The sequence below is a fragment of the Paraburkholderia atlantica genome, from assembly GCF_009362785.1.
GTDB classification, from domain to species: Bacteria; Pseudomonadota; Gammaproteobacteria; order Burkholderiales; family Burkholderiaceae; genus Paraburkholderia; species Paraburkholderia atlantica.
Window position 1 is genome coordinate 1 of the sequence record NZ_WHNQ01000027.1, and the last position, 56,177, is coordinate 56,177.

General features: G+C 65.7%; 55 protein-coding genes. 30 read left to right on the forward strand and 25 right to left on the reverse strand.

Going from position 1 to position 56,177, the window contains the following annotated elements:
- The first annotated feature begins 418 nt into the window (after positions 1 to 418).
- The 5 genes from GCT19_RS29620 (at position 419) to GCT19_RS29640 (ending at position 4,228) form a co-directional block, all read left to right on the forward strand.
- Positions 419 to 895, forward strand: a complete 477-nt coding sequence (locus tag GCT19_RS29620) for a CreA family protein (RefSeq protein ID WP_018433398.1) — start codon at positions 419 to 421, stop codon at positions 893 to 895.
- Between the two features lie 126 nt (positions 896 to 1,021).
- On the forward strand, positions 1,022 to 1,906 hold the full coding sequence (locus GCT19_RS29625; protein ID WP_152853911.1) for a helix-turn-helix transcriptional regulator: 885 nt from the start codon (positions 1,022 to 1,024) through the stop codon (positions 1,904 to 1,906).
- 147 nt (positions 1,907 to 2,053) lie between these two features.
- Entirely contained in the window at positions 2,054 to 2,815 is a 762-nt protein-coding gene (locus GCT19_RS29630; RefSeq protein ID WP_018433396.1) for an AzlC family ABC transporter permease, read from the forward strand.
- Entirely contained in the window at positions 2,812 to 3,135 is a 324-nt protein-coding gene (locus GCT19_RS29635; protein ID WP_013090079.1) for an AzlD domain-containing protein, read from the forward strand. The genes GCT19_RS29630 and GCT19_RS29635 overlap by 4 nt, the downstream gene beginning before the upstream one ends.
- Before the next feature lie 325 nt (positions 3,136 to 3,460).
- On the forward strand, positions 3,461 to 4,228 hold the full coding sequence (locus GCT19_RS29640; RefSeq protein ID WP_018433395.1) for a DUF4088 family protein: 768 nt from the start codon (positions 3,461 to 3,463) through the stop codon (positions 4,226 to 4,228).
- A 30-nt stretch (positions 4,229 to 4,258) separates the two neighbouring features.
- Here GCT19_RS29640 and GCT19_RS29645 read toward each other — a convergent pair whose 3' ends face one another.
- The 3 genes from GCT19_RS29645 to GCT19_RS29655 all read right to left on the reverse strand — a co-directional run bounded on the left by GCT19_RS29645 (position 4,259) and on the right by GCT19_RS29655 (position 7,389).
- Positions 4,259 to 6,454 carry an ATP-dependent helicase gene (locus tag GCT19_RS29645; protein ID WP_152853912.1) on the reverse strand — a complete coding sequence of 732 codons (2,196 nt, stop codon included), beginning with the start codon at positions 6,452 to 6,454 and terminating at the stop codon, positions 4,259 to 4,261.
- Positions 6,455 to 6,515: 61 nt separating this feature from the next.
- Positions 6,516 to 6,779 (reverse strand): hypothetical protein, encoded by a 264-nt coding sequence (locus GCT19_RS29650; protein WP_018433393.1) that lies wholly within the window; start codon positions 6,777 to 6,779, stop codon positions 6,516 to 6,518.
- A 91-nt stretch (positions 6,780 to 6,870) separates the two neighbouring features.
- Entirely contained in the window at positions 6,871 to 7,389 is a 519-nt protein-coding gene (locus GCT19_RS29655; RefSeq protein WP_018433392.1) for a hypothetical protein, read from the reverse strand.
- Between the two features lie 344 nt (positions 7,390 to 7,733).
- Between GCT19_RS29655 and GCT19_RS29660 the strand changes: the two genes are divergently transcribed.
- The 5 genes from GCT19_RS29660 (at position 7,734) to fumC (ending at position 14,222) form a co-directional block, all read left to right on the forward strand.
- The gene (locus tag GCT19_RS29660; RefSeq protein WP_013090085.1) at positions 7,734 to 7,952 is read left to right on the forward strand and encodes an RNA-binding S4 domain-containing protein; all 219 of its coding nucleotides are present in this window, start codon (positions 7,734 to 7,736) and stop codon (positions 7,950 to 7,952) included.
- Between the two features lie 295 nt (positions 7,953 to 8,247).
- On the forward strand, positions 8,248 to 9,663 hold the full coding sequence (locus GCT19_RS29665; protein WP_152853913.1) for an MATE family efflux transporter: 1,416 nt from the start codon (positions 8,248 to 8,250) through the stop codon (positions 9,661 to 9,663).
- 337 nt (positions 9,664 to 10,000) lie between these two features.
- On the forward strand, positions 10,001 to 10,960 hold the full coding sequence (panS, locus tag GCT19_RS29670) for a ketopantoate/pantoate/pantothenate transporter PanS (protein WP_018433390.1): 960 nt from the start codon (positions 10,001 to 10,003) through the stop codon (positions 10,958 to 10,960).
- 247 nt (positions 10,961 to 11,207) lie between these two features.
- Positions 11,208 to 12,809 (forward strand): phospholipase D family protein, encoded by a 1,602-nt coding sequence (locus GCT19_RS29675; RefSeq protein ID WP_176135545.1) that lies wholly within the window; start codon positions 11,208 to 11,210, stop codon positions 12,807 to 12,809.
- A 15-nt stretch (positions 12,810 to 12,824) separates the two neighbouring features.
- Complete coding sequence (gene fumC, locus GCT19_RS29680; RefSeq protein ID WP_152853914.1) at positions 12,825 to 14,222, forward strand: class II fumarate hydratase; 1,398 nt, start codon at positions 12,825 to 12,827, stop codon at positions 14,220 to 14,222.
- A gap of 64 nt (positions 14,223 to 14,286) precedes the next feature.
- Here the strand turns inward: fumC and GCT19_RS29685 are convergent, their stop codons facing one another.
- A complete protein-coding gene (locus GCT19_RS29685; RefSeq protein ID WP_018433387.1) occupies positions 14,287 to 14,793 on the reverse strand; it encodes an acyl-CoA thioesterase in 507 nt (168 codons plus the stop codon).
- Positions 14,794 to 14,912: 119 nt separating this feature from the next.
- A complete protein-coding gene (locus GCT19_RS42940; protein WP_176135475.1) occupies positions 14,913 to 15,053 on the reverse strand; it encodes a hypothetical protein in 141 nt (46 codons plus the stop codon).
- Positions 15,054 to 15,239: 186 nt separating this feature from the next.
- Here GCT19_RS42940 and GCT19_RS29690 point away from each other — a divergent pair, with 186 nt between their 5' ends.
- Together GCT19_RS29690 and GCT19_RS29695 are read left to right on the forward strand one after the other, a co-directional pair.
- Entirely contained in the window at positions 15,240 to 15,953 is a 714-nt protein-coding gene (locus GCT19_RS29690) for an ArsR/SmtB family transcription factor (RefSeq protein ID WP_018433385.1), read from the forward strand.
- A gap of 160 nt (positions 15,954 to 16,113) precedes the next feature.
- Positions 16,114 to 18,711: a DUF6600 domain-containing protein gene (locus GCT19_RS29695; RefSeq protein WP_152853915.1), complete on the forward strand. Its 2,598-nt coding sequence runs from the start codon at positions 16,114 to 16,116 to the stop codon at positions 18,709 to 18,711.
- Between the two features lie 111 nt (positions 18,712 to 18,822).
- Here the strand turns inward: GCT19_RS29695 and GCT19_RS29700 are convergent, their stop codons facing one another.
- Positions 18,823 to 19,794 carry a thymidylate synthase gene (locus GCT19_RS29700; RefSeq protein WP_152853916.1) on the reverse strand — a complete coding sequence of 324 codons (972 nt, stop codon included), beginning with the start codon at positions 19,792 to 19,794 and terminating at the stop codon, positions 18,823 to 18,825.
- Positions 19,795 to 20,039: 245 nt separating this feature from the next.
- Complete coding sequence (locus GCT19_RS29705; RefSeq protein ID WP_013090095.1) at positions 20,040 to 21,434, reverse strand: sigma-54 dependent transcriptional regulator; 1,395 nt, start codon at positions 21,432 to 21,434, stop codon at positions 20,040 to 20,042.
- Between the two features lie 538 nt (positions 21,435 to 21,972).
- On the opposite strand from GCT19_RS29705, the gene GCT19_RS29710 reads away from it, so the two are divergent.
- From GCT19_RS29710 to GCT19_RS29750, 9 genes are all read left to right on the forward strand, one after another.
- Entirely contained in the window at positions 21,973 to 22,449 is a 477-nt protein-coding gene (locus tag GCT19_RS29710; RefSeq protein WP_152853917.1) for a hypothetical protein, read from the forward strand.
- 119 nt (positions 22,450 to 22,568) lie between these two features.
- On the forward strand, positions 22,569 to 23,120 hold the full coding sequence (locus tag GCT19_RS29715) for a hypothetical protein (RefSeq protein WP_152853918.1): 552 nt from the start codon (positions 22,569 to 22,571) through the stop codon (positions 23,118 to 23,120).
- Positions 23,117 to 23,794 carry a hypothetical protein gene (locus GCT19_RS29720; protein WP_193727465.1) on the forward strand — a complete coding sequence of 226 codons (678 nt, stop codon included), beginning with the start codon at positions 23,117 to 23,119 and terminating at the stop codon, positions 23,792 to 23,794. The genes GCT19_RS29715 and GCT19_RS29720 overlap by 4 nt, the downstream gene beginning before the upstream one ends.
- 25 nt (positions 23,795 to 23,819) lie before the next feature.
- Positions 23,820 to 25,211 (forward strand): serine-rich family protein, encoded by a 1,392-nt coding sequence (locus GCT19_RS29725; RefSeq protein WP_152853919.1) that lies wholly within the window; start codon positions 23,820 to 23,822, stop codon positions 25,209 to 25,211.
- 106 nt (positions 25,212 to 25,317) lie between these two features.
- On the forward strand, positions 25,318 to 26,031 hold the full coding sequence (locus GCT19_RS29730; protein ID WP_018433378.1) for a C39 family peptidase: 714 nt from the start codon (positions 25,318 to 25,320) through the stop codon (positions 26,029 to 26,031).
- Between the two features lie 7 nt (positions 26,032 to 26,038).
- Entirely contained in the window at positions 26,039 to 26,848 is an 810-nt protein-coding gene (locus tag GCT19_RS29735) for a peptidase C39 (RefSeq protein WP_152853920.1), read from the forward strand.
- Positions 26,849 to 26,942: 94 nt separating this feature from the next.
- Positions 26,943 to 28,394 (forward strand): hypothetical protein, encoded by a 1,452-nt coding sequence (locus GCT19_RS29740; RefSeq protein ID WP_152853921.1) that lies wholly within the window; start codon positions 26,943 to 26,945, stop codon positions 28,392 to 28,394.
- A gap of 24 nt (positions 28,395 to 28,418) precedes the next feature.
- The gene (locus GCT19_RS29745; protein ID WP_176135465.1) at positions 28,419 to 29,978 is read left to right on the forward strand and encodes a sigma 54-interacting transcriptional regulator; all 1,560 of its coding nucleotides are present in this window, start codon (positions 28,419 to 28,421) and stop codon (positions 29,976 to 29,978) included.
- A gap of 71 nt (positions 29,979 to 30,049) precedes the next feature.
- Entirely contained in the window at positions 30,050 to 30,550 is a 501-nt protein-coding gene (locus GCT19_RS29750) for a dihydrofolate reductase (protein ID WP_018433374.1), read from the forward strand.
- Between the two features lie 97 nt (positions 30,551 to 30,647).
- Here GCT19_RS29750 and pmbA read toward each other — a convergent pair whose 3' ends face one another.
- The gene (gene pmbA / locus GCT19_RS29755) at positions 30,648 to 32,018 is read right to left on the reverse strand and encodes a metalloprotease PmbA (protein ID WP_152853922.1); all 1,371 of its coding nucleotides are present in this window, start codon (positions 32,016 to 32,018) and stop codon (positions 30,648 to 30,650) included.
- A gap of 151 nt (positions 32,019 to 32,169) precedes the next feature.
- Between pmbA and yjgA the strand changes: the two genes are divergently transcribed.
- Positions 32,170 to 32,778, forward strand: coding sequence for a ribosome biogenesis factor YjgA (yjgA, locus tag GCT19_RS29760; protein WP_152853923.1), 609 nt, complete (start codon positions 32,170 to 32,172; stop codon positions 32,776 to 32,778).
- A complete protein-coding gene (gene mog, locus GCT19_RS29765) occupies positions 32,759 to 33,400 on the forward strand; it encodes a molybdopterin adenylyltransferase (protein ID WP_152853924.1) in 642 nt (213 codons plus the stop codon). Before yjgA ends, mog begins: the two co-directional genes overlap by 20 nt.
- Before the next feature lie 38 nt (positions 33,401 to 33,438).
- Here mog and orn read toward each other — a convergent pair whose 3' ends face one another.
- Positions 33,439 to 34,050, reverse strand: a complete 612-nt coding sequence (gene orn / locus GCT19_RS29770; RefSeq protein WP_152853925.1) for an oligoribonuclease — start codon at positions 34,048 to 34,050, stop codon at positions 33,439 to 33,441.
- Positions 34,051 to 34,277: 227 nt separating this feature from the next.
- Here orn and GCT19_RS29775 point away from each other — a divergent pair, with 227 nt between their 5' ends.
- Genes GCT19_RS29775 through GCT19_RS29785 form a run of 3 tightly spaced genes read left to right on the forward strand, consistent with a single transcriptional unit; the run spans position 34,278 to position 36,845 of the window.
- A complete protein-coding gene (locus GCT19_RS29775; RefSeq protein WP_018433370.1) occupies positions 34,278 to 35,537 on the forward strand; it encodes a M48 family metallopeptidase in 1,260 nt (419 codons plus the stop codon).
- On the forward strand, positions 35,534 to 36,523 hold the full coding sequence (gene rsgA / locus GCT19_RS29780; protein WP_018433369.1) for a ribosome small subunit-dependent GTPase A: 990 nt from the start codon (positions 35,534 to 35,536) through the stop codon (positions 36,521 to 36,523). Before GCT19_RS29775 ends, rsgA begins: the two co-directional genes overlap by 4 nt.
- Before the next feature lies 1 nt (position 36,524).
- Positions 36,525 to 36,845, forward strand: a complete 321-nt coding sequence (locus tag GCT19_RS29785) for a putative signal transducing protein (RefSeq protein ID WP_018433368.1) — start codon at positions 36,525 to 36,527, stop codon at positions 36,843 to 36,845.
- A 72-nt stretch (positions 36,846 to 36,917) separates the two neighbouring features.
- Here the strand turns inward: GCT19_RS29785 and GCT19_RS29790 are convergent, their stop codons facing one another.
- From GCT19_RS29790 to rpsP, 6 genes are all read right to left on the reverse strand, one after another.
- A complete protein-coding gene (locus tag GCT19_RS29790; protein ID WP_018433367.1) occupies positions 36,918 to 37,856 on the reverse strand; it encodes a CobD/CbiB family protein in 939 nt (312 codons plus the stop codon).
- A 149-nt stretch (positions 37,857 to 38,005) separates the two neighbouring features.
- Positions 38,006 to 38,764, reverse strand: coding sequence for an NUDIX hydrolase (locus tag GCT19_RS29795; protein WP_152853926.1), 759 nt, complete (start codon positions 38,762 to 38,764; stop codon positions 38,006 to 38,008).
- Between the two features lie 87 nt (positions 38,765 to 38,851).
- A complete protein-coding gene (gene rplS / locus GCT19_RS29800) occupies positions 38,852 to 39,238 on the reverse strand; it encodes a 50S ribosomal protein L19 (RefSeq protein ID WP_013090115.1) in 387 nt (128 codons plus the stop codon).
- 148 nt (positions 39,239 to 39,386) lie between these two features.
- Entirely contained in the window at positions 39,387 to 40,154 is a 768-nt protein-coding gene (trmD, locus tag GCT19_RS29805; protein WP_018433365.1) for a tRNA (guanosine(37)-N1)-methyltransferase TrmD, read from the reverse strand.
- Between the two features lie 25 nt (positions 40,155 to 40,179).
- A complete protein-coding gene (gene rimM, locus GCT19_RS29810; protein WP_152853927.1) occupies positions 40,180 to 40,914 on the reverse strand; it encodes a ribosome maturation factor RimM in 735 nt (244 codons plus the stop codon).
- A 134-nt stretch (positions 40,915 to 41,048) separates the two neighbouring features.
- Positions 41,049 to 41,303, reverse strand: a complete 255-nt coding sequence (rpsP, locus tag GCT19_RS29815) for a 30S ribosomal protein S16 (protein WP_013090118.1) — start codon at positions 41,301 to 41,303, stop codon at positions 41,049 to 41,051.
- A 171-nt stretch (positions 41,304 to 41,474) separates the two neighbouring features.
- Here rpsP and GCT19_RS29820 point away from each other — a divergent pair, with 171 nt between their 5' ends.
- Together GCT19_RS29820 and GCT19_RS29825 are read left to right on the forward strand one after the other, a co-directional pair.
- Entirely contained in the window at positions 41,475 to 42,659 is a 1,185-nt protein-coding gene (locus tag GCT19_RS29820; RefSeq protein ID WP_408582401.1) for a PQQ-dependent sugar dehydrogenase, read from the forward strand.
- A gap of 196 nt (positions 42,660 to 42,855) precedes the next feature.
- Positions 42,856 to 43,323 (forward strand): NINE protein, encoded by a 468-nt coding sequence (locus GCT19_RS29825; protein ID WP_152853928.1) that lies wholly within the window; start codon positions 42,856 to 42,858, stop codon positions 43,321 to 43,323.
- 35 nt (positions 43,324 to 43,358) lie between these two features.
- Here the strand turns inward: GCT19_RS29825 and GCT19_RS29830 are convergent, their stop codons facing one another.
- Complete coding sequence (locus GCT19_RS29830; RefSeq protein ID WP_321576890.1) at positions 43,359 to 44,510, reverse strand: PA0069 family radical SAM protein; 1,152 nt, start codon at positions 44,508 to 44,510, stop codon at positions 43,359 to 43,361.
- Positions 44,511 to 44,657: 147 nt separating this feature from the next.
- A complete protein-coding gene (locus GCT19_RS29835) occupies positions 44,658 to 45,146 on the reverse strand; it encodes an Lrp/AsnC ligand binding domain-containing protein (RefSeq protein ID WP_013090122.1) in 489 nt (162 codons plus the stop codon).
- 180 nt (positions 45,147 to 45,326) lie between these two features.
- On the opposite strand from GCT19_RS29835, the gene GCT19_RS29840 reads away from it, so the two are divergent.
- Positions 45,327 to 46,613 carry a D-amino acid dehydrogenase gene (locus tag GCT19_RS29840; RefSeq protein WP_152853930.1) on the forward strand — a complete coding sequence of 429 codons (1,287 nt, stop codon included), beginning with the start codon at positions 45,327 to 45,329 and terminating at the stop codon, positions 46,611 to 46,613.
- Between the two features lie 141 nt (positions 46,614 to 46,754).
- Here the strand turns inward: GCT19_RS29840 and GCT19_RS29845 are convergent, their stop codons facing one another.
- The 6 genes from GCT19_RS29845 to GCT19_RS29870 form a co-directional block, all read right to left on the reverse strand.
- On the reverse strand, positions 46,755 to 48,545 hold the full coding sequence (locus tag GCT19_RS29845) for an acyl-CoA dehydrogenase (RefSeq protein WP_152853931.1): 1,791 nt from the start codon (positions 48,543 to 48,545) through the stop codon (positions 46,755 to 46,757).
- Between the two features lie 97 nt (positions 48,546 to 48,642).
- Positions 48,643 to 49,590: an electron transfer flavoprotein subunit alpha/FixB family protein gene (locus GCT19_RS29850; RefSeq protein ID WP_152853932.1), complete on the reverse strand. Its 948-nt coding sequence runs from the start codon at positions 49,588 to 49,590 to the stop codon at positions 48,643 to 48,645.
- A 13-nt stretch (positions 49,591 to 49,603) separates the two neighbouring features.
- The gene (locus GCT19_RS29855; RefSeq protein ID WP_152853933.1) at positions 49,604 to 50,353 is read right to left on the reverse strand and encodes an electron transfer flavoprotein subunit beta/FixA family protein; all 750 of its coding nucleotides are present in this window, start codon (positions 50,351 to 50,353) and stop codon (positions 49,604 to 49,606) included.
- 236 nt (positions 50,354 to 50,589) lie between these two features.
- Complete coding sequence (locus GCT19_RS29860; protein WP_018435659.1) at positions 50,590 to 51,387, reverse strand: MetQ/NlpA family ABC transporter substrate-binding protein; 798 nt, start codon at positions 51,385 to 51,387, stop codon at positions 50,590 to 50,592.
- Between the two features lie 48 nt (positions 51,388 to 51,435).
- On the reverse strand, positions 51,436 to 52,089 hold the full coding sequence (locus GCT19_RS29865) for a methionine ABC transporter permease (RefSeq protein WP_008924321.1): 654 nt from the start codon (positions 52,087 to 52,089) through the stop codon (positions 51,436 to 51,438).
- Positions 52,079 to 53,113 carry a methionine ABC transporter ATP-binding protein gene (locus tag GCT19_RS29870; protein WP_026228730.1) on the reverse strand — a complete coding sequence of 345 codons (1,035 nt, stop codon included), beginning with the start codon at positions 53,111 to 53,113 and terminating at the stop codon, positions 52,079 to 52,081. Before GCT19_RS29870 ends, GCT19_RS29865 begins: the two co-directional genes overlap by 11 nt.
- Before the next feature lie 237 nt (positions 53,114 to 53,350).
- On the opposite strand from GCT19_RS29870, the gene GCT19_RS29875 reads away from it, so the two are divergent.
- Positions 53,351 to 54,256 (forward strand): alpha/beta hydrolase, encoded by a 906-nt coding sequence (locus tag GCT19_RS29875; protein ID WP_018435657.1) that lies wholly within the window; start codon positions 53,351 to 53,353, stop codon positions 54,254 to 54,256.
- A 27-nt stretch (positions 54,257 to 54,283) separates the two neighbouring features.
- Here the strand turns inward: GCT19_RS29875 and GCT19_RS29880 are convergent, their stop codons facing one another.
- Positions 54,284 to 55,093, reverse strand: coding sequence for an enoyl-CoA hydratase (locus tag GCT19_RS29880; protein ID WP_152853934.1), 810 nt, complete (start codon positions 55,091 to 55,093; stop codon positions 54,284 to 54,286).
- 3 nt (positions 55,094 to 55,096) lie between these two features.
- Positions 55,097 to 56,020, reverse strand: coding sequence for a histone deacetylase family protein (locus GCT19_RS29885; protein WP_026228729.1), 924 nt, complete (start codon positions 56,018 to 56,020; stop codon positions 55,097 to 55,099).
- Positions 56,021 to 56,177 lie beyond the last annotated feature (157 nt).

Sequence of the window (56,177 nt, forward strand, 5' to 3'; positions counted from 1 at the left end):
CACTACCAGGGCGAACAGGCTGTGACAGCAGCCTGACGCGGCGTCGCTTATCACGTTGTACTCAACCCCTTCCTGGTTTTGCGACGCGAGATACGTGAAGGCACAAACGACTCAACGGCCGGGCAAGCAACCTGGTAAAAACAACAGCGCCAGACGCTGAGGCCTTTTGTAGGTTTGCCCGGCGCGGCTCTCATCATGGGGCGGGAACCTGTTCCCATCATGACCCCGGATAGATTTGCGCACGTCCAATTTATGCCAACACCGCCTCGCTTGCAAAAATCAGGCTGACCATAGATTTTGTTTTTACGCCCCGATCGGCAGCCTCACGCGTGCGGCACGCCGTTATACGATGGCGGCTTCACGGCGCACGTTTCACCCCTCTGGCGCCGGCTCACTCCAGACACCAACCGGCACACTCATGAAATCCACCTCGCTACACATCGCGCTCGCGGCGATCGGCGCCCTGCTGCTCTCTTCGGCGCGCGGCGAAGAAATCGCCAGCGTCAATACGAATTTTCACGTCACTGGTTCCGACCGCGTGGTCGTCGAAGCCTATGACGATCCTGTCGTGCAAGGCGTCACCTGCTACGTGTCGCGGGCTCGGACCGGTGGCGTCAAAGGCACGCTCGGCATCGCCGAAGATCCGACCGAAGCATCGATCGCGTGTCGGCAGGTCGGGGAACTGCATTTCACCGGACCCATCAAGCAGAAGGACGACGTGTTCTCGGTCAGCATGTCGCTGATCTTCAAGTCGCTGCACGTGGTGCGCGTGGTCGACACAAAGCGCAACGCGCTGGTCTATCTGACCTACAGCGACCGCGTCGTCAGCGGCAGCGCGAAAAACAGCGTGAGCGCCGTTCCGATGCCGACCGGCACGACCATTCCGCTCAAGTAACGCAAGCTCTGGCAATTGACGGCGCCGGCGGCACGCGGCGCGACGCAACGCGCCAGCGCGCCCGACGCCGTCCATGCCCACGACGCCACGACGCGTTAAACTGACCCGTCCAGCTGGACTTTCGTCATGACCGCCACCCCTCGTTTCCGCGATTCCGCCCGCTACTGGCGCACGCCACTACTGCCCGGCGCGGATCTGCTCACCGCCGAATACCACGACCACGAGTTCGCGCCGCATTGGCACGACGCCTACACGATCCCGGTGATCGTCGCGGGTGCGGAATGCTATCGGTATCGCGGCGAGAACCATGTCGCCGAAGCGGGCAGCGTGCCGATCATCAATCCGGGCGAGTTGCATACGGGGTCGAGGGCGGTCGAGGCGGGCTGGCGGTATCGCGTGATGTATGCGCCAGTCGAGTTCCTCCGCGCCCTTGCCGACGAAGTCGCCGGCAAGCCGCAGGCCTTGCCGTGGTTTGCGCCCGGCGTGATCCGCGATCCCGATCTCGCGATGCGGCTCGCGCACGCGCACCGTCTGCTCGAAGCCGGCAACGACGCGCTCGCCGCCGAAGCCGCGATGCTCGACGCACTGTCCACGCTGCTGGTCCGCTATGCGCGGACGCGCCCCGCCACAGCGCGCGTCGCCACCGACGACACCCGCGTCGCACTGATGCAGGAGCGGCTGACCGGCGACCTCGTCGAACCGGTGACGCTTGCCGAGGTCGCGAAGGCAGCGGGTCTGTCGCCGTTCCACGCAGCGCGGCTATTTACACAATCGACCGGCCTGCCGCCGCACGCGTGGCGCAATCAGATGCGCCTGCAGCGCGCGCTCGCGCCGTTGCGCGCCGGCGTCCCGGTGACCGACGTCGCCGCCGCGAGTGGCTTCACCGATCAGAGTCATTTCACCCGGCATTTCCGGCGCATGTTCGGCGTGCCGCCGGGCCAATGGCAAGGAACGCAGCGCGGCTCGTCACGCGATGCGGCAGCGCCGGCACCTGCGCCGCGCGCGCAGTGAGCCTCCCGCCGCAATTCGCCAGCCTTCGCCAGCCCTTCATCAGTCATCCCCCCGCTACGCCGTAGCACCCACCAACAACCCGCCGCAAGAACGTACAAGTCCGTATGCCCGTCAGTCGCTATGCTTCCCAAATCAAGGAGGCTCAGATTGACCGATTCCACCCAAGGCCAGCCCACCCAGGGCAGCCATCTGAAAGAATTCGCCGCCGGCGCGCGCAACATCATCCCGATGATGGTCGGTGCCGCGCCGTTCGGCGTCATTTTCGGCACGCTCGTGACGTCCGGCCCGCTGCATCCGTGGCACGGGCAGCTGATGTCGCTCGTCGTCTTCGCGGGCTCCGCGCAGTTCATCGCGCTCGGGCTGATCGCCGGACATGCGAGCTTCGCGGTGATCTGGGCGACCACGCTGGTCGTCAATTTGCGTCACGTGCTGTATAGCGCGACGCTCGCGCCGCACGTCGCGCATCTGCCGAAGCGCTGGCGTTGGGCGCTCGGCGCGCTGCTCACCGACGAAGTCTTCGCGGTCGCGTGGGAGCACTACCGGCATCGCGAACCGGGCACCGTCGGCCCGTACTATTTCTTCGGCGCCGGCGTCGCGATGTATCTAAACTGGCAGCTGTGGACCGTCGCCGGCCTGCTGTTCGGCGCGGCCTTCCCGGGCCTGCAGTCGCTCGGCCTCGACTTCGCGATGGTCGCGACGTTCATCGCGATCGTCGTGCCGCAACTGGTCGCGCTGCGCTATATCGCGGCCGCCGTCACCGCCGGCACGCTGGCGTTTTTCTGGCAGGCGTGGCCGTACAAGCTCGGCCTGCTCGGCGCCGTGTTCGCGGGAGTCGCGGTCGGCGTGCTGCTGTCGATGTCGCGTCTGAACCTGCGTGGCGCGCGCCGTCCGGTGGAGGCCACACGATGAACTACGTCGTTCTGATCGTCGGCATGGCCGCGATTACGTGGTTGATCCGCGCGGCCGTGTTCGTGCTCGGCGACCGCCTCGTGTTTCCGCCGCTGATGCGCACTGCGCTCAGCTTCGTGCCGGTCACCGTGCTGACCGCGATCATCGTCCCGATGGCCGTGTCGCCGCACGGCAACAACGCCGAGTTGACCTGGCGCAATCCGCAGCTGATCGGCGCGCTCGCCGCGATCGTCGTCAGTGCCGTGACGCGCAGGCCGCTGCTGACGATCGCAGTCGGTCTCGTCGTGTTCTTCGTGTGGCAGTGCGTGGTGCTGAAGTAAGCGCGCCCTTTCTCAACGCTCATCGACTCATCAGCGGTCCGTCGGCACATCGCGGACCGCGCTCCCTGTCCCAGCGGCAGCGAGGCGCGCAAGCGCCCGAAGCATCCCTCCAAAGCCCGCACCCGTCGCCGGGCGCCCCTCAAGTTTCCCGCCACCCCGCCGATATGCAGTCGAGGTCCGCTCATCGGGAGTCGTCCCGTTGGTTACGCGGCAACAGCTTGAAATCAAACGCGTCGGCAACCGGCGTCGCGTCGCCTCGGTCCGCGAGTGACCGGACGACCGTGCGACGGTGCGCCACACGCGGCCGCATTAAACGGGATAACACATGGGTCAAATCACCCTGAAACTGAAGGACGAGACCGTCGCGTCGCTGCGCAAAGACTTCGAGGCCTTTTTGCGGGTCTCGCTGAAGCTCGATCCGCAGTTTGCGACGCCGTCGTTCGAAGATTTCTTGCGCGCGAAGCTGCTCGACAACATGGTGCCGCTCACCGAGCACGCGGTGCAGCGGATGCTGCAAGGCGGCCAGTACGCGTGGGCCAAACGCACGCTCGACAAGGAGTTTCCCGACGTCGTGTCGATCCTGATGCGCCAGGCGAGCGAGTTCGGCTTCGGTTTCGCGGCGCGCTCGGAATGGACGCCCGAGGAGCTCAGCAAGCAATGCCGCGACTGGGCCGCCGCGATCGTCAAGGAAGCGGAAGGCGATGCAACGCTGGTCGATCCGCTCGCCGCGCAGATCAAGAGCACGGTGCAGGACATCCAGGCGCTCGAGGAAGTGATGCAGACGCCGGCATGGCGGCTCGTCGAATCGCTGCGCCAGCGCGTCTACGAGGCGAAGGTCGCGTGCGAGACGAGCGTGGGCAGCACCGCGCGCGAGAAGCTCGGCGAACTGCGTGGGCTGTTGCGGCTCGGCATTTCGCACGGCACGTTCCAGAAGCAGGAAGCGCAGCAGATCATGGAGTATCTGCGGCTTTTGAAGCCGGAGATTTTCGTCGAGGAGCCATACGACGTGTTCTCGCGGCTCGCGGCATGGCTGCGGAATTTCTTCGTGCCACCGCCTCCGGTCGCGCAGCAACAGCAGCGGCAGCCGCGTTGAGCTTCCACTGACACGAGCGGCGCTAGCCGCTCAATCCCACATCTTCCTGAGCTTCGCCGCGATCTCGATCTTCGCCTGCGCGGCGGCGGCGAGCCCCGCCGCGCTCGGCGCGCTCGCCACCGGCACGCGCGGCCATGCGTAGGCGTCGAACAGCGGCAGCATCGGCGTGGCGATGAAGCGCGTGCGCGACGCCCACACATGGCGGTCGCCCAGATGCGTCTGGTTGTGCACGTAAAAGCGCTGCGGCACGACGATATGCAGGTCTTCCTTCGCGCGCGTCATCGCCACGTAGAGCAGGCGCCGCTCCTCGTCGATTTCCTCGTCGCTGCCGGTGCCGAGATCGGACGGAATGCAGCCGTCGACGCCGTTCAGCACGAACACGCTGCGCCACTCCTGGCCCTTCGCCGAGTGAATCGTCGACAGGATCAGGTAGTCCTCGTCGATCAGCGGCACGCCGGATTCGTCGCTGGTGGCGTCGGGCGGGTCGAGCGTCAGCTCGGTGAGGAAGCGCTCACGCGACGGATACGTCCCAGCGATGCTTTCCATCTGCAGCAGGTCCGCGTGACGGATCGCGGCGTCCTCGTGATTGCGCTCCAGATGCGGCTCGTACCAGCGCCGCACCATCTCGAACTCGGCGGGCCACGGCGTTTGCCGGCCATACACGCTCGACATCAGCTTGACGAACGGATGCCAGTCTTCCTGCGCGCGCGCAGGCGCGGCAAACGCGGCCAGCACACCGCCCGCGGTCGCGACCGGATCGCCGCCGTCGGCGCGCGCGACGATGTCGTCGAGCACCTTCGCCGCGGTGGCCGGACCGACGCCCGGCAGCAACTGCACGACGCGAAAGCCGGCGACACGGTCGCGCGGATTCTCGGCCCAGCGCAGCACCGCGAGCACGTCCTTCACATGCACCGAGTCGAGAAATTTGAGCCCGCCGAATTTTACGAACGGGATGTTGCGGCGCGTGAGTTCGATCTCGAGCGCGGCGCTGTGATGCGCCGCACGAAACAGCACCGCCTGCGACTTCAGCTTCACGCCCTGCTCGCGCGCTTCGAGCACCTGCTCGACGACGTAGCGAGCTTGCGCGGCATCGTCGGCGACCGTGACGAGTCTCGGGCGCTGCGCCGACGCCTTGTCGGTCCACAAATTCTTCGTGTATCGCTCGCTCGCGAGTTCGATCACCGCGTTCGACGCGGCGAGAATCGGCTCGGTCGAGCGATAGTTGCGCTCGAGCGTGACCTGCTTCGCTGGCGGCTGGAACTGCGTGGGGAAATCGAGGATATTGCGCACCGTTGCGCCGCGAAACGAATAGATCGACTGCGCGTCGTCGCCGACCACGGTCAGGCCGCGGCCGTCCGGCTTCAGCGCGAGCAGGATCGACGCCTGCAGGCGGTTGGTGTCCTGGTATTCGTCGACCAGCACATGATCGAAACGCGCCGACAGATCAGCCGCGATGCTGGGCTCGGCGGCCATGTGCGACCAGTAGAGCAGCAGATCGTCGTAGTCGAGCACGCTCTGCTTCTGCTTGGCGTCGACGTACGCGGCGAACAGCCGGCGCAGGTCGTCCTCCCACTCGCGACACCACGGAAACGCGCTGTCCAGTACCTGACCGAGCGATGCGCCGGTGTTGACGACGCGCGAGTAGATCGCGAAGCAGGTGCCCTTCGCCGGGAAGCGCCGCTCCTTTGCGGACAGTCCGAGCTCGTGGCGCACGAGGTTCATCAGGTCGGCGGAGTCTTCGCGGTCGTTGATCGTGAACGCGGGCGCGAGGCCGATCAGATCCGCGTATTCGCGCAACAGCCGTGCGCCGACGCTGTGAAACGTGCCCGCCCACGTCAGCCCTTGCGCGAGCGCGGCGCGTGCGCCGACGCTGGTGGCCGCGGCGCCTGTGATACGTGTCACGCGGCGGGTCATTTCGAGCGCCGCGCGGCGCGAGAAGGTCAACAACAGGATGCGCTGAGGATCGGCGCCCTTCACCACCAGATTGGCGACGCGGTGCGCGAGCGTGTTGGTCTTGCCGGAGCCGGCGCCCGCGATCACGAGCAGCGCGCCGGGCAGCGCGTCTGGCGTGTCGGTCCCGTATTCGACGGCTTCGCGTTGGGCGTCGTTGAGCTTGGCGAGCCAGGCGGCGGTATCGAACGACGGAGCGGATTCGGCGACGGTGGACACTGAGCGGTTTTGCGGGTTGGATGGATTTTCAGGATGCGACGCATACTGTATATCCATACAACCCCATGCGACAAGCGCCCCTTTTTTGGGGCGCCTGTCCGCCGGTCTAAACCGCGCGCTACTGCTTCTTAGCGTCCTTCACGTTGGCATCAGCGGCGGCCTTGTCGGCGTCGGCCTGCGCGTCGGTTTTGGTCTTGTCCGCCTTCGCCTGGGCGACCGCGGCTTTCTTGTCGGCCTTCGCCTGTTCCTTCGCGGCCTTCCTGTCCGCGTGCGTGGCGGGCGCCGAAGCCGGGTCCGCGGTCTGCGCGAACACGGCCGACGACAGGCAAGCCGCGATCAGCGCGGCGTAAATACGGTTTCGGCTGCAACGATTGATGTTCATTTGATATCTCCCTGAGGCACAGCTTGGAAAGCGACAGACGCCCGCGGCGCGCGAGCCTCGCAGACCCACGCGCCGCGGCATCCAGCAGGGCTTAGTGTTTGACGTCCGCGCCGTCGGTCTGCGCGGCAGCCTGCCCTTCCATGTTCATCTTCATTTCGTTATTGGCGCTCTGTTTGTCCGCCTTCTGGTTCAGCTTCGCGCCGCGCACCTGCTCCTTGTACTGGTCCTTCGCGGCCTTTTGCTCAGCCTTCAATTCCGCCTTCGAGGACTTCTTCGCCGCGCGATACTCGGCGTTGGCCTTCGCGTCGGCGTCGCGCTTCTGCACGAGCGGGTCGGTCGAACCCGAAGCCGTCAGACGGCCGGGCGGCGGCGCCGCGACGCCTTGCGCGGCGGGCGCGCCGGGGACTTGCTGCATGCCTTGCGCCGACGGCGGCACCTGCATGCCTTGGGCGCCGGCCGCGGACGGCGGCGCCACCTCGGCGGCCCCTTGGCTCTGGATCTGCGCCTGACCGCCGATGCCTGCTGCCGGCTGCGCGGTCTGCGCGACGGCGGCCGTCGCGGCAAAAGCAGTGAGGGCGGTACCGATCAGGAGCGTACGAATCTGGGTCATGGCTATCCTCTCTAGACTAGTTGTGACACAGGCGGACTCTCTGGCGTCGTGACGACGACCCCGCCCGGTCTATGCGTCGCTGGACGGGTGGCCGGGGAGTGATCCCGGACTGCCAGCGGGCTTTGCTGCTGAGGTGCACTTTAGGAGTGAAATCCGTCCGGTGCGACCAGCGTTACGGAACGTTTCACTTTCCGACAACTGAATAACATCTACTTTCATTTGCTTGCGCGATGGCTCGCGGGTTGCATCCGACACAGCGGAGACGGCCCCGCACCGCCGCGCCGCCGTGTACTTGCTTTATGATGCGAACCCCCAACGCGACCCGTGCCCAAGGTGCAAACGCCATGCCCAATCTCAATTTCACGCTGACCGGCGAGTACGTCGAACTCCACAATCTGCTGAAGATCACGGGCCTCGCGGACAGCGGCGGTTCCGCGAAGATGATGGTCGCGGACGGCGCCGTGATGGTCGATGGCCGCGTCGAGACCCGCAAGACCTGCAAAATCCGCGCGGGCCAGGTCGTGCTGCTCGGCGATACGCGGATCGCGGTCCACGAAGGCTGACGCCACTCCGGAAATTCGCAGGACGCCGCGCACCGGAACTGTGCGTTGTCCATCGACATCGCCCGGGCGAGGCAATAAGCTGTCGGTTTCGACAGGTAAACGACGGATCGCGCCACGGGCGTGGAGTCGGCTGACCGGCTCGCCGCCGCGCCGCGGATTTTCCCCGCCCGCTGCCCCGCCGCTCCGACGCTCGTCGGAGCGCGGCGCGATGCAATGCGGCGCCGCTTGCGTCCGCCTCTTGCTGTCGCCACTGCAGTTGCCACCGCAGTGGCCAACTTTCGCCGCCAGGCATTCGATGACTCAACCCAGCTTCGCCCACGCGGCCAGCCGGCCGCCGACTCTATCCCGTCACGCGGCCGACACAGCGCGGCTCGCCGCGCCGCTCGCGATCGCGCAACTGTCGCAGATGGCGATGAGCGTCACCGACACGATCCTGCTCGGCTCGCTCGGCCCCGACGCGCTCGCCGCCGGCGGCCTCGGTGCAAACCTCTTTTTCGTCGTCGTCACGCTGCTGCAAGGCGTGCTGACCTCGGTCAGCGTCAGCGTCGCGCACGCGCGCGGCGCGCAGGACGACGGCCGCGTGCCGCATATCTACTGGACCGGTTTCCTGCTGTCGGTGCTGCTGGCGGTGCCGGCGTTCATCCTGTTGTCGTTCGCGTCGCACATCCTGGTCGCGTTCGGCGAGCCGGGCCTGCTCGCGCACAACGTCGGCCGGTACGCGGCGGTGCTGCGCTGGGGCGCGCCAGCGAGCCTGATCGGCGTCGGCCTGATGCGCTCGTTCCTGCCGGCGATCGGCGCGGCGCGGCGGTTGTTGTGGGTGTCGATCGTGAGCGTCGTTGTGAACGGCTTCCTGAACTACGGGCTGATTCACGGCGCGTATGGGCTGCCGCGACTCGGCTTTCTCGGCTCGGCGGCCGCGACCACGATCACCGTGTGGCTGACCGCGCTCGTGCTGATGGCGCTGCTGCATCTGCGGCCGCGCTTCCGGCATTTCGTCGTCGCGACGCGGCCGAAGCTGCCGCTGATGGGCGAGCTGTTCGGCATCGGCTGGCCGGTCGCGATCACCTACGGCGTCGAGTCGACGCTGTTCCTTGCCACCGGCCTGATGGTCGGCCTGCTCGGCGAATCGCAACTGGCCGCGCATCAGATCGCGCTGAATGTCGCGTCGGTCGCGTTCATGGTGCCGCTGTCGATCGGTCAGGCGGCCAATGTGCGGGTCGGCTACTGGGCCGGCGCCGGCCAGCCGCTCGCCGCGCGCCACGCGGGCTTCGTCGCGCTCGCGCTCGGCGTCGGCTTCATGTCGATGTCGGGTCTCGTGCTGATCACCGCGCCGCATTGGATCGTCGGCCTGTATCTGCATCTCGACGATCCGGCCAACGCGCCGACCATCGCGCTCGCGAGTTCGCTGCTCGGCGTGGCTGCGATCTTCCAGATCGTCGACGGGATGCAGGCGGTGGGCTCCGGCTGTCTGCGCGGCCTGAAAGACACCCGCATCCCGATGATCGCCGCTGCGTTCGGCTATTGGGTGATCGGTTTTCCGACCGGCTATCTGCTCGCGTTTCACGCCGGCCTCGGCGCGCGCGGCTTGTGGTGGGGGCTCGCCGCGGGCCTCGCGAGCGTCGCGCTGCTGATGACGCTGCGTTTTCACAAGCTGAGCGGGCGGCAGCCGCCGACGGTGGCATCGGCCACACCGCCCGCACACTCGGTTTGAGCGACGTCGCGGCAAGCTCCACTCCTGAAGCATTCCCTGTAAAAGGTAAAATGCCCGCCGCTGCACGCGAGCGCTAACCCACGCTCACGCGCCACGAACCGCACGACGGCGCGCCTCACGAAGGCAGGCGCCGGACTGGCGCCGCCGGAGCACCCATCATTGCCCGCGACGCGTGCGGCTTCAATTGGCCGCCCGTGTTTGCCGTGCTTTCGCCACGGCGCTTGCCGTAGCCGCTTCAGCCACTTCGGCGCGGCAAACGCCGCAACGCCGGCCGACACGCGGCCGCGCCGCGGCCCCCCGCTCTCTCGCGATACAACATAACCAAGGACCACCCCTCATGCTTGCCCGCGTCACCCGACTGTTCCCGCTCTGGGCCGTGCTCGTCTCGGTCGCCGCGTACTTCTCGCCGGCCTCGTTTTCCGGCGTCGCGCCGCACGTCACCACGCTTCTCACGATCATCATGCTGGCGATGGGCGTCACGCTGTCGGCCGGCGATTTCCTGCGCGTGTTCACGCGCCCCGCGCCCGTGATCGCAGGCATCGTGCTGCACTACCTCGTGATGCCGCTCGCCGCATGGGTCATCGCGAAGGCGCTGCGCATGCCGCCCGACCTGACCGCCGGCATGGTGCTGGTCGGCAGCGTCGCGAGCGGCACCGCGTCGAACGTGATGATCTATCTCGCGCGCGGCGACGTCGCGTTGTCGGTGACGATCAGCGCGCTGTCGACGCTCGTCGGCGTGTTCGCCACCCCGCTGCTCACGCGTCTTTACGTCGACGCGTCGATCGCCGTCGATGTGCACGGCATGCTGATGAGCATCCTGCAGATCGTCGCGCTGCCGATCGTCGTCGGTCTCGTCGTCAATCATCTGTTCGGCAAACTCGTGCGCAAGATCGAGCCGATCCTGCCGCTCGTGTCGATGGTCGCGATCGTGCTGATCATCGGCGCGGTGGTGGGCGGCACGCAGAAGAGCATCGCGTCGGTGGGCTTCCTCGTGATGGTCGGCGTCGTCCTGCACAACGGCATCGGCCTGCTCGGCGGCTACTGGGGCGGCCGTCTGCTCGGTTTCGACGAAGCCGTGTGCCGTACGCTCGCGATCGAAGTGGGTATGCAGAACTCCGGCCTCGCCGCGACGCTCGGCAAGCTCTACTTCACGCCGATCGCCGCGCTGCCGGGCGCGCTGTTCTCGGTCTGGCACAACCTGTCGGGCTCGCTGCTCGCGGGCGTGTGGGCGGGTCGGCCGGCGAAAGGCTCGACCCATCCCGAAGGCGAGCGCGCGCTTCACGCCGAGCGCGTCTGAGCTGGCGTCAGCGCCGCGGTTCGCCGCAGGTGATGGATCACCGAACCGAACCGCGGCGCCTTCCACCAACGCGCGGCAGGCGCGCTTGCCCACGAGCGCCGAACCCGCGCCCCAATTCCCTTAGAATGGTTTTCTCGACAGCGTGCGCAGGCCTTCGCTGCCGCCACGCGAAAAGCTTGCAAAACAAGGGGAAAACAGCGTGCAGGGCCAATTCGAACAACATCGGCGGGCCGCGCGCCGCCGCTCGATAGTCAGCACGACGAGGCAAGTTTTGCTGCTGTGTTGCGCGACGGCTTTTTTGACCGCCTGCGCGACGAAGCCGCCCGCCACCGCGTTCGACCGCCAGGTCACGCACGCGCTGCCCGCCACCGCCGATACGCCGCTGCGCGAAGCGCTCGCGCCGCTCGCGGCGAAACATCCGGAGCAGTCGGGCTTTCGCGTGCTGGCGAACGGCACCGACGCGCTGCAGATGCGCATCGCGCTCGCGCGCGCGGCGACCAAAACCCTCGACATGCAGTACTACATCGCCAACGAGGACACCACCGGCAAGCTGCTGCTCGGCGCCGCGTTATATGCGGCCGATCACGGCGTGCGGGTGCGCATGCTGGTCGACGATCTGAACTTCAAGGACATCGACCGCCTCATGGCGGGGCTGAATACGCACGACAACATCGAGATCCGCGTATTCAACCCGTTCGGCAGCGCGCAGGAAGGCATGTTCGAGCGCACCGCGAACGTGTTCACGCAGATCGGTCACTTCACGCGCCGCATGCACAACAAGGCGATGATCGCGGACAACCAGCTCGCGATCGTCGGCGGGCGCAATCTGGGCGACGAGTATTTCAGCGCGAGCGAAACGCTGCAGTTCCGCGACCTCGACGTGCTCGCGGCGGGCCCGATCGTCGCCGACGTCTCCGCGAGTTTCGACGACTACTGGAACAGCGAGCTCGCCTATCCGCTGCGCGCGCTGAACAAGCAGAAATTCGACCAGAAGGAACTCGACCAGACGCGCGACGACCTGCGCCACCACTGGCGCACCAACGCCGATCCGTACAACGCGAAACCGCTGAACGCGACGCCGCTTGCCGCGCAGATCACGAGCGAGCAGCTCGGCCTCACGTGGGCGGACGCGGAATTCAGGGTGGACCTGCCGGAGAAGATCGAGCATCCGTCGCCGGACTACGTGAGCCCGCCGCTCGCGCGGCTGCGCGAACTGATGCGCGACGCGCAGCACGACTTCCTGATCGTGTCGCCCTACTTCGTGCCGCACGCCGCGGGGGTGCAGGCAGCCAGCGAGCTCACGCATCGCGGCATCCGTATCGCGGTGCTGACCAACTCGCTCGCCGCCACCGACGCGGTCGCCGTGCAGGCCGGCTACAGTCCGTTTCGCGTGCCGCTGCTGAAGGCCGGTGTCGAGCTGTACGAATTCAGGCCGCGCCAGGAAACGCCGAACGTCGGGCTGGTCGGCTCGCGTTCGCGCGCGAGCCTGCATGCGAAAGCCTACGTGATCGACCACCAGATTCTCGTGATCGGCTCGATGAACCTCGATCCGCGCTCGGCCAATCTGAACACCGAACTGGCGCTCGTGATCCACAGCCCCGAACTGGCGAATCAGGTCGCGAGAATCTTCGAGCGCGGGACCCAGCCGGAGCAGAGCTACCACGTAACGCTCGCCGACTCGGCCCAGCTCGCCTATCTGCGCTCGATCGGCGCGCCGCTGTCGCCGCTCGTCTGGACCGACGTCGAGAACGGCGAGACACGCACCTACATTTTCGATCCACAGGCCGGTTTTTACCGGAATGTGCTAACCGGTCTATTCTCCTTATTGCCTGTCAACTCGGAACTTTGAGAAGCGGAGTCAACCATGACTGAAGACGTACGGATGGAGCGCGACACCTTCGGCGAAATCGCAGTGCCGAACGCCCGCCTGTGGGGCGCGCAGACGCAGCGCTCGCTGCAGAACTTCAAGATCTCGACGGAAAAGCAGTCGCCCGAACTGATCACCGCGCTCGCGGTGATCAAGCGCGCGGCCGCCGAAGTCAATCTCGGCCTCGGGGTGCTCGACGAGCAGAAGGCCCGCGCGATCATGCAGGCAGCCGACGAGATCATCGACGGCAAGCATCCGGGCGAATTTCCGCTCGCGGTCTGGCAGACCGGCTCGGGCACGCAAACCAACATGAACCTGAACGAGGTGATCGCGAACCGCGCGAGCGAACTGCTCGGCGGCGAGCGCGGTGAAGCGCGCAAAGTGCATCCGAACGATGACGTGAATCGCGGACAGTCGTCGAACGACGTGTTCCCGACCGCGATGCACGTGGCCGCCGCGGACGCGATCGTCAAGCATCTGCTGCCCGCGCTGAAAACGTTGCGCGATACGCTCGACGGCAAGGCCAAAGCGTTCACCGATATCGTCAAGATCGGCCGCACGCACCTGCAGGACGCGACGCCGCTCACGCTCGGCCAGGAATTCTCCGGCTATGTCGCGCAGCTCGAGCACGGCATCCGGCACGTCGAGTCGGCGTTGCCGCATCTGTACGAGCTTGCGCAGGGCGGCACCGCGGTCGGCACCGGACTGAACGCGCATCCGAAGTTCGCCGACAGCGTCGCCGCCGCGATCGGCAAGCTGACCGGTCTGCCGTTCGTATCGGCGCCTAACAAGTTCGAGGTAATGGCAGCCGCCGACGCGCTGGTGTTCGCGCACGGCGCGCTCAAAACGGTGGCTGCGAGCCTGAACAAGATCGCCAACGACATCCGCTGGCTCGCGAGCGGCCCGCGCTGCGGTCTCGGCGAGCTGTCGATTCCCGAAAACGAGCCGGGCAGCTCGATCATGCCGGGCAAGGTCAATCCGACCCAATCCGAAGCGCTGACGATGCTGTGCGCGCAGGTGTTCGGCAACGACGTCGCGGTGAACATCGGCGGCGCGAGCGGCAACTTCGAGCTGAACGTGTTCCGTCCGATGATCGCGCACAACGTGCTGCAGTCGGTGCGCCTGCTCGCCGACGGCGCACAGAGCTTCAACGACAACTGCGCGGTCGGCATCGAGCCGAATCACGAGCGCATCGATACCTTGCTGAACGAATCGCTGATGCTGGTGACGGCGCTCAATCCGCACATCGGCTACGACAAGGCCGCGCAGATCGCGAAAAAAGCGCACAAGGAAGGCACGACGCTGAAGGCGTCGGCGCTGGCGCTCGGCTACGTCACCGAGCAGCAGTTCGACGAGTGGGTGCGCCCGAAGGATATGGTCGGACGCACGGCATAACGATGCGCGAGGCGGCGTGACGGAAGGCGCGCAAACGGGCGCGCCGCCCGCCGCCCCGCTGCGCTCAGATCTTTCCCTGCGCGACTTCTTCCGGCTTCAGCTCGACGATCGCGTCGAGCGCTTCCTTCACGTCCATCGCGTACTTGGCGAGGCGCTTCTGCTCCTCGGTCTCGGGCAAGAAGGCGGGCACGGGCACCGGATGGCCGTTCTCGTTGACGGCTACCATCACGACGAGACAGTCGGTGGTCTGCAGCAGCTCGCCGCCCTTCGGGTCGCCCGCGTGCACCGACACGTGGATGTGCATGCTGGTGCGGCCCGTCGCGACCACGCGCGCGCGCAGCTCGACCAGATTGCCGACGAGAATCGGCCGACGAAAACGGATATTGCCGACGCTGACCGTCACGCAATAGCGCCCCGACCAGACGGCCGCGCATGCATAGGCGGTTTCGTCGATCCACTTCATCAGCGCGCCGCCGTGCACTTTGCCGCCGAAGTTGACCGAGGTCGGCTCGGCGAGAAAGCGGAAGGTGGTTTCCGAACGGTCCAGCGGTGCGGTGGGAACAGTGCTCATCTTGACTCCGGTCAATCGGATGCATTGAAAGGAGGCGATTATACGAGCGCAATATTGCGCGCGGCGCGGCGTCGAATGGGAGACGCGGCGCGAGGCGCGCCGATGGGCCGGCGATCGGCCTAGTTGTGGATGGTGATCCCTTCGTCGATGATGCCGTACATGCTGATGCTGCCGCTGCCGGCCGAGCCCGAGCCGGCTCCGCCCCCTGCGCAGGCGGTGAACAGCAGAACCGTCGCGGCGACGGCCAGAAGAGTTTTCATCACATCGTATTCCTGCAAAGACAGGCTTCGATTCTAGCCTGGCCACACGAGACGACGCGGGAATGCGGGCGAGCGGGACACGTCCGTCACATTGATTGTTCACGCAAAGCTGAAACATCGAATACCGGATGCGCGTAGAGTAGGAATCGTGGCGGCGCCCTTTGCCGCTCATTCAGGAGACGCGCCATGACCGCCCCCCTCTTAGACGAGCAGAACCACTTTCCCGGCCTGAGCCGCATCGGCGCGCTACTCGCCGATCCCGGTCGCGCCGCGATGCTGTGGGCGCTGATGGACGGCAGTGCGCGCCCCGCGGGCGAACTGACGATGATCGCGGGGCTGTCGCCATCGGCGGCGAGCGCCCATCTCGGACGGCTCACCGACGGCGGGCTGCTCGCGCTCGAAGTGCGAGGCCGGCATCGCTATTTCCGCATCGCGTCGGCGGACATCGCCGCCTCGATCGAAGCACTGGCGAACGTCGCGCAAGTCAGCGCGCCGCAGCGCTCCGTGCCGCGTCCGGCGCGCACCGTGCCGGTAGAAATGCGCTTTGCGCGCACCTGCTACGACCACATGGCCGGCGAGCTGTCGGTGCGGATGTTCGAGCGCATGCTCGAACGCGGGCTGCTGACGCAAAACGGCGCATCGCTCGAGGCGACCGCGCAGGGCGCCGCCCGCTTCGCCGACTGGGGCATCGACCTCGCCGCGCAGAAGACCCGGCGGCGGCGCTTCGCCTGCACCTGCCTCGACTGGAGCATGCGTCGGCCGCATCTGGGCGGCGCGCTCGGCGCGGCGCTGCTCGACGCGTGGTCGGCGCATGGCTGGGTCGAGCGGACCGAGCGGCCGCGCGTGCTGCGCGTCACGCCGGCCGGCCATCAGCAATTCGATGCGTTTCTGGCCGGATAGACCGTTGACCTGGCGGTGCCGCGAAGCCGCGAGACCCGCGCGAGACCTTTTGTTACAGGGCAGCGAATCCACCTTACAAATGTGCGGGCCTTGAAACATAGACGGCAGGTACAGTGACTGAACGGACCCGGCCGATTGCCGCGTCCGTCGGAGATCAGTCATGACACACGCCAAGCAATCCGGGCGGCAAGCCGGGACCTATCGCCGGATAAGCGGCTATACGCTGATCGCGGCCGCAGTCGTCGCGCTCGCCGCGCAAACCGCTGTCGCGCAGGAAGCGCCATCCGCGCCGCAAACCGCGGCGGCCATCGGGTCGGGCGGCGAACCGGTTGGCGGCGATCCGCCGGGGCGCATCGCGCGTCTGAACTACACGGCAGGCGCCGTGACCACCGAGCCCGCCGGCGCGACCGACTGGTCGTATGCCCAGATCAACCGGCCGCTGACGACCGGCGACCAGCTGTGGAACGACCAGAATGCACGCTCCGAGCTGCACATCGGCTCGACCGCGGTGCGCCTCGGCCAGAACACGAGCCTCGACGTGCTCAATCTAGACGACACGACCGCGCAACTGAAAGTCGCGCAGGGCACGCTGTCGACTCGTGTGCGAGAACTCGCGCCGGGGTCGTCGTATGAAATCGACACGCCGAACCTTGCGCTCGGCGTGAATGGTCCCGGCGACTACCGCGTCGACGTCGCGCCCGACGGCAGCAGCACGACGGTCACCGTGCGCAGCGGCAGCGCGATCGCTTACGGCGATGGCGGCCAGATGCCGGTCGCGGCGGGTCAGCAGATCCGCTTCGCCGGCACCAACCTGCAGCAACTCGCCGACAACCGCGCGCCCGCCGCCGACGAACTAGACCAATGGGCCGCCAGCCGCGACGCCACCGAAGACCGTTCGCTGTCGGCGCGCTACGTGTCGCGCGACATCCCCGGCTACGCGGACCTCGATGCCAACGGCACCTGGCGCGAGACGCCGCAGTACGGCGCGGTGTGGGTGCCGAACGCGATGCCGGCCGGCTGGGCGCCGTATCACGACGGCCACTGGGTCTGGCAGGCGCCTTGGGGCTGGACCTGGGTCGACGACCAGCCGTGGGGCTTCGCGCCATACCACTACGGCCGCTGGGCCGACATCGACGGCACGTGGGCCTGGGTGCCCGGTCCGCTCGACGCGGACGTGGCGCCGGCCTATGCGCCGGCGCTGGTCGCGTTCGTCGGTGATGACGACGGCGGCGCCGACTGGGGTGTCAACCTGGCGGTCGGCGGCGTCGTCGCGGCGGGGGTCGCGTGGTTTCCGCTCGGGCCGGGCGAGCCGTGGCATCCGCATTGGGGCGGTCACGATCGCTGGAGCGCCGGGTATTACAACCGCGTGAACCGGGCGACGATCTTCAACGACTACCACCGCAACGTGAACACGTACGTGAACTATCGCGTGCCGGGCTGTGTGACGGCCGTGCCGGCGACCGCGTTCGTGCACGGGCAGCCGGTCCGACGCTTCTCGCAGAAGGTCGACCCGGCGCAGTGGCGCAACGCGCGGATCAACCCGGGCGCACCGGGGATCGCGCCGGTGCGCGAAAGCTTCGGGTCGGATCTGCGGCGCGCGAACTATCGGCCACCGGCGAGAGTCGTCGGCCGGCCCGTAGTCGCGACCCGCAATCCCGTCATGCCCGCCGCTTTTCACGACGAACTCGCCCAGCGCTTCGCGCAAAGCGGCGGTCGGGTGCCCGGCGGCGGCCAGCCGGTCGTGCGCACCTCGGTGCCCGCGCATATGACCGGCGCACCGGGCGCGCTGCCGATGGTGAACGTGCGGGTCGTGCAATCGCACGTGCCGGGACGTCCGCCGGGGATGGCGGCGGGCGCGCCTGGTACACCTGCCGCAATAGGGGGCGACGCGCCGCATGGCATCGAGCAGGGCGGCCAGCGGCCCGGCGAGGTGGGCGCCGTGGGGCCGCGTGGCGCAGTGCCGCCGCAAGCGCGTCCCGGCATGCCGCCGCAGATGATCGGCAACGGGCGTCCGCCGCAGCCCGGCGAAAGCGGGGTGGCGGGCAATATGGGCCATCCGTCGAACGGTGTGCCGCGGCCACCGCAAGCAGGCGGCGGTAATCCAGCCGACGCGGCGGCGCACGCACGGCAGCACGGTGCGCCGCAGGAATGGGGCGCGGTCGGCAGGTCTCAGCCGGCATGGACGCAGCCGCATACGCCGATGGCGCAGCAGGCACCGCGCATCGAACAGCCCGGCCGACCGCAACAGCCGAGCTTCGTGCCTCAGTCCAATGTGCCGCATCCGCCTGAAAACCCGGCCGCGCAGCAACAGGCGCGTGCGTCGAACTGGCATCCGCCTGCGATGCAACAGTCGCCGCGCGCCGTCCCGCCGCAGCAACCGCGTGCCGAACCACAGATGCAGCAGGCGCAGCAGCCGCATTTCGAGCCGCGTCCGCAGCCGATGCCGCAAGCCCCTCGGCCCGAGCCGCAGTTCCAGCAGGCGCAGCAACCGCATTTCGAGCCGCGTCCGCAGCCGATGCCGCAAGCTCCTCGGCCCGCGCCGCAGTTCCAGCAGGCGCAGCAACCGCATTTCGAGCCGCGTCCGCAGCCGATGCCGCAAGCCCGGCCGGAGCCGCGTCCGCAGATGCAGATGCCGCAGCCGCGCCCCGAACCGCGGCCTCAGCAGGTGCAGCAGCCACGTCCGCAACCCCAGCCGCAACCGCAACACGTCGAGCAACGCCAGGGCGGAGGCAATCGCGACGAGCATCACAGGGGCTGAGCAGGACACTTGCCATTCAGGCAAAAAAAACCCGCGATGCAAACCATCGCGGGGCTTTTCTATATATTCGACGAGGGCGAACGCTATCGCCCCGCTTCCACCGGCGTCAGATCAGATCGCCATCGGCGCCGTCAGCGGCTCGTGATGCTGATAGCCGACCAGCGAGAAATCCGCCGGCTCGATCTTCTCGATCCATTCAGGCTCGTACACGCCGGTCTTCGCATAATCGGGCACGCGATCGGAAATCGCGAGCCGCGGACTCTCGTACGGCTCGCGCTTGAGCTGCTGGTGCAGCATATCGAGCTGATTCTCGTAGATATGCGCATCGCCGATGAAATAGCTGAACCAGCGCGGCGTATAGCCCGTCAGCCGTCCGACCAGATGCAGCAGCGCCGCCCCCTCGGTCAGATTGAACGGCGTGCCGAGCCCGACGTCATTGCTGCGGATATACAGGCACAGCGAAATTTCGCGGCGCGTGACGTTCGGCAGAAACTGGTACAGCAGGTGGCAAGCCGGCAGCGCGATCTGATCGAGCACGGCCGGATTCCAGGCATGGAACAGAATCCGTCGATCGGCGGGGTTCTGCATGATCGTGTCGAGACACTGGCGCAGCTGATCGATCGCCTTGTAAAGCAATACCTTCGAGCGGCCATCTTCGTCGAACTGCGTCATCACGCGAAAACCGCGCGCCTGCGCGTCGGCGAGCTGCGCGCTAGCGCTGGCGTCGAGCACCTTGTAGGCCGGCCACTTGCGCCATTGCACGCCGTAAACGTCACCAAGATCATCCGGGCCCTCGCGATACGGATTCGCGAGCCACTGCGCGTTCTGATTCGCGTTGCCGTCCCACACCTTGCAGCCGAGCTCGCGGAAATCCGCGGCGCTGCGCGAAGCGCGCAGAAACCCGACCAGCTCGCCGATCGCCGACTTGAACGCGAGCTTCTTCGTCGTGACCGCCGGAAAGCCTTGCTGCAGATCGAAGCGCAGCATCGCGCCGGGCATGCTGATGGTGCGGATGCCGGTGCGGTTTTCCTGCCACGTGCCGGTGTCGAGAATCGTGCGGACGAGGTCCAGGTATTGTTTCATGCGGTTTCCTTCGACGCGGCGCGAACCCGATCAGGCGCGCTCACGGAATTGAGCAAAGCCCGATTCTAACAAGCGCGACGGGACGACGCCGGAGCATGGCGCGCCGCATGGGAAATAACGAGGGGGAGTTCAGACGGGAAAGAAAACGCCGCAGTACGCGGCATACGAGCGGCAAACACGTGCACGCAAAAGTGCTTCGAGGCGACGCGCCCGACCTTCGGATGCCGCGTCGCCAGCCTCGCCACTTACAGATGCTGCACCGACGCTGGCAAATCGCCGTGCGGCGCCGACATCGGCTCGCCTTCCATATGACGCATGCCGTGCGAGCACAGCAGCCGGTACAGCGTCACCCGCGAGATGCCGAGCTCCTGCGCCGCGTCTCCGAGCCGCCCGCGATGGCGCAGCAACGCAAGCTCGATCGCCTGACGCTCAGCCGCTTCGCGCGCCTGCGCGAGCGATACCGGCACGATCTCGACGTATTCGGCGAGCTCGAGGTCGCGCGCGGTGATCGCGCGTCCCTCCGACATCACGATCGCGCGCCGCACCCGGTTGATCAGCTCGCGCACGTTGCCGGGCCAGCCGTAGTTATGCAGCGCGGCGATCGCATCGGGGGCGAAGCCACGCAGGCGGCGGCTCGCATCCTTCTTGAAACGTTCGAGCATGTGCCGCGCGAGCAGTTCGATGTCCTTGCCGCGCGCGCGCAGCGGTGGCTCGTCGATTTGCAGCACGCAGAGGCGGTGATACAGGTCGGAACGGAAGCGTCCTTCGATCATCGCCGCGGTCATGTCCACGTGTGTAGCCGAAATGATGCGCACGTCGACGTCGATCGCGGTATGTCCGCCGAGCCGCTCGACCTTGCGCTCCTGCAGGAAGCGCAACAGGCTCGCCTGGCTTTCGAGCGGCAGATCGCCGATTTCGTCGAGAAACAGCGTGCCGCCGTTGGCCGCCTCGACGCGGCCGATCTTGCGCTGGTTCGCGCCGGTGAACGCGCCGCGCTCGTAGCCGAACAGTTCCGATTGCAGAAGATGCGGCGGAATCGCGCCGCAATTGATTGGCACGAACGGCGCGTTGCGCCGCGCCGAGCGTTCATGAATCGCGACCGCTGTCAGCTCTTTGCCGGTGCCCGATTCGCCGGAGATAAACACCGGCGCGTCCGTCATCGCGACTTTGCGGATCGAGCGGAACAGCGCGAGCATCGCGTCGCAGGAGCCGACCATCTCGCCCTCGGCGCCTTGCAAGCCTTCGTGCGAGGTCGTGTCGCTCAGCGAGATCATGCCGTACGCATGACCGACCGAGTCGACGATACGGTCGCCAGAAGACGGCACCGTCACGTAATCAAAACAGTAGTCGCGCACGAGCCGGCGCAACGCGGCGTCTTGCAGTTGGCCAGGCGCGGTCGCAGCCACCCAGCCGACGTTCGGCATGGTCAGACAGGATTCAAAAGCGGCGATTTCGTGCGGCTGGAAATCACTGGACAAATCGAGCAGGCCACCAGCTGCCGAGCCGGTGCGCACTGCCCGGCGCGCATCGCGCGCCGATCCGACGACTTCCACATGCCAGCCACGCTGCATAAAACGCGTATTCAGTTCCGCGCTCGGGTCACGCGAAACGTAAATCAGTTGCCGCGTTGCGGGTTCCATTATTCAGATCCTCTCGTCAACGAACGTTAAGGACGACGCATGCACCTGAAACTGCGGTTCAGACACGCTGACTCGTTCGGGATTCGCGAATCGCAAAACCCGAACGGCCATTCCATTCCGTGCGGACAGCTGATCCCCAAGAAAGCGGCGTGTGTGTTTGAGGCGGCCTGATATGGGCCTTTTTTAAATCTGAAGCTGTTTTCGAGAGCTTACTATACGTGCGCCGCTTCGAAAACAATTATGCGAATTTAATCGATGGACCCCTTGCCCATCATGGGTTAGCGGCCAATCGCGATTTATTCAGCCGACAAATAAAACATTAGTGGAAGCGCTTTTCGTGGCGTTCTCGCGACAGTAGTTCGTACCTCGGGGATTAACGAATTATAGGTATTTTCTGCTGACCCGTTTCAGTGCTGCAACGTTTTTTCCGGATTTGGAACGCATTAGTCGTCTTTCCGCTGGTTGGCGCCCGACGCATCAATGGATTGCGAGCGATGGCACATGTTTCGCTAATTGGCGAGCACCAGGGAGATACATCATGCGACTTGCATTCCGCATCGATCTGTTAAGCCGCCGCGCACCATTCTTCGCGATTTGCGCAGCCCTTGCGCTCAGCGCGCTGCCGGCGAGTGCCGGCACCCCGACAGCGCAAGCCGCCCCGACGCGATCCGTCACGCTGGTGGACTCCAACGATGCCTCGGACCCCGCCCCCGCCAGCTTGCAAGCAATCACACCGCTTGCCGCCGAGGACGACAGCCAGCTTGCCGCCAACGCGTCGAACCCGGCTGCCGATGCTGCATCCATGAACGATATTTCGCTCGACGACCAGGTGCTGTCGCGGCAACGCGGCGGCGCGGTCGGCATGTTGATGGTCGCCGCGACGCCGCAGCTGATGCAAAGCGGCGGCAACCAGGTGACGTTGTGGGACGAGATCGCCCCACCGTCGCCGCTGCCCGTGCCCGTCGATGCCGCGCGCGCCGCCCAGGGCAACGTCGCGACATACCAGCGCAAGTAGGCAAGACGAAGCAACAACCGATAGCACATAACCAGGGAATCGCGGGACCGGTGGCCGCGCGAGAAGCAGCGCGCCCCACGACGGCGGGACACAAGCAACAACAGAGAAGGGACCGGGACATGAGTACCAATCACCAGACGCCGCACGCCCTCGGGCTGCCGGCGGCGTCGTTCAGCAACGCTCCCGTCTTGTCGCGCGCCGCTTCGGCCAGCACCGCCCTCCTCGCCAGCGCCCTCATCAGCGCCTGCTTCACGAGCCATGCGTATGCCGAGCAGGTCGCCAATCCGGGCGACATCATCGTCGAGCGCAGCGTCACGCCGCGCGACGCGTTCGTCCCCGTGCCGCGCGGCCAGGACCCGGTCGCGGTGCGCGCCACCACGTTCCCGGCCAACTCGTTCGACCCGACGATCGCGACGCTCGTCGGCGACACCGACCTGACCAACGCGCACGGCTCGAATGGCGTCGCCGCTGGCGGCGTGCTCGGCGGCACCGGCATGCAGGCCGTCACGCAGATCCTCTCCGGCAAGGCGACCGGCAGCACGATCCCAATGAACGCGGGCGGCATCGGCGGACCGGCGACGGGCGTCGGCGGCACGATCAGCTCGTCGGTGACGGGCGCGCTCGCGCCGCTGTCGAACGCGCTCGGCGGCGCGCTCGGAGGTCTGAAATGAGCACGCGCCTGCGCCCCTCGCTGCAATCGCTCCCATCAGTGCACTTCACTGCGGCGCGCACTGCCCTGCGCGTTTGCGCGTGCCTGTGCATGGGCGTCGCTGTGCTCGTCGCCGGCGAGGCCCACGCGCAGTCGCCGGTGGTGCCGGTCGTCGGCGCCACCGCGACGATCGGCAGCGGCGCGGGCATGGGCGCGACGGGCGCCCTCTCGGTCAACGAAACCGCCGGCCTCGACAACGCGCAGACCAACCAGATCACGGTGACGAAAGGCGCCGCCGTCGGCAACGCGAACGCCAGCGTGCAGAGCGCGTCGGTGGTCGCGAACGTGCCGCGCGCGCAAGCGTCGATCGAGGCCAATGCCTTTTCGAACACCTCCGGCGCGGTGCTGGTGAACCAGTCGGCCGGAGCAGGGAATCTGCAGCGCAACAGCACCCAGATCGGGACTGCGGCGCTCGGAGTCGAGACCGTCTCGGATGGGGAGCTATCCGCGACGGCCCCGAAAAACGGCAGTTCGGGACAGTCGAACGCGATTCACAGCGTGCGCGAGGCAAGCATTTCCAGCGATGCCTACCGTAACGCGAGCGGAATCGTGCAGATCAACCAGGCAGCCGGCGCCGGTAACGCCACGGCAAACAGTTTTGTGCTCCGTCCCCCGGCGGGCACTTTTTTTAACTGACCACACTTAAGTATCGGAGCGAATCATGAAGCGCACTCTTATTGCCACGGCCGTCCTCGTTGCCGCGTCCGGCAGCGTGCTTGCCGCGCCGCAGAAGGCCTACCTGTTCAATACGACGGTCGTCGGCGAGATGGTCGGCGTCGAGGGTATGGTCGGACTGTTTGGCTGCGTACATGTCTCCAGCACGGCTAACGCGGTGATCAACAACAACCAGATGGTCAACGTCAACGCGACGCTCGATCCGCAGGCGCAGACTTACACCAGCGGCAACGTGACCACGACCCTGAACAACAGCAGAACGTCGGTTAGAGGCGGCGGCTCGGCATTCGCGTTCACGACGCAAAACCATGCGTCGTCGAGTTCGAGCTCGCAGGGTTTCGAAGCCTCCGGCGGCTATGCGTACGGCAGTCAGAGCGCGAGCGTGACGAGCGGCGGCTATCGAACGAGCCAGCAGGCAGCCGGCATCGCGGGCAGCTTCTCGCACACGAGTCAAAACTCGGGCGGTCATGTCTCGGCGGGTGGCTCGATCGGCGGCAGCTACAGCTATCAGGACCACAACACGTTCTCGCACGGCAGCGGCTCGTTCAGCGCCCGCGGCGGCCTGCAGGCCGGTTATCGCGAATCGAGCTACTCGAACTCGTCGGGCGTCGCCGGCGCCTTCGAAGCGAGCGAAGCGTCGGGGCAAAGCCGCTCGTGGGGCTTCAAGGCGAGCGAAGGCTCCGGCTATGCGATGGTCGGCGAGCAATCGTCGAGCTACTCGCGCAGCCGCTCGTCATCGAGCGACTCGTATGGCGCCGCATGGGGTGTCGACGCGGGCATGACGACGACCGACGTGACGACGCGCGGCTCGATCACGCAGCACATCAACAACGAAGCGGCCGCCACGCTGAACGCGACCACCGGCACCAACGCGGCCAGCAACGTGTCGGGCAACCTCGGCATCAACATCGCGGAAGGCATCGACAACGCGCAGAGCAACGACGTGTCGCTCGCATCGGTCGACGTCGGCAACGTGTTCGGCAACGCGCAGGCCTTCAACGTGCAGTCCTCGGGCGGCAGCGCCACGATCCATAACTTCAATCTGAATGCGTCGGTCGGCAACGGGTCGCTGTCGGGCGTGACGGGCAACGTCGGCGTGAACATCGCCTCGGGTATCGGCAACGCGCAGGACAACGCGCTTGCCGGCGCGGTGACGACGACCTCGCCGGGCAAGGCGCTGACCACCGCGATGGATGCGACGGATGACAACTCGCAATCCGCCACGATGGTCGTTCACGGGCAATTCCAGGGCACCGCGAGTCTGGGTGCCGATACGTTGAAAGGCGCCTCCGGCAACATCGGCGTGAACATCGCCGGCGGCGCGGGCAACTTGCAGCACAACGGCCTTGCCATCGCGGCGCTGAACAGCGGCAAGTAAGCCGACGACGCGACCACCGCGGGCAAGCAGAAGAAGCACAAAGCAGTCGGAAGGGGCGCGCCGGCAGCCATAGAAGCTGCCGGCGCGGATCGGGCAGGAGACCAGCATGACCGGGTTCAACGGGTTCCCGGCGCTACCGTTCGCCGTAGCGCTGGCAGGCTGCGTGCTGTGCGCGGATCACGCCGCCGCACAGTCGAGCATCGACACGTCCACGTTCGCCGGCGTGCCATTGACGAAGACGGTCCGTTCGATGAAGGACCTGCGCTACAACCACATCGTCAATCAGCAGTTCGACTACAGCTGCGGCGCGGCGGCGCTCGCCACCCTCCTCAAGTACGGCTACGGCATCGATATTCCGGAAACCGAACTGATCCGCCGGATGATGGTTTTCTCGACGCCCGAAGTCGTCGTCAGGAACGGCTTCTCGATGCTCGACATGAAGCACTTCGTCGAGACCATCGGACTGCGCGGCCGCGGCTTTCGCGTCAACGTCGATGCGCTCCATCATCTTCAGATCCCCGTGATGGTCCTGATGAACATCGACGGCTACGAGCATTTCGTGATCGTCAAGCACGCGCAGGACGGCCGCGTGTTCATCGCGGACCCGGCGCTCGGCAATCGCATCGTGCTCGAAGAGGACTTCGCGAGGACCTGGAACGGTCTCGTGTTCGCGGTCCTCGGCAAACCCTTCAGGGAGGATTCCCCGCTGTTGCAGGACAACGAGTCGCTCGCGCTGAAGCTGCGCGCCGCCGCGCTGGCGGCCGGCACCGCCGCGACGCCCTTTTTCGAGTACGGCTTGAACAAGGCAGACATGTTCTGATCCCGTCATGAAGTCACACCTCACACAGCTCGGGTTCGTGCTTTGCGCCGTCAGCTGCGGCGCAAGCAGCGTTGCCCATGCTTCGGAGGGCGCCGCCTCGCCACCGGCTCCCGAACTTTCGATACGGTCCGAGCCGGGCGCCGAGCCGCTGCGAGTGCAGCTGGTCGGCGACGACGTGCTCGCGACCCAGACCGGCAAATACGCCGGCGCGACGATGATCTCCGGCTTCGTGCTGAACGTCATTTCGCAATGGCACTTGCCCAATGGCGCGAGCGCGCTCGCTCAAGGCTCGCTGAGCGCGGTGCAGAACGGCAGCGGCCAGCTCACGAGTTCCGTCAGCACGTTCGCGAACGTGAGCGGCGGCGCGCACGGCCATGCGGACGATTCGGGCGCCAACCCGAATGCCCGCGCGCGCGGCGGCCAGACCATCGGCGTCAACGGCGTGTCGCAGATCACCCAGGTCGCGGGCGATCGCAACAGCGGCACCAACTCCGCGCTGATCGACTTCAACAACAGCGCCCCGACGCTGACGGGCTCCGCCAACGCGCCGTCGGCATCGGCCAGCAATTCGACCGGCTCGGTGAAAGCCGGCATTTCGTTCGGCAGCAACGGCGTGAACGTCGCGCTGCAGACACCCGCTGGGCTCGCCACCCAGACCATCGCGCCGAGCAACGGGCAGATCGCCCAGTTGCTGCAGATCGCAGGCAACAACCAGCAAGTCGCCAACGCCCTGCAACTGCATCTGCAAACCCAGCAGATGTCGGCTTCGATGCTTCGTCAGTTAGGCGTACTGCAGGCGCTGCAAAACAGGAGATAACGGCGCGGGCCGCCACCCGCCAGTTGCACCACAAGCAGTAAAGAGACGGCCGCGCAGTCGGCACCGCGCGGCCGGACCACCGGGGGAGCAAAAAATGAAAAAAGTGTCATCGACCAGGGCGCCGCGCATGGCTCTCGCGGCCATTCCGGCCGCCGTCATGCTTGGGGCTCTTTCTCAGCCGGCGAGCGCGCAGGCGCTCGCCGGTCAATCCGTGGAGGACCGTCTGAACACGCTGATGCGCGTCGTCGACGAGCAGCAGCGGCAGATCCATTCGCTCGAACGCCAGGTCACCGAACTCGAGATGGCGCAACGCGGCCGTGGCGTGCCGGGCGCCGGCGCTCCCGCGGGCAGCGGCACGGTGGCCGAGCAGCCGGGCGCGGACGGCCTGCCGGTGCCGCTGCCGCCGCTCGCGCAGATCGCGCCTGGCGCGCCCGCGCCGGCGGGCACCACCGGCACTGCGACCGGCGTGCCGGTCAATCCGCCAACGCCGGACGGCAGCAACGCAGGCACCGCCAGCGCCGGCGGCCTGCCCGCCGCCACCGACGGCAGCGGCGCGGTCGGCCAGACCCAGCGCGCGAACGAACCGGTGCGCACGCAGGCCGAGCAGGCGGTCGTGCAGCGCGAGCATGCGCCGTTGTTCGACCACAAGCTGACGATGGACTTCGGCATCAGCGACACCTACTACGACCGTCGCCAGTTGCAGTTGTCGGGCTTCCTCGCGCTCGACGCGATTTTCCTCGGCAACATCAACCTCGGCCAGACCAAGTCGCACCAGGTGATGGCGGATCTCGACACGCGCTACGGCGTGTCCGACCGCATCAACGTCGACGTCGACGTGCCGTACGTGTACCGGCGCAGCACCTTCATCGTCGGCGGCGCGGGCGGCGCGGCGAGCACGCTGTCGGACGCGACGGTGTCGAGTCACGACATCGGCGACGTGAATTTCGGCATCTACTACCAGTTCGTCAGGGAAACCAATGCGCTGCCGGACGTGGTCGGCAGTCTGCGCGTGAAGGCGCCGACCGGCAGCTCGCCGTTCGGCGAAAAAGTCGTGCAGGTCGACGCCGACAATACCAACCTCGTCGCGCCGACCAGACTGCCGACCGGCACCGGTTTCTGGAACATCACCGCGGGTCTGTCGGTGCTGAAGACCTACGACCCGGTCGTGCTGTTCGGCAGCGTTTCCTACACCTACAACATCGCGCGTTCGTTCGCGGACATTTCGTCGGTGCAGGGACAAACCGAACCGGCGACGGTCAAGCTCGGCGATATCGTCCAATTTGGCGGCGGCGTCGCGCTCGCGTTCTCCGACAAGGATTCGGCCAGCGTGTCGTTCACGATGGCGCTCGAACCCGAGTCGAAGACCAAGGCGCCGGGCGGCAGCTACCAGAAAGTGCCGGGCAGCGAAACCACGGCCGCGGCGATGAATTTTGGCCTGAACCACGTCGTGAACAAGCACCTGACCATCAACGGCTCGGTATCGATCGGACTCACACCCGACGCGCCGAACTTCGTGGTCGGCGTGCGCTTTCCGTACACCTTCTGACGTGCCAACGATACGAGGTCGAACGTGCGTGAATCACCTCATCTGAGCAGTGTGGCTTCCGTCGCGGCAGCGGGATCGCATCTGTCGCTCGCGGTGCCGAAGCAGCGCCCCGCCGGGTCGTCCGCCGGGGCCGCGGCGGCGCCGGCCGTCGAGCCAGCGCCGGGCAACCAGACCGGCGCCCCGGCGAGCGCGGCGATGCGCGGCGTCGCGCGACACTTGCTGTACGTCGCGCGCACCCCCGACGAAACGCTGATCGCGCATCTGAAAAGCCGCGGCTGGCAGGTCGCGGCCGCGCGCTCGGCGCACGAACTCGGGCGGCTTTTGAAGCCGGACCTCGCGTGCGCGGGCATCGTCGATCTGGCGAGCTTCGCGCCGCGCGACATCGGCGGGCTCGAGGCGAGCCTGCGTCAGCAGCAGATCGGCTGGATCGCGCTCGCGAGCAACGAGCGGCTCAACGATCCGCTGGTGCGACGCCTCGTGCGCCACTACTGCTTCGACTTCGTGAAGCTGCCCGTCGCGCACGCGACGATCGACTATCTGGCCGGCCACGCGTTCGGCATGGTCACGCTGTGCGACCCGGAACTCCCGCCGCCCGCCAGCGAAGCAGGCGACGAGGAAATGGTCGGCACCTGCGAGGCGATGCAGCAGCTCTTTCGCACGATCCGCAAGGTCGCGAATACCGACGCGAGCGTGTTCATCGCGGGCGAATCGGGCACCGGCAAGGAGCTGACCGCGCTGGCGATCCATGAGCGCTCGCCGCGCCGCAAGGCGCCGTTCATGCCGATCAACTGCGGCGCGATTCCGCATCACCTTCTTCAATCCGAACTGTTCGGCTACGAGCGAGGCGCCTTTACCGGCGCGAATCAGCGCAAGATCGGCCGAGTCGAGGCGGCCGACGGCGGCACGCTATTTCTCGACGAGATCGGCGACCTGCCGCTCGAAAGCCAGGCGAGCCTTTTGCGCTTTCTGCAGGAAGGCAAGATCGAGCGGCTCGGCGGACGCGACTCGATTCCGGTCGACGTGCGCATCATCTCGGCGACCCACGTCGATCTCGATGGCGCGATGCGCGACGGCCAGTTCCGCGCCGACCTGTTTCATCGCCTGTGCGTGCTGCGCGTCGACGAGCCGCCGCTGCGCGCACGTGGGCGGGACATCGAGATTCTCGCGTACCACATCCTGCACAAGTTCAAGACCGACAATGCGCGCAAGATTCGCGGCTTCACGCCGTCGGCGATCGAGGCGCTCTACAACTACAACTGGCCCGGCAACGTGCGGGAGCTGATCAACCGCGTGCGCCGCGCGATCGTGATGGCCGAGAACAAGCTGATCTCAGCCGACGACCTCGACCTCGCGGGCTACACCGAGCAGCAGAGCATGACGCTCACGCAGGCGCGCGAGGCCGCCGAGAAGCGCGCGATCGAGGCCGCGCTGCTGCGCCACCGGCACCGCTTGAACGAGGCGGCGGCGGATCTGAACATTTCGCGCGTGACGCTGTATCGGCTGATGGGCGTGCACGGTTTGCGCGAACCGGGTGGCGCCAACGACAAGGAAGGGTTCGCCACCGACGGCCCGGCGCGGGGGTGAGCGGCGGGCGGGCCTCGGTGCGCATCGGCGCGTCGGGTAGAATCGCCCGGTTACCCACCTCTTTCCATTCGATGACGACGCTCACCCTGATCGTCGCTCGCGCCAGCAACGGCGTGATCGGCCGCGACAACCAGTTGCCCTGGCGACTGCCCGAAGACCTCAAGTTCTTCAAGCGTACGACGATGGGCGCGCCCATCATCATGGGCCGCAAGACACATGAATCGATCGGCCGGCCGCTGCCGGGTCGCCGCAACATCGTCGTCACGCGCGATGCCTCACGGCGCTTTCAGGGCTGCGACACCGCGACCAATCTCGACGAAGCGCTCGCGCTCGCCGCGCAGGACCAGGCGCCGCAGGCGTTTCTGATCGGCGGCGCGGAGTTGTACGACGAAGGGCTGCGCCACGCGGACAAGCTGATCGTCACCGAAATCGCTGCCGACTTCGTCGGCGACGCGACCTTCCCGGCGATCGACCCGAACGTGTGGGAAGAAATCGCGCGCGAAGCGCATCACTCGAATGCGCCGAACGACTTCGATTACGCATTCGTCACGTATCAACGCAAGGACGTCTGACGGCACGCGCCACGCATGCAATAAAAAACGCCACGCAACGTTGAGCTGCGTGGCGTTTTCGTTTGATCCGGGGCGGCGCTAGAACGCGCCACGCGGCTTACTGCCCCGCGATCGTCATCCGCTCGATCAGCACCGAGCCGGTCTGCTTGGTGCCGCGCGTGATCGTATCCGCACCGATCGCGACGATATGGCGGAACATCTCCTGCAGCGTGCTCGCGACCGTGATCTCCTCGACCGGATACTGGATCTTGCCGTTCTCGACCCAGAAGCCCGACGCGCCGCGCGAATAGTCGCCGGTCACGTAGTTGACGCCCTGCCCCATCAGCTCGGTCAGCAGCAGACCCGTGCCGAGCTTCTTCAGCATCGCCTCGAAGTCGTCCTCGGGACGCGTGTTCGAGCTGAGCAGCGACAGGTTGTGCGAGCCGCCCGCGTTGCCGGTGGTCTTCATGCCGAGCTTGCGCGCCGAGTAGGTGGACAGGAAGTAGCCTTCGACGACACCGTCCTTCACGACCGAGCGCTGGCGCGTGCGCACGCCTTCCTCGTCGAACGGCGCGCTGCCCATCGCGCGCGCGACGTGCGGATCTTCGACCACCTGCACGTGCGGCGCGAACACCGGCTTACCGAGACTGTCGACCAGAAACGAGGTCTTGCGATACAGCGCGCCGCCACTCGTCGCCTGCACGAACGCGCCGAGCAGTCCTGCCGCGAGCGGCGCTTCGAACAGCACCGGGACCTTGCGCGTATCGAGCCCGCGTGCGCCGATGCGCGCCAGCGCACGCTGCGCCGCGTAACGGCCGACGGCTTCCGGATCGGCGAGTTCTTCGGCGCTGCGCGTCGACGTGTACCAGTCGTCGCGCTGCATGTTGCGGCCGCTGCCGGCGATCGGCGCGCACGCGATGTAGTGGCGCGAATACGGATAGCCGGCGAGGAAGCCGCGCGAGGTCGCCAGCACGAACTGCGAGTGCTGCGCCGACACGCTCGCGCCTTCGGAGTTCTTGATCTGCGGATCGGTCGCGAACGCGGCGTCTTCGGCGCGGCGCGCGATTTCGACCGCTTCGTCTGCCGACAGATTCCACGGGTGATACAGATCGAGGTCGCGCGGCGCAGTTTCGAGCAGCTCGGCTTCGGCGAGGCCCGCGCAATCGTCTTCGGCGGTGAAGCGCGCGATGTTGTAGGCGGCCGCGACCGTGTCCTTCAAGGCCTGCGGCGAGAAGTCCGAGGTGCTCGCGTTGCCGCGCTTGTTGCCGATGAACACCGTCACGCCGACCATCTTGTCGCGGTTGTGCTCGATCGTCTCGACTTCGCCGCGCCGCACGGAGACGGACAGGCCGTCGCCCTCGGAGATTTCGGTTGCGGCGTCGGTGCCGCCGAGCGCCTTCGCGTGACGGAGGATGTCCGAGGCGATTTCCTTCAGCTCATCCTGGGTATGCGGAAAAAAGCGCTGCTTGACGTCCATGTCTGCTGCCATTGTGGTTGCCGTCCTGTTGGGGCCGCGCGGCCCTTTGTATGCGCACCGTGTTCGGCGCGAGGCGCGCGGGTGCGGGATAAATGCATCCCGCGATCATAGCAAGGTACGCGCCGCCGCGGGTCGGGCCGGCGCGGCAAGTTACAATACCGGCATGACACGCAAAACCCGCATTCAACCGATCGAATCCGTCGTCACGGAAGTCGACGAAAACGGCTACGATCGTCCGAGCAAGTCCCAGGTCAAACGCGAAATGCAGGCGTTGCAGGATCTGGGCGCGGCGCTCGTCGCGCTGCCGAAAGACGCGCTCAAGCGCATGCCGATGCCCGAAAAGCTCGACGAAGCCGTGCGCGAAGCGCGCCGCATCACTGATCACGAGGGCAAGCGCCGCCAGATCCAGTACGTCGGCCGCGTGATGCGCTCGCTGCTCGACACCGAAACCGCCGCACTGCGCACCGCGCTCGACACCTACAACGGCGTCAACAAGACGGAAACGGCCAAGCTCCACTGGATCGAGCGCACCCGCGAAAAGCTGCTCGCCGACGACGCCGCACTGACCGAGTTCATCCGCCAGCACCCAGCCGCCGACCCTCAGCAGGGCCGCACGCTGATCCGCAACGCGCGCAAGGAGGCGCAGCAGAGCAAGCCGCCGCGCTACTTCCGCGAGCTGTTCCAGTGGATCAAGAACGCGGCCGGCGCAGGCGACGAAGCCGAAGACGCTGACCTCGCCCCGGAACACGACGATGACGACCGCGACGCCTGATCAACGCAAGCAACGCAACCACCCCGATGAAATCGTGATCGGCCTCGTGTCGATCAGCGACCGCGCGTCGACGGGCGTGTACGAGGACAAAGGCATTCCGGCCCTGCAGGAGTGGCTCGGCGCGGCCTTGAGCTCGCCGTGGCAAGTCGTCACGCGGCTGATCGCCGACGACGCGCCGACCATCTCGGCGACGCTGATCGAGCTGGTCGACGAAGTGGGCTGCGATCTGGTGCTGACGACCGGCGGCACCGGCCCGTCGCGCCGCGACGTGACGCCCGAGGCGACGATAGCGGTCGCGACGAAGGAGATGCCGGGCTTCGGAGAGCAGATGCGCCAGATCAGCCTGAATTTCGTGCCGACTGCGATCCTGTCGCGCCAGGTCGCGGTGATCCGGGAAACTGATCAACACGCCGCGCTGATCATCAACCTGCCCGGCCAGCCGAAATCTATCCGGGAAACGCTGGAAGGCCTGCACGATGACGGCGCGGTCAAGGTGCCGGGAATTTTCGCGGCGGTGCCCTACTGCATCGACCTGATTGGCGGGCCTTACGTGGAAACCAACGCCGATGTCGTGAAGGCATTCCGGCCGAAGAGCGCGCAACGCGCGCCGCGGCAGGACTGAGGTTCGATGATTAGGGCCTGCAGGTGCAGGCCCGCGCTTTATTTAGCGCTCGCGGCGGCGTCGGGCGCCGATGGCACGAGGAAATGCTCGCGGTAGTACTTCAGTTCGTCGATCGACTCGTGAATATCGGCCAGCGCGGTGTGCATCGCGCGCTTCTGAAAGCCCTTGTAAATCACCGGCTGCCAGCGCCGGCACAGCTCCTTCAGCGTGCTCACGTCGAGGTTGCGGTAGTGGAAGAAGCTCTCCAGATCCGGCATCCAGCGCGCCATGAAGCGGCGGTCCTGGCAGATCGAGTTGCCGCACATCGGCGACTTGCCCGGCGGCACGTACTGGCCGAGGAACTCGCGAATCTGCGCGGTCGCGTCCGCCTCGCTGACCGTCGACGCCTTCACGCGATCGATCAGCCCGGAGCGGCCATGCGTGTTCTGGTTCCACTCGTCCATCTTCGCGAGCGTCTCGTCGCTCTGATGAATCGCGAGCACCGGACCTTCGACCATCCTGTCGAGCGTCGAATTCGTCACCACCACCGCGATCTCGATGATGCGATCGGTGTCGGGCTCGAGCCCGGTCATTTCCATGTCCAGCCAGACGAGATTCATGTCGCTGCGCACGAGCGGCGGCTGTTCGGTGGATGCGAGGATGTCAGTCATGAAGGCAACCCTGAGGGCCGCGCCGCGGGCTTCGCTGGAAACCCGCGCGGCGCGGCATGTGTTCGTTTGAAATGGAATCGCGCGGTTCGAGCCGGGCCGGCCGCGCTGAAGCGCCGACGTGAACTGCTGCCCGGGGCTAATGCGTTAAACCGTCGCGTTAAACCGTATCTCCGCCCTGAGGCGGGAAGAAACATATAATTCTCGCATAGATACCACGGAATCCTCGGATGCCTACCCTGTACTTCACCGCCCTGTTCATCGTCGCCGTCGTCGCGATGGTCGGCACCAAACTCTGGCTCGCGTCGCGGCAGATCCGCTTCGTCGTCGCGCATCGCGAACAGGTGCCCAGCCAGTTCGCGAACACCATCGCGCTCACCGCGCATCAGCGCGCGGCCGACTACACGGTCGAGCGCACGCGGCTCGCGATGGTCGAGATCGTCGTCGGCGCGGCCGTGCTGATCTGGCTCACGCTGCTGGGCGGCGTGCAGATGCTCGATCTGGCGATCTCCGACTGGCTCGGCCGCGGCTATGCCGGTCAGATCGCGCTGGTTGCCGCTGTGATCGCGATCACGAGCGCGATCGATCTGCCGTTCGACTACTACCGGCAGTTCGTCGTCGAGCAGCGCTTCGGCTTCAACCGCATGAGCAAAAGCCTGTTCTTCCTGGACCGCCTGAAGGGCGCGCTGCTCGGCATCGCGTTCGGCCTGCCGCTGCTGTTCGTCGTGCTGTGGCTGATGAACCGCGCGGGCAATCTGTGGTGGCTGTGGGCATGGGTCGTGTGGGTAGCGTTCCAGATGTTCGCCCTGCTGATTTTCCCGACCTTCATCGCGCCGCTCTTCAACAAGTTCGAGCCGCTGAAGGACGAAGCGCTCGTGACCCGCATCGAGGCGCTGATGAAGCGCTGCGGCTTCGCCGCGAAGGGTCTGTTCGTGATGGACGGCAGCCGCCGTTCGGCCCACGGCAACGCGTACTTCACCGGCTTCGGCGCGAGCAAGCGCATCGTGTTCTTCGACACACTGCTCGCGCGCCTGTCGGGCCGTGAGATCGAAGCGGTGCTTGCACACGAGCTCGGCCACTTCAAGCGCCGTCACGTGATGAAGCGCATGCTCGTCACGTTCGCGATCAGCCTCGCAATGCTCGCGCTGCTCGGCTGGCTGACGCAATGCGTGTGGTTCTACGAAGGGCTCGGCGTGCGGCCGTCGCTCATTGGCGGCAACAGCGGACTCGCGCTCGTGCTGTTCTTCCTCGCGCTGCCGGTGTTCATGTTCTTCGTCACGCCGCTCGGCAGCCTCAGCTCGCGCAAGCACGAGTTCGAAGCCGACGCGTTCGCCGCGACGCAAACCAACGCGCACGATCTGATCAACGCGCTCGTCAAGCTGTACGAGGACAACGCGTCGACATTGACGCCCGACCCGCTCTACACCGCGTTCTACTACTCGCATCCGCCGGCGTCGCAGCGGATCGACCGACTGCTGCAGCACGCATGAGCGGCCGCGCTCCGAAGAAAGCGGCGCGCGGCGCCGGGTCCGGCATGCACGGCGCGCGCACGGGCGGGCTCGTCGTGGCCGCGCACGGGCGCCACTATCTGGTCGCTCCTGAAGACGGCGGCGCGCTGCTGCAATGTTTCCCACGCGGCAAGCGCAGCGAGGTCGCGGTCGGCGATCGGGTGATCTACGAGCCGACTTCCGCGGATCAAGGCGTGATCGTCGAAATTGGCGAGCGGCGCAACCTGCTGTATCGCTCGGATCAGTACAAATCGAAGCTGTTCGCCGCGAACCTCGACCAGCTGCTGATCGTGCTCGCAACCGAGCCGCATTTCAGCGAGGATCTGCTCGGCCGCGCGCTCGTCGCAGCCGAGGCGAACGAACTGAAGCCGCTGATCGTGCTGAACAAGATCGATGTCACCGCTGCTCTGGACGGCGCGCGCAAGCGGCTCGAGCCATATCGCGCGCTCGGCTATCCGGTGCTCGAAGTGTCGATCCGCATGCAGCCCGAGGCCGCCCGCGCCACGCTGACCGAACATCTGCACGGTCACGCGACGCTGCTGCTCGGCCAGTCCGGCATGGGCAAGTCGACGCTCGTGAACCTGCTGATTCCCGATGCTGAAGTGGCGACGCGCGAGATCTCGACCGCGTTGAACAGCGGGCGCCATACGACGACGTTCACGCGTCTTTATCCGCTGCCTCATTCGTCGGATACGGCCGGCGTGAATGCCGTCAACGGCGCGGCCGGCGCGCTGATCGACTCGCCGGGCTTCCAGGAATTCGGCCTGCACCATCTGACCGAAGGCCGGCTCGAACGCGCGTTCCCCGAGTTCCGGCCGCTGCTGCCGAACTGCCGTTTCTATAACTGCCATCATCTGCACGAGCCTGGCTGCGCGATCCTCGAAGCGGTCGCCGACGGCCGCATCCGCCGCGAACGGCATGCGCTTTATGCGCAACTCGTGCACGAGGCGAGCCAGATCGTCCGCTGACATGAAACTGATGCGCGCGCCGAACCTGATCATCGGACAGCATTGGGTCAACGTGCTGGAGGCCGCGGGCATCGCGTGCGAGTTGCATAACCGCTATCTGAACGGCGCGCTCGGCGAGATTCCGGCCGATCAGTGCGCGCCGGAGCTTTGGCTCGTTGATGAACGCGATGAGGCGGTCGCGCGGCAGCTGATCGAAGCGGCGTCGCGAGGACCCGCGCCCGGCGCGCCTCTATGGCAATGTCGGCAGTGCGGCGAGATGCTCGAGGCGCAGTTCACCGTGTGCTGGCAATGCGGGACTGTGCGCGATCCGTTGCAGGGGTGAAACGGAGTCGGGAATGGAAAAAGCCGGGCAACGCCCGGCTTTTTCTTGTGCTGCGCGCGTGGCGTGGCTGCTTCAGGCGAGCCACACCGCGATGGTCAACATCAACAGCAGGATCATCCACAGCACGACCGCGCGCCAAACCAGGCCCACCGCCGATTGCAGCGTGCGCGGCGTGCAGTCGTCACCGACCTGCATCGGACCGCCGTCGCCGGTGGCAAGCGCGTCGAGGCTCGACGGCTCCGCGAGCGGCCCGGCCAGGCGTGCGCCGAGCGCCCCGCTCCCCGCGGCGAGCAATACGCCGTCGTTCGTATCGGGCCACTGCCGCGCATGATTGCGCCACGCGTAAATCGCATCCTCGAAATTGCCGACGATGGCAAAGCCTAGCGACGTCAGCCGCGCCGGCACCCAGTCGATCACGAAGAACGCGCGCTGCGCGAAGCTCGAAAACGCGGCGGTGCGGTCGTCGGCCGGCCGCGCCCATGCGCGCGCCAGATATTCCGCACAACGGTACAGCACCGCGCCGGCGGGACCGACCGGAATCAGGAACCAGAAGAACACGCCGAACACGTGGCGATGCGACGCGACCACCGCGTGAATCAACGTGTGACGCACGATCTCGCTGACCGGCATGTCGACTGTCTCGAGCCCGGTCCATTCATTGAGAATTTCGCGCGCGCGCGGCACGTCGTCGTTGTTCAACGCGAGATGGATGTCGGTGAAGTAGTGGCTGAACTGCCGGAAGCCGAGCGTGAAGTACAGGACCACGACGTTCCACAGGAACGCGAGCATGAAGTGAATGTGGTACAGCACGTAGTAGACCAGCGCGACCGCGAGCGTCCAGGGCACCACTACTACGAGCCACGCGAGCAGACCATGACGTTGCTTGCCAGCATCGAATCCGTGCGCCGCCGACTCCGCATGGTATTGAAGCAACGCGGACACCGGGTTGTTCGGCGATAGCGCGCGTACCTGTTCAATGATCAGAGCCAGCAATACGGAGAAAAAAGTCATGCGATGCGCCGTGCTTTTTAAGTTTTTACGATTGTTTTATAACGATAGCACAGGGTCGGATGAGTCTGAACGCGGACGCTGACAAAGCGCCGACAAGTGCGTCGTTCGCGCAACTCGCATCGTCGGCGCGGCGACGCGAGTCATGTAACTCACGCGGCGAGGAACCGATACAGGTTGCGCAGCATCGCGGCCGTCGCGCCCCAAATGAAATGTTGGCCGCTCTGTACGGCTGCTGGCGTGACCGTCTGCGTGTCTGGTTCGCCGCGCTGCTCGGCGGCTTCCGGAGCCACCGTCAATTCGCCACGCGGATACGGCATCGCGAAAAAGCGGCGCTCTCCGCCCTCGTAGCGGAACAGGCGCTCTTCGTGGTTGGACGGGTCCATCAGGAACGCGAGCGGCACTTCGAAAACCTCGGCCACTTCGAGCGGATCGATCTCCAGCGAGAACGGTGGGTGCACGAGAGCGATGATCGGCGACACGCGAAAGCCGGTGCCAGTCAGATAGTCGGGCAACGCGCCGAGAACTTCGACGCGCGACGCGTCGAGGCCAACCTCTTCGCGCGCTTCGCGCAGCGCCGTGGCGGTCGCATCGGCGTCGAACGGTTCCTGGCGGCCGCCGGGAAAACTCACCTGGCCGGCGTGATCGCTCAGATGGTCCGCGCGCTGCGTGAGCAACACGGTAAGGCCTCGCGCGCGCACGACGAGCGGCACCAGCACCGCAGCCACGCGTGGATCGAGGTCCGCGTTGCGCCACGGCGCATCGGCAATTTTCTCGGGGGTCCAGGCAAGTTGCCGATCGAAGCGCGCCCGCAGTGCATCGGGCGTGAGATGCTCGCCCGTGACCGGTGGCAGATCGGCGCCCGTCGCGATGACAGGCAGAGTTTCGGGCTCAAAGACGGGGCGGATCAACGGGTCTCTCTGATGAGCGGGGACATGCCGCTATTTTGACCTGGCCAACAAAAAAGCACCCGCGAGGGGTGCTTTTTCTTACAGCATTTACGCTTGGGAAGCAGCGCGGTCCTTCGAGACCAGCTTTTCCTTGATTCGAGCCGACTTGCCCGAACGCTCGCGCAGATAGTACAGCTTCGCACGACGCACATCGCCGCGACGCTTGACGACGATGCTTGCCAGCAGCGGCGAATACGTCTGGAACGTACGCTCGACGCCTTCGCCCGACGAAATCTTGCGGACGATGAACGACGAATTCAGACCACGGTTACGCTTGGCGATCACGACGCCTTCGTAAGCCTGCACACGCTTACGCGTGCCTTCAACCACGTTCACGCTGACGATGACCGTGTCGCCCGGACCAAAATCCGGAATGGTCTTTTCGCCGAGAACGCGCGCGATTTCTTCCTGCTCGAGTTTTGCAATCAGATTCATCACTGACTCCTAGATCCATCTTGTCGGCGTTCGTACCTGCCCGCGCGCTTACTGCGTTGGGCTACGGCCCCGATAGAGGATGGGTTCACATCTGGCGCCGCACACGCATGTACGGCACCGCCTTTTGTCCGCTCGAAAGACCGGGGCCTCAGGCCTTCGGCTCTTCCTTCGCGAGACTTGCGAGCCACGCCTCGTCGGCACGGCTCAGCATTCTGTTCTTTCTGGCCTTCACGATCAGATCTGGCCGTTTGTTCAACGTGTTGCGCAGCGCTTCGCGCCGCCGCCACGCTTCGATTTCCGCATGATGGCCGCCGAGCAGCACATCGGGCACCCGCACACCCTCGTATTCCTCGGGGCGCGTGTAGTGCGGACAATCGAGCAGCACGTCGACGAAGCTATCCTGCACAGCCGACTGCGAGTCGTTCAGCACGCCAGGCAACTGACGCACGACCGCATCCATCAACGCCATCGCGGGCAGCTCGCCGCCCGACAGCACGAAGTCGCCAAGGCTGACTTCCTCGTCGACGACACGGTCGAGCAGACGCTGGTCGATCGCTTCATAACGCCCGCACAACAGGATCAGACCGGGTTCGGCCGCGAACTTCATCACGCGCTCGTGATTCAGCGTGGCGCCTTGCGGCGACATCATCACGACGCGCGACGCGCCGATGCCCTGCTCCGACTGCGCCGCTTTCGCGGCACCGATCGCGTCTTCGAGCGGCCGGGCCAGCATGACCATGCCGGGGCCTCCGCCGTACGGCCGATCGTCGATCGTGCGGTAGTTGTCGGTCGTGAAATCGCGAGGATTCCACGTACGCAACCCATAACGCTGCTGCTTTGCGGCCCGGCTAGTGATACCCCAGTCGGTCAGCGCGCGGAACATTTCTGGAAAGAGCGTCACGACATCGAACTGCATCGCTCTCCCCACTCAACGATAGATTTCAATAGCCAGCTTCCCAGTCGACGACAATTTGCTTTGCCGCCTGGTCCACCGTTTTGACAAAGACGCCGACGAACGGGATCAAACGCTCGCCTGCGACCGGCTTGCCGTTTTTATCGGTAGACGGATATTCGATGCGCAGCACCGACTGCGCGCCGTTGTCGATCATGCTGGCGACCTTACCGAGGTTGAGCCCGGCGAGATTCACCACGTCCAGGCCGATCAGATCGACCCAGTAGAATTCGTCGGCTTCGAGCGCCGGAAATTCGCTACGGCTGATGTACACGCGAGAGCCGCGCAAACCCAGCGCCACATCGCGGTCAGCGACACCACCCAGACGGGCGACCACGCTGTCGCTATGCGTTTTGGCCTGCAAGGATGGCGTCGACTTGCGCTCCTGGCCTCTCAGCAGCCACCAGCGCTTCGCGCTCAGCAAGGCGTCGCCACCCTGCCCGGCATCCGCATGCGCGGCCACCTTGACCCAGCCTTTGAGACCATAAGCATCGACGATTGCGCCGACTTCGACCGCATCGGCCGGCCAGCTTGCCGCCGTTTCGGTGCGCATTTCTGCAGCTTCGGAATCGGCGTTCGCGACCTTGGCCTGCGCCTCTTTCGCCTTGCCGTCGGTCCGTTCGACCGGCTTGCGGACGAATGCACCGAACGACGCCTGACCAGACGCCTTTGCGCGCGAAGCTGCCTTGGCGCTACCAGAACTGCCGGAATCACGCTCAGACATCGAATAACCTCGACAACAACTTCGCAGCCTGCTTTGGCGTCTGCTTCAGTAAAACAAATTGCGCATCGGACTGCTCACGCGAGTCGCGGGAGCCGCCGGCCGAACCGACGACGATACGCCTGCGGGCCGCCATATTAAGCAGCCGGCTGCGCCTTTTGCGCTTCCTTCACGAGACGCTCGACGGTCGGCGACAGTTGCGCGCCAACACCTTGCCAGTACGTCAGGCGATCCTGAGCGATACGCAGGGACTCGCCCTTCGTAGCGACCGGGTTGTAGAAACCGACGCGCTCGATGAAGCGGCCGTCGCGACGGCTGCGCGAGTCGGTAGCGACGATGTTGTAGAACGGGCGCTTCTTGGAGCCGCCACGAGCCAAGCGGATGATGACCATACTAGAATCCTTGAAAACCGGGGTTCGGAACGACTGAAACACGCGATTATAGCGGGAAACCGACGCCATAACAAACGCTTACCGGGATAAACTGAGCAACCGGGCTGCACCGGCCTTCTACAAGAGGTTCGCGACCCCGCTCAAACGCCCGAAATACCTGAAGGAGTGCGTGTGCTACGCCAGCCGAACCTCCCGTTTCCATTCGCCTTTTTTTCCTTTTTCGTGCGCTTTGCTGGACTTTCGCGCACTCCGTGCCGCCGGATTCTCCGCGTGGCAGCGGCCGCGTTGCTCGCCGCGCAGGCGTTGACGGCAAACGCCGCGCTGCCCATCGAGAAAATCAAGCTGCCACCGGGCTTTCACATCGAGGTGTTGTCGGACGACGTGCCGAGCGCACGCGCGATGACGTTGTCGCCCAAGGGCATTCTCTACGTGGGCAGCGAGGATGGGCACGTCTATGCGCTGGAGCTGCGAAACGGCCACGTGACGGGCCGCCATGTGATCGCGTCCGGTCTGCAGATGCCAACCGGCGTAGCGTGGCGCGATGGCGCGCTGTATGTATCGGCCGTGTCGAAAATCGTGCGCTTCGATGCGATCGACTCGCACCTGAACGATCCGCCGAAACCGGTCGTCGTCACCGACAAGCTGCCGACGGACACGCATCATGGCTGGAAATTCATCGCGTTCGGCCCGGACGGTAAGCTGTACGTGCCGCAAGGCGCGCCATGCAACATTTGCCAGAGAGATCTGGACCGCTTTGCGCTGATTGGCCGCATGGACCCCGACGGTAGCCACTACGAGGTCGTCGCGCGCGGCATCCGAAATTCGGTTGGCTTCGCATGGCACCCGGTCACCCACGAACTTTGGTTCACCGACAACGGTCGCGACCTGCTCGGCGACGACATCCCGAGCGACAAGCTCAGCCGCGCGCCACGAGTCGGCATGAACTTCGGCTTTCCGTACTGTCACGGCGGCGACACGCCCGACCCGGAGTTCGGCAAGGATCATCCGTGCAGCGAATTCACGCCGCCCGTGGTCAAGCTTGGCGCGCACGTGGCGGCGCTTGGCATGCGCTTCTACGACGGCCCGATGTTTCCAGCCGACTACCGCAACAGCATCTTCATCGCCGAGCACGGCTCGTGGAACCGCAGCAAGAAGGTCGGCTACCGCGTCGTGCGCGTGATCACCGACCCTGACGGCAGCCACGCGCGCCAGCAAGTCTTTGCCGAAGGCTGGCTGCAACCCGGCGAATCGGTCTGGGGCCGTCCCGCCGACGTGCTGCCGCTGCCGGACGGTTCGCTGCTGATCAGCGACGATACCGCCGGCGCGATCTATCGCGTCACATATTCGGCGCCGTAGCGCGCGGATGCACGGATGTCCGGCTGAGCGGCCCCACTCATCTGCAGCCAGGTGTGGCGCATCCCGCCGCCCGCTTTCATCGCAGGCGCCGGCCCTCAACGTGACCGCCCGCCCGTCGCAGGCGTAGAATGCGCGTCGGTCCGCGCCCTGCGGCGCGCCGCTCCTTTCGACCGCCTGTCACTCTGCCCAAGCGTTCATGTCCACCGTTGCCCCGACCTCCCCGCGCTTCAGATCCAAAACGCTCACCGCCGCGTTGGCCTTCCTGTTCGGCAGCCTCGGCGCCCATCGCTTCTATCTGTATGGCATGCGGGACATCTTCGGCTGGGCCCATCTGCTCGGCACGCTGATCGGCATTCCCGGCGTGATGCTGCTGATCGCGACCGAGCGCGGGTCGGTCCCAGGCTGGGCGCTCGCGTCGATTGGCGCGGTTTCGCTGTTCGCGGCGTTTCTGGCCGCGCTCGTCTACGGGCTGCGTCCGGATGAGAAATGGGATGCGCAATTCAACGCCCACACGCAACGCAAAAGCCGCTCAGGCTGGACGGTGATTTTCGTCGTGATCTTTTCGCTGCTGATCGGTGCGTTTCTACTGATGACCGGTCTCGCGCTTGCGTTTCAGACCTACTTCGAAAGTCAGGTTGAGGCGGCCAAAGCGATTTCGCAGTAACGCCCCGTAGCGGGACCAGCAAGCATTCCCTCGCGCTAGAAAAGCCTAAGTTGCGGATTGTCGCGCGCCGGTGCGCTTGCCTGCTGGGTGCGCGGCGAGTCGATCCGGCGAAACTGCGACATGTCGAGAATGCCGCGGTCGCGCCCGCTCAGCCCTAACCGGCGCACGGCTTTGTGAAAGCGCTGCCTGAGCAGATCCGCCCATAAGCCCTCTCCCTTCATGCGGGTCGAGAACGACGAGTCGTAATCCTTGCCGCCCCGCATGTCGTGCACACGGTTCATCACGCGCTCGGCCCGATCCGGGAAATGTGCGCTCAGCCAATCCTTGAACAGAGGCGCGACCTCCCACGGTAACCGCAACACGATATAGCTCGCGTTGCTGGCGCCCGCTTCCGCGCACGCGTCGAGCACGCGCTCCATGTCCGGCTCGGTGACGAAAGGGATCAACGGCGCGATGCTGACGCCGACCGGTATGCCCGCCTCACTGAGCGTTCGGATCGTGCGCAGCCGACGCGACGGCGTGGCCGCGCGCGGTTCGAGCGTGCGGGCGATGTCGGCGTCCAGCGTGGTGATGGTGATCGCCGCCATGAATTGCCCGCGCTCCGCCATCGCCGCGAGCAGGTCGATGTCGCGCTCGATCAGCGACGATTTGGTGATCGCCGCGAACGGGTGATTGCGCTCGCTGAGCACTTCGATCACCCGACGTGTAAGTCGCAAGTCGCGTTCGGCCGGCTGCCATGCGTCGGTCGCGACGCCGAGCGCGATCGGCTCGGGCACATAGGATTTCTTCGACAGTTCCCGCTCGAGCAGTTCGGGCGCGTTGATCTTCGCGTAGATGCGGCTTTCGAAATCGAGCCCCGGCGACAAACCCAAATAGCTGTGCGTGGGCCGCGCGAAGCAATAGATGCAACCGTGCTCGCAACCGCGATACGGATTCAGCGACACATTGAACGGAATGTCCGGCGACGCGTTGCGTGTGAGGATGGTTTTCGCGCGCTCCTCGAACACCTGTGTGCGCAGAACCTTCGGCTCGCCGTCTTCGTCGGCCGCCTGCCAGCCGTCATCGACGGCCTCGCGCTGGTCGACTTCGTAGCGGCCTTGCAGATTCGTGACTGCACCGCGCCCCTTGCGAGGCGCCTGCGGCGCGATCGGAAATTCGGGAATGTCAGGGGTGTCGGGGTCATCCACGGCGGGCCACGCAAAGCAAACGCAAACAGGAAGCGCCAAAGGAAAACGGCGCAAAACACCTGTATAAATATACAGTGTTTACGCCGTTTGTCGAGCACTTCGTTGCCCGCGAGATGCGCGATGAGCCCCCGTCAGCGATCAAGGCACTTAGTCGGTCACCGCGATGGTCAGCGTCTCCTTGATTTCCTCCATCACCACATAGCTCTTCGACTGCACCGCCCCCGGCAACTGCAGCAGGATGTCGCCGAGCAACTTGCGGTAGTCGGCCATTTCGCCGATGCGCGCCTTGATCAGATAGTCGAAATCGCCCGACACGAGGTGGCACTCGAGCACCTCGGGAATCTTCTGCACCTCGCGCCGAAACTGGTCGAACATGTTGCCGCTCTTGTGGTCGAGCGTGATCTCGACGAACACCAGCAGCGCCGCGCCCAGCTCGGCCGGGTTCACCCGTGCGTAGTAGCCGGTGATCACGCCGTCGCGCTCCATCCGCTTGACGCGCTCGATGCACGGCGTCACCGACAAACCGACCCGTTCCGCCAGGTCCTTCATCGCCATACGGCCGTCTTGCTGCAGGAGCCGCAGGATCTTGTGATCGAGCTTATCGAGAGCCCGCACGGGATGGCGCTGGGTACGCATAGTGTTTTTGCTGAAAATGATGAAAATACGATAACAAAACCTGCTTCACTGTTAATAGTATAGCGATTAACACTGGGCGGACGGCATTTCACCTCACGTTGCAGCTCGTTGAATCGAATCAGATCGAATCCAGCGACGCGCGCCTTGCCCTCACTCAATTTTTGGATATCTGGAGCAGCTATGCGAGTCGTCGTTTTGGGCAGTGGCGTCGTCGGTGTAACGAGCGCGTATTACCTCGCGCGCGCCGGTCACGAAGTGACCGTCATCGATCGCGAGGCCGGCCCGGCGCTCGAAACCAGTTTCGCCAATGCGGGCCAGATCTCGCCGGGCTACGCGTCGCCATGGGCGGCGCCGGGTGTGCCGCTGAAGGCCGTCAAGTGGATGTTCCAGAAACACGCGCCGCTCGCGATCCGCCTCGACGGCACCGCGTTCCAGTTGCAATGGATGTGGCAGATGCTGCAGAACTGCACGGCGCCGCGCTATGCGGTGAACAAGGGCCGCATGGTGCGGCTCGCCGAATACAGCCGCGACTGCCTGCAGGCGCTGCGCGCCGACACCGGCATCCAGTACGAAGGCCGCACCGGCGGCACGCTGCAGGTATTTCGCACGCAGCAGCAGTTCGACGGCGCCGCGAAAGACATCGCCGTGCTGCAGGAAGCCAACGTGCCGTACGAACTGCTGACGGCTGACCAGCTCGGCAAGGCCGAACCGGCGCTCGCGGCGGTGTCGCACAAGCTCACCGGCGGCCTGCGCCTGCCCGGCGACGAAACCGGCGACTGCCAGATGTTCACGACGCGCCTCGCGGCGCTCGCCGAGCAGTTGGGCGTCAAGTTCCGCTACAACACGCCGATCGACGCGCTCGCGATGGCCGGTGGCCGGATCGCCGGCGTGCAGTGCGGCGGCGAACTCGTGCGCGCGGACTCGTTCGTGGTCGCGCTCGGCTCGTACTCGACGCGCTTCCTCGATGGCATCGTGAAGATTCCGGTCTATCCGCTGAAGGGCTATTCGATCACCGCGCCGATCGTCGACGCGACTGCGGCGCCGGTATCGACCGTGCTCGACGAGACCTACAAGATCGCGATCACGCGCTTCGATGACCGGATTCGCGTCGGCGGCATGGCCGAGGTCGTCGGCTTCGACAAGTCACTGCGCGAGGCGCGCCGCAAGACGCTCGAGCTTTCGGTGAACGACCTGTTCCCGGGTGGCGGCGACACGTCGAAGGCGACGTTCTGGACCGGTCTGCGGCCGATGACGCCGGATAGCACGCCGATCGTCGGCCGCACGCCACTGCCGAACCTGTTCCTGAACACCGGCCACGGCACGCTTGGCTGGACGATGTCGTGCGGCTCGGGCCAACTGCTTGCCGACCTGATGTCGGGCAAGCAGCCGGCGATTCGCGCGGACGATCTGTCGGTGCATCGCTATCTCGGCGAGACCGCGGGCGAACATCGGCCGGCGTATGCGTGAGTTCGAGTGCGTGCGGTGACGTGGCCCCGCCCGCACAGCGCACGCGGCAACAAAAAGCAGCAGTAAAAGCAAACGGCGCCCCGCGAGGCGCCGTTTGCTTTTCAATGTGCCGCCGCGCTCGCGACGGGCATCAACGCATGCTCAGAACTGGTCTTCCGACAGAGCCAGCACACCCTCGCCACCCTTCGCGCTGACGATCGACACTTCGAGCGCGGCCGCCTGTGGCAGCACATGCTCGGCGTAAAACCGTGCAGTTGCAATCTTCGCGTCATGAAACGCGGGGTCCTCGTCGCGCCTCGCCGCCGCGGCGAGCTGCGCACGCGCCATCTGCCAGCCGCCCAACACGATGCCCGCGAGCTTCAGATAAGGGACGCTGCCCGCGAACACCGCATTCGGATCGCTCTTCGCATTCGCGACAACGAAATCGACGACCGCGCCAAGCGCACGCTGCCCTTGCGCGAGCTGTGTGCGCATCGACGCGAACGCCGCGCCCTGCTGCGCGCCGAGCGCTTCAACCGTTTCGGCGATGCCAGCCAGCAGTTCCTGCGCGACCTTGCCGCCGTCGCGCAGCGTCTTGCGACCGATCAGGTCGTTGGCCTGGATCGCGGTCGTGCCTTCATAGATCGGCAGAATGCGCGCGTCGCGGTAGTACTGCGCGGCGCCGGTTTCCTCGATGAAGCCCATGCCGCCATGCACCTGTACACCCAGGCTCGTCACGTCGATCGACAGTTCCGTGCTCCATCCCTTCACGATCGGCACCAGGTATTCGTAGATCGCCTGATGCTTCGCGCGCGTAGCGTCGTCCGGATGACGATGCGCGATATCGCAGTGCGAGGCCGCGACGTACGCGAGCGCGCGCGACGCCTCGGTCAGGCTGCGCATCGTCGACAGCATGCGGCGCACGTCCGGGTGCTGGATGATCGCGACCGACTGCTTCGCGGAGCCATCCACCGGACGGCTCTGCACGCGCTCCTTCGCATACGCGACCGCCTTCTGATATGCGCGATCCGAGATCGCGACTCCTTGCATGCCGACCGCGAAACGCGCGGCGTTCATCATGATGAACATGTATTCGAGGCCGCGATTCTCTTCACCGATCAGCTGACCCAGCGCGCCGCCGTGATCGCCGAACTGCAGCACCGCTGTCGGGCTCGCCTTGATGCCGAGCTTGTGCTCGATCGACACGCAATGCACGTCGTTGCGCTCGCCGAGCGAGCCGTCCTCGTTGACGAGAAACTTCGGCACGAGGAACAGCGAAATGCCCTTCACACCATCGGGCGCGTCAGGCGTGCGCGCAAGAACGAGATGGACGATGTTCTTCGCCATGTCGTGCTCGCCCCACGTAATGAAAATCTTCGTGCCGAACAGCTTGAACGAACCGTCGCCCTGCGGCTCGGCGCGGGTGCGTACCAGCGCGAGATCGGAGCCCGCCTGCGGCTCGGTCAGGTTCATCGTGCCGGTCCATTCGCCCGAGATCAGCTTCGGCACGAAGGTCTGTTTCTGCGCTTCGCTGCCGGCAGTCAATAGTGCTTCGATCGCGCCGTCGGTCAGCAAAGGACACAACGCGAACGACAGATTGGACGCGTTGAGCATTTCGACGCATGGCGTCCCGATCAGCTTCGGCAGCCCCTGCCCTTCATAGTCGAGCGGATGCTGCACGCCCTGCCAGCCGCCCGCGGCGAACTGGCGGAAGGCGTCGCTAAAACCGGGCGTCGCGGTGACGACGCCATCCTTCCAGCTGCTCGGGTTGCGATCGCCGTCGACGTTTAGCGGCGCGAGCACTTCGCCACATAGTTTCGCCGACTCTTCGAGCACGGCCCGCGCCGTGTCGAGGTTCGCGTCTTCGAAGCCGGGCAGCTTCGCGATGTCTTCGAGTCCGGCCAGTTCTTTCATCACGAACAGCATGTCCTTGATGGGCGCCGTATAGCTCATTTCGGTTCTCCTCCCTTGATATGAAAAAAGGGCGCGGGACTTGGTCGGTCCTGCGCCCTTCGCTTGCTTTCGGCGGCCTCTTCAGCCGCCGCGGCGCTTAGCCGAGTTCCTTCACGAGTTCCGGCACGAGGGTGAACAGATCACCGACGAGGCCGTAGTCGGCCACGCTAAAGATCGGCGCTTCTTCGTCCTTGTTGATCGCGACGATGACCTTCGAGTCCTTCATGCCGGCCAGGTGCTGGATCGCACCCGAGATGCCGACCGCGACGTACAGTTGCGGCGCGACGATCTTGCCGGTCTGGCCGACCTGGTAGTCGTTCGGCACGAAGCCCGCGTCGACGGCTGCGCGCGATGCGCCGAGCGCCGCGCCGAGCTTGTCGGCCAGCGGCTCGAGCACCTTCGTGTAGTTCTCGCCATTGCCCAGACCACGGCCGCCCGACACGATGATCTTCGCGCTCGTCAATTCCGGACGATCGAGCTTCGTCACTTCGCGGCTCACGAACTGCGAGATGCCGGCGTCGGCTGCGGCTTCGATCTTCTCGACCGCTGCGCTGCCGCCTTCGGCTGCGACGGCGTCGAAACCGGTCGAACGTACCGTGATGACCTTGATCGGATCAGCCGATTGCACGATCGCAATGGCGTTGCCGGCGTAGATCGGACGCTCGAACGTGTCGGCGCTATCCACTGCGGTGATGTCGCTGATCTGCGCGACGTCGAGCTTCGCGGCGATACGCGGCGCGACGTTCTTGCCGTACGCGGTAGCCGGCGCGAGGATGTGCGTGTAGTTCTTCGCCGCATCTTGCACGAGCGTCAGCACTGTCGCTTCGACGTTTTCCGCGAGACCCGCTTCGAGTTGCGGCGCGTCGGCCAGCAGTACCTTGGCGACGCCGGCGATCTTCGCTGCCGCATCGGCCGCGGCCTGCGCGTTGTGACCCGCGACCAGCACGTGAATATCGCCACCGATCTTCTGTGCCGCTGCGATCGTGTTCAGCGTCGCGGCCTTGATCGACGCGTTATCGTGTTCTGCAATTACCAGATTCGTCATTTCTTGCGTCTCCTCACAACACCTTGGCTTCGGTCTTCAGCTTCTCGACCAGCGTCTTCACGTCCGGCACCTTCACACCGGCGGAACGCTTCGGAGGCTCGGCGACTTTCAGCGTCTTCAGACGCGGCGTGACGTCCACACCGAGGTCTTCGGGCTTGATCGTTTCCAGCGGCTTTTTCTTGGCCTTCATGATGTTCGGCAGCGTCACGTAGCGCGGCTCGTTCAGGCGCAGATCGGTCGTCACCACGGCCGGCAGCGTCAGCGACAGCGTTTCGGCGCCGCCGTCCACTTCACGCGACACCGTCGCCTTGCCGTCCGCGACAACCACCTTCGACGCGAACGTCGCCTGCGGCAGGTTCGCCAGCGCGGCGAGCATCTGGCCGGTCTGATTGGAGTCGTCGTCGATGGCCTGTTTGCCGAGGATCACCAGCTGCGGTTGCTCCTTGTCGACCAGCGCCTTGAGCAGCTTCGCGACTGCGAGCGGCTGCAGCTCTACGTTCGATTCGATCAGGATCGCGCGGTCCGCACCGATCGCGAGCGCGGTGCGCAGCGTTTCCTGCGACTGCGCAACACCGGCCGACACGGCGATCACTTCGGTCGCCACACCCGCTTCCTTCAGACGCACGGCCTCTTCAACCGCGATTTCGTCGAACGGATTCATCGACATTTTCACGTTCGCAATATCGACGCCCGTGCCGTCCGATTTCACGCGGACCTTCACGTTGTAGTCGACCACTCTTTTCACTGGCACCAGAATTTTCATGCACACGCTCCAAAGTTACGAATACGTCAACCCGACGAACATTATAGCGACTGCCCTGATGGCAGCCGTGTCGCGGGCGCTCTGCGGGAGGATATCGCTCCTCCGCGGCGTGACGGCAATATCGAACGATCGTTCTATTTTAATCTCTAAAAAACCCGGGAGACAACCCCGGGTTCCGAATCCGACCTCTAATTTCGCATCGCCGTCGTGTTCTGCGAGGTCCGTGGACCATTGCATCACCAGGAGGTGATCACCGCGCCGCCGAATTTGCTGTCGACGAACTGCTTCACTTCCGGCGAGTGGTACGCCGCGACGAGCTTGGCGACCCACGGCTTGTTCTTGTCCGCTTCGCGGATCGCGATCACGTTCACGTACGGACCTTTCGGGTCCTCGATCGCGATGGCGTCCTGCTTCGGCTTGAGGCCCGCTTCCATCGCGAAGTTGGTGTTGATCGCGGCGGCATCGACGTCGCCCAGCGAACGCGGAATCTGCGCCGCGTCCAGCTCGACGATCTTCAGCTTCTTCGGATTGTCGACGATGTCGAGCGGCGTCGCCTTCAGGCCGGCATCGGCGCGCAGCTTCAGCAAGCCCTGCTTCTGCAATAGCAGAAGCGCGCGGCCGCCGTTGGTCGGATCGTTCGGCACGGCGATCTTCGCGCCCGGCTGCAGTTCCGCGAGCGACTTCACCTTCTTCGAGTAGATGCCCATCGGGTACGTGACCGTATCGGCGATACGGATCAGCTTGTAGCCACGGTCCTTCACCTGCGCCTGCAAGTACGGGTCGTGCTGGTAGCTGTTCGCGTCCAGATCGCCGCTCGCGAGCGCAGCGTTCGGCTGCACGTAATCGGAGAATTCGACGATCTTGATGGTGAGGCCGTTCTTCGCGGCGACCGTCTTCACGACATCCATGATCTGCGCGTGCGGGCCGCCAGTGACGCCGACCTTGATCGTGTCGTCGGCATGCGCCGCGGTGGTGGCGAAGAGGGTTGCCGCGCCCAGCGCGGCGGCCAGCTTGAGAATGAAGCGACGTTGCATGATGGACCTTTTCCGAATCTCTATTAGCGGGCTTCCGAACGCCCTTGTTTATTTATGGCTCAAACGACGCACGAGCCAATCCCCAAACGACTGCACCAGCTGCACGAACACGATCAGGATCAGCACGACCGCGAGCATCACTTCCGGCAGGAAGCGCTGATAGCCGTAGCGGATGCCGAGGTCGCCAAGACCACCGCCGCCGATCGCGCCCGCCATCGCCGAATAGCCGACCAGCGACACGAACGTGATCGTCAAGCCGGCGACTACGCCCGGCAGCGATTCCGGCAACAGCACCTTGAAGACGATCTGACTGGTGGTCGCGCCCATCGCCTGGGCCGCCTCGATGAGCCCGCGATCGACCTCGCGCAGCGCCGTCTCGACCAGACGCGCGATGAACGGCGCGGCGGCGATCGTCAGCGGCACGATCGCCGCCGCGGTGCCGATCGACGAGCCGACGACGAGCCGCGTAAACGGAATCACCGCGACCAGCAGGATGATGAAAGGTGTGGAGCGCACCGCATTGACGATCACGCCCATCACGCGATTCACCGCGACGTTTTCGAGCACGCCCTGACGGTCGGTCAGATACAGCAGCACGCCGAGCGGCACGCCAACCACGGCGCCAATCAGTCCGGAGATGCCCACCATGATGAGCGTCTCCCAGAACGACTGGACGAACATATCGAACATTTCACTCAACATGCGAGAGCTCCTCCACTACGACACCCTGCTCGCGCAGAAACGTGATCGCCTGCGCGACCTTGGTCGGGTCGCCGCCCGCCAGAACCGCGAGCGAGCCGAACGCCTGCCCCTGGATCTCGTCGATCTGGCCGTGCAGGATGTTGAAGTCGAGTTCGTAGCGGCGAATCGTCTCCGACAGGATCGGTTGATCGACGCCGGAACCAGTGAACGCGAGGCGCAACAGATGACCGCTGCCGGTCTTCAGGCGCTGCGCGACGCGCGCCTTCATGGCGGGCGGCAGCTCCTGCGCGATCACGTCGCCGATCAGCGCGCGCGTGACTTCGTGGTGCGGCTGCAGGAACACGTCGATCACCTTGCCTTCTTCGACGACGCGGCCCGCGTCGAGCACCGCGACGCGATCGCAGACCTGCTTGATCACGTCCATCTGGTGCGTGATCAGCACGACCGTCAGGTTCAGTTCGCGATTGATGCGCTTCAGCAGATCAAGAATGGCGCGCGTGGTTTCGGGGTCGAGCGCGGAAGTCGCCTCGTCCGACAGCAGCACCTTCGGCTTGCTCGCAAGCGCCCGCGCAATGCCCACGCGCTGCTTCTGCCCGCCGCTGATCTGCGCCGGATAGCGGTCCTTCTGCGCCGACAGTCCGACGAGCTCGAGTAGCGGCAGAACGTTGGCCTCGATTTCGTCGCGCTTCATGCCCGCCAGTTCGAGCGGCAGCGCGACATTCTCATACACGGTGCGCGACGACAACAGATTGAAGTGCTGGAAGATCATGCCGATCTCGCGACGCGCGTCGCGCAGTTGCGCGGCGGGCAGCGTCGTCAGATCGCGGCCGTTGACGAGGATGTTGCCCTCGGATGGGCGCGTCAACAGGTTGATCGTGCGCACGAGCGTGCTCTTGCCCGCGCCGCTGCGGCCGATGATGCCGAACACCTCGCCCGCCGGAATCGTCAGATTGACGTTGTGCAGCGCTTCGACCCAGCCCCGGGGTCCGGCGAACCGCTGGGAAACATTGCGTATTTCGATCATGGACAAACGAAAACGGCGGAGGCTGCCGGCGAGCATCGTGCTCCCGACAAGCGGCCGCCGTTTCTTTTATTGGGATTTAAGGTCGCCATTCTACCGCAGCGGCGACATACCCTTTAATAATCAATTCCGATCTTTTCATAACCTGAGGGCATTAGAGCCGCGCCTTATGCACAAACCTCGCGCGCGTCGCGCCGCTGCGACTATGATCGGGCCACCCCCTCCGCACAGGCTGCCACCATGCAGAATTCCCCGAGCCACACCGTGCGCGCGAGCGCCGGCAGTCTTAAGAAAGACGCGCCGCAGCGCGCGTCGGTCACGACCGGCGATGGCATCGAGTTGCCGCTGTATCGCTGGCAGCCGAACGGCCCGATACGCGCGACGGTCGCGCTGCTGCACGGCCTCGCCGAGCACGCCGGCCGTTACGCGGCCGTCGCGGACCGGCTCAACGCGGCGGGCATCGAACTCGTCGCGATCGATCTGCGCGGCCACGGCCACGCGCCCGGCAGGCGGGTCTATGTGAAACGCTTCGACGACTACCTGCTCGATGCGCAGGCGCTGCTCGATGCCGCCGCGCAAAGCTGCGCGCCGCTCTTCCTGATGGGTCACAGCATGGGTGGCGCGGTGGCCGCGCTGTACGCGATCGAACGTCTCGGCTCGAGCGGGCGGCGCCTGAGTGGTCTGATCCTGTCGAGCCCCGCGCTTGCGCCGGGCCGCGACGTGCCGAAGTGGATGCTCGCGCTAAGCCAGCTGATCAGCCGCGTCTATCCGGGCTTCCCGGCGATGAAGATCGACCCTACGCTGCTGTCGCGCCTTCAGCCGGTGGTCAAAGCCAACCTCAACGATCCGCTCGTGCATCACGACGCGATTCCGGCGCGCACGGGCGCCGAGCTGCTGCGCGCGATGGCGCGGATTGAACGTGGCCGCGCGGGGCTGCGCATGCCGCTGCTCGTGTTTCATGGCACCGACGACAAACTGACCGAGCCCGACGGCAGCCGCGCGTTCGGCGAGCACGCGGGCTCGCCTGACAAGACGCTCACGCTGCATGAGGGCAGCTATCACGAGACGATGAACGACCTCGACCGCGATCGGGTGATCGCGGCGCTGGTCGACTGGATTGAAAGACGGTCGGTGGGACGGAGTTGAGAAGATGCGGCGCCTGGTAGCCGTCGACTACCGCTTCCACGCCGGCGCGCGTTTGTCGATGAAAGCCTGCACGCCTTCGAGCGCCGAGTCGTCCATCATGTTGCAGGCCATCGTCTGCCCCGCGAGCTGGTACGCGGCTTCGATACCCATTTCGAGTTGCCGGTAAAACAGGCTCTTGCCAGCGCTGACCGCCTCGACCGGCTTCGCGCAGATGCTCGCGGCGAGCCGCGCGACTTCGTCGTCGAGCGCGTCGGCTGGGGCGACGCGGTTAACGAGCCCCTGCTTACGCGCTTCGGCGGCGTCGATGAAGTCGCCGGTCAGCAGCATTTCGAGCGCGGCCTTGCGCGACAGGTTGCGCGAAAGCGGCACCGATGGTGTCGCGCAGAACAATCCGAGGTTCACGCCCGACACGGCAAAGCGCGCGGTCTCGGCGGCGACCGCGAGATCGCACATTGCGACGAGCTGGCAGCCGGCCGCGGTCGCGATGCCGTGCACGCGCGCGATCACCGGCTGCGGCATGCGCTGGATCGTCAGCATCAGCTTCGTGCAGCGCGCGAATAGCTGCTGGTAGTACGCGAGCGACGGCGCCGCGCGCATTTCCTTCAGGTCGTGGCCCGCGCAGAATGCGCGGCCTGCGCCGGCGATCACGACCACGCGGGCATCGGTCTTCGCGATGTCGGTCAACGTCTGCTGCAGTTCTTCGAGCAGCGCTTCGGACAGCGCATTGAATGCATCGGGCCGGTTCATCGTTACGCGCACGACGCCCGGTACGTGATACGCGTCGGGTTCGATGGTGACCAGCGACGCGTCGCCGGTATTGACGGGGTTGACGTTCATGGCTCAGATCTCCGCCAGCGAGCGCACGTGCGCGACCACGCTGCGCCCGAGCGCCGACAGGTTGTAGCCGCCCTCGAGACAACTGACGATGCGCCCGCGCGCGTAGCGCCGCGCGATCTCGCGCACCTGGTCGGTAATCCACGCGTAATCGTCTTCGACGAGACCCATGTTGCCGAGGTCGTCCTCGCGATGCGCGTCGAAGCCGGCCGAGATGAACAGCATCTCCGGCCTGAACTCGTGCAGGCGCGGCAACCACAGCATATCGACCGCTTCGCGCACGGCCATGCCGTTCGAGCGTGCCGGCATCGGCACGTTGCACATGTTGGACGCCTGGTTGTCGGCGCCCGTGAACGGATAGAACGGGTGCTGAAAGATGCTGCACATCAGCACGCGCGGGTCGCCGGCGAACGCGGCCTCGGTACCGTTGCCGTGATGCACGTCGAAGTCGATGATGGCGACACGTGCGAGACCATGCACGTCGAGCGCGTGGCGCGCGGCGATCGCGACGTTGTTGAAGAAGCAGAAGCCCATCGCGCGCGCCGGCTCCGCGTGATGGCCTGGCGGCCGCACGCTGCAGAACGCGTTGTCGTAGCGGCCTTCGATCACCGCGTCGGTGGCGGCGACGGCCGCGCCCGCCGCGCGCAACGCGGCCCGCAACGTGTGCGGGTTCATCGTCGTGTCGGGATCGATTTCGGCGACGCCCTCGACCGGCGAGCGGCCGCGGATGTAGTCGACGTGCGCCTGCGTGTGCACGCGCAGCAGCGCGGCCTCGTCGACGAGCGGCGCCGACTCGCGCTCGATCAGCGCGTCGATGCGGCTCGCGATCAGCTGATCCTCGATCGCCTGCAGACGCGCGGGACACTCGGGATGCCACTGTCCCATGTCGTGCAGCAGACAGTCGGGGTGGGAATAGAAACCTGTTGCCATAGTTCGTGTTGTGCGTCTCTTCTACGGCGCGGCGCATGAACTGCGCGCGCGACGTGTCTCCGTCGAGGGGCGCGCGCCCCCGCGCGCCCACATTCGTCAAGTTACCACACGACGCCGCTGTCGCCGATTCAGCACGGTTTTGCGGGAGCCGTCGGGT

Coding starts and splice junctions, on each gene's coding strand:
- yjgA (WP_152853923.1), top strand. CDS start 32,170: ATGACACGCAAAACCCGCATTCAACCGATCGAATCCGTCGTCACGGAA.
- GCT19_RS29715 (WP_152853918.1), top strand. CDS start 22,569: ATGAGTACCAATCACCAGACGCCGCACGCCCTCGGGCTGCCGGCGGCG.
- GCT19_RS29785 (WP_018433368.1), top strand. CDS start 36,525: ATGAAACTGATGCGCGCGCCGAACCTGATCATCGGACAGCATTGGGTC.
- rplS (WP_013090115.1), bottom strand. CDS start 39,238: ATGAATCTGATTGCAAAACTCGAGCAGGAAGAAATCGCGCGCGTTCTC.
- GCT19_RS29880 (WP_152853934.1), bottom strand. CDS start 55,093: ATGAACGTCAACCCCGTCAATACCGGCGACGCGTCGCTGGTCACCATC.
- mog (WP_152853924.1), top strand. CDS start 32,759: ATGACGACCGCGACGCCTGATCAACGCAAGCAACGCAACCACCCCGAT.
- GCT19_RS29840 (WP_152853930.1), top strand. CDS start 45,327: ATGCGAGTCGTCGTTTTGGGCAGTGGCGTCGTCGGTGTAACGAGCGCG.
- GCT19_RS29640 (WP_018433395.1), top strand. CDS start 3,461: ATGGGTCAAATCACCCTGAAACTGAAGGACGAGACCGTCGCGTCGCTG.
- GCT19_RS29885 (WP_026228729.1), bottom strand. CDS start 56,020: ATGGCAACAGGTTTCTATTCCCACCCCGACTGTCTGCTGCACGACATG.
- GCT19_RS29750 (WP_018433374.1), top strand. CDS start 30,050: ATGACGACGCTCACCCTGATCGTCGCTCGCGCCAGCAACGGCGTGATC.
- GCT19_RS29620 (WP_018433398.1), top strand. CDS start 419: ATGAAATCCACCTCGCTACACATCGCGCTCGCGGCGATCGGCGCCCTG.
- GCT19_RS42940 (WP_176135475.1), bottom strand. CDS start 15,053: ATGAAAACTCTTCTGGCCGTCGCCGCGACGGTTCTGCTGTTCACCGCC.
- GCT19_RS29845 (WP_152853931.1), bottom strand. CDS start 48,545: ATGAGCTATACGGCGCCCATCAAGGACATGCTGTTCGTGATGAAAGAA.
- rpsP (WP_013090118.1), bottom strand. CDS start 41,303: ATGGTCATCATCCGCTTGGCTCGTGGCGGCTCCAAGAAGCGCCCGTTC.
- GCT19_RS29695 (WP_152853915.1), top strand. CDS start 16,114: ATGACACACGCCAAGCAATCCGGGCGGCAAGCCGGGACCTATCGCCGG.
- GCT19_RS29790 (WP_018433367.1), bottom strand. CDS start 37,856: ATGACTTTTTTCTCCGTATTGCTGGCTCTGATCATTGAACAGGTACGC.
- GCT19_RS29775 (WP_018433370.1), top strand. CDS start 34,278: ATGCCTACCCTGTACTTCACCGCCCTGTTCATCGTCGCCGTCGTCGCG.
- GCT19_RS29835 (WP_013090122.1), bottom strand. CDS start 45,146: ATGCGTACCCAGCGCCATCCCGTGCGGGCTCTCGATAAGCTCGATCAC.
- GCT19_RS29875 (WP_018435657.1), top strand. CDS start 53,351: ATGCAGAATTCCCCGAGCCACACCGTGCGCGCGAGCGCCGGCAGTCTT.
- rimM (WP_152853927.1), bottom strand. CDS start 40,914: ATGTCTGAGCGTGATTCCGGCAGTTCTGGTAGCGCCAAGGCAGCTTCG.
- GCT19_RS29730 (WP_018433378.1), top strand. CDS start 25,318: ATGACCGGGTTCAACGGGTTCCCGGCGCTACCGTTCGCCGTAGCGCTG.
- GCT19_RS29860 (WP_018435659.1), bottom strand. CDS start 51,387: ATGCAACGTCGCTTCATTCTCAAGCTGGCCGCCGCGCTGGGCGCGGCA.
- GCT19_RS29720 (WP_193727465.1), top strand. CDS start 23,117: ATGAGCACGCGCCTGCGCCCCTCGCTGCAATCGCTCCCATCAGTGCAC.
- rsgA (WP_018433369.1), top strand. CDS start 35,534: ATGAGCGGCCGCGCTCCGAAGAAAGCGGCGCGCGGCGCCGGGTCCGGC.
- GCT19_RS29655 (WP_018433392.1), bottom strand. CDS start 7,389: ATGACCCAGATTCGTACGCTCCTGATCGGTACCGCCCTCACTGCTTTT.
- GCT19_RS29665 (WP_152853913.1), top strand. CDS start 8,248: ATGACTCAACCCAGCTTCGCCCACGCGGCCAGCCGGCCGCCGACTCTA.
- fumC (WP_152853914.1), top strand. CDS start 12,825: ATGACTGAAGACGTACGGATGGAGCGCGACACCTTCGGCGAAATCGCA.
- GCT19_RS29650 (WP_018433393.1), bottom strand. CDS start 6,779: ATGAACATCAATCGTTGCAGCCGAAACCGTATTTACGCCGCGCTGATC.
- pmbA (WP_152853922.1), bottom strand. CDS start 32,018: ATGGCAGCAGACATGGACGTCAAGCAGCGCTTTTTTCCGCATACCCAG.
- trmD (WP_018433365.1), bottom strand. CDS start 40,154: ATGCAGTTCGATGTCGTGACGCTCTTTCCAGAAATGTTCCGCGCGCTG.
- GCT19_RS29850 (WP_152853932.1), bottom strand. CDS start 49,590: ATGACGAATCTGGTAATTGCAGAACACGATAACGCGTCGATCAAGGCC.
- GCT19_RS29825 (WP_152853928.1), top strand. CDS start 42,856: ATGTCCACCGTTGCCCCGACCTCCCCGCGCTTCAGATCCAAAACGCTC.
- GCT19_RS29700 (WP_152853916.1), bottom strand. CDS start 19,794: ATGAAACAATACCTGGACCTCGTCCGCACGATTCTCGACACCGGCACG.
- GCT19_RS29740 (WP_152853921.1), top strand. CDS start 26,943: ATGAAAAAAGTGTCATCGACCAGGGCGCCGCGCATGGCTCTCGCGGCC.
- GCT19_RS29705 (WP_013090095.1), bottom strand. CDS start 21,434: ATGGAACCCGCAACGCGGCAACTGATTTACGTTTCGCGTGACCCGAGC.
- GCT19_RS29725 (WP_152853919.1), top strand. CDS start 23,820: ATGAAGCGCACTCTTATTGCCACGGCCGTCCTCGTTGCCGCGTCCGGC.
- GCT19_RS29865 (WP_008924321.1), bottom strand. CDS start 52,089: ATGTTGAGTGAAATGTTCGATATGTTCGTCCAGTCGTTCTGGGAGACG.
- GCT19_RS29855 (WP_152853933.1), bottom strand. CDS start 50,353: ATGAAAATTCTGGTGCCAGTGAAAAGAGTGGTCGACTACAACGTGAAG.
- GCT19_RS29645 (WP_152853912.1), bottom strand. CDS start 6,454: ATGGATATACAGTATGCGTCGCATCCTGAAAATCCATCCAACCCGCAA.
- GCT19_RS29735 (WP_152853920.1), top strand. CDS start 26,039: ATGAAGTCACACCTCACACAGCTCGGGTTCGTGCTTTGCGCCGTCAGC.
- GCT19_RS29685 (WP_018433387.1), bottom strand. CDS start 14,793: ATGAGCACTGTTCCCACCGCACCGCTGGACCGTTCGGAAACCACCTTC.
- GCT19_RS29870 (WP_026228730.1), bottom strand. CDS start 53,113: ATGATCGAAATACGCAATGTTTCCCAGCGGTTCGCCGGACCCCGGGGC.
- GCT19_RS29710 (WP_152853917.1), top strand. CDS start 21,973: ATGCGACTTGCATTCCGCATCGATCTGTTAAGCCGCCGCGCACCATTC.
- GCT19_RS29690 (WP_018433385.1), top strand. CDS start 15,240: ATGACCGCCCCCCTCTTAGACGAGCAGAACCACTTTCCCGGCCTGAGC.
- GCT19_RS29635 (WP_013090079.1), top strand. CDS start 2,812: ATGAACTACGTCGTTCTGATCGTCGGCATGGCCGCGATTACGTGGTTG.
- GCT19_RS29660 (WP_013090085.1), top strand. CDS start 7,734: ATGCCCAATCTCAATTTCACGCTGACCGGCGAGTACGTCGAACTCCAC.
- panS (WP_018433390.1), top strand. CDS start 10,001: ATGCTTGCCCGCGTCACCCGACTGTTCCCGCTCTGGGCCGTGCTCGTC.
- GCT19_RS29625 (WP_152853911.1), top strand. CDS start 1,022: ATGACCGCCACCCCTCGTTTCCGCGATTCCGCCCGCTACTGGCGCACG.
- orn (WP_152853925.1), bottom strand. CDS start 34,050: ATGACTGACATCCTCGCATCCACCGAACAGCCGCCGCTCGTGCGCAGC.